We start from the raw sequence: 55,397 nt of genomic DNA on the forward strand, positions 1-55,397 counted from the left end.
AGCGGCCCCTCATCGGTGGCCAGCCACAGCCATACCCGGATGCCCTCGGCGCTATCCTGCCAGTGGCGGGTCAGGATGAACCCTCGTCGACTCGACAAGGGGCTATCCCAGGGCCGCCAGGCTCGCCAGCAGGTAGACACCATTCAGCAACATCATGGGAGGCCTATCTCCACTATCAGGTCGGGCGTGAACAGCGGCGGATCGAACTCGCCGGGATACCCCCCCGGGTTGGCGATGACCCGTGTACCGCCTGCCTCCAGGTCCACGGGTTCATGCACATGGCCATGGATCCACAGATCCATGCGGCCCATCAGCTGCGGCAGGTGGGAGGCGAAGGCGGGTGAGGCCGCATCACCGCGGAAGCGAGGCGGAATGCACTCGGCCAGGGGCGCATGGTGGCTGATCACCACCCGCGGCCCATCGAAGGGCCGTGCCAGCTCGCCCTCCAGCCAGGCCAACGCCTCGGCATGCAGGCGTCGGCTTTCCGCCGGGGTGAACACCGCCCCGTCCGGCTGCTCGATGATGCGAAAGTCCGGCATGAAGGCCAGCACCCTCTCCTCGGTGAACGCCGGATTCTGATCCGGCTGCTCGGCGTAGAGGGCGAAATCGGTCCACAGCGTGGAGCCATGAAAGCGCACGCCATCCAGGGTCAGGGTGCGGTTGTCCAGCAGGTGGATGCCAAGACGCGTCGCCTCGGCCTGAAGCTCCCTGCGCAGCGCCGGCATGGCGGTGCCGTAGAACTCATGGTTGCCGGGCACATAGAGGATCGGGGTGCCGAAAAAGTGTTCCGCCGCCCAACGAAGGCCCTGAACACCCGAGTGAATATCGCCGGCGAGGATCACCACATCGGCTTCGGCCTCGGGCAGGACGATCGGTTCGGCGAAATGTTCCAGATGCAGGTCAGACAGCACTCTCAGGCGCATCTTCCATGTCCTTTTCACTGGCCATGGATGCCAGTGTGCTTCAGGCGATACGCGAAGGCCATGGCAGGCGGCCGCATGCCGGCGGCGCCATGCCGAATTGGCATGGCCTGGGGGTGACGCGCCGACACCGCAATGCAGCATGGCGTGCTATAACGAGAGGGCTTTCCCACCCTTCCCTTCCTTCCCAGGACACACTGCCATGCCTACCGGCTGTCACCCTTCAGCCTGGCCGCGGAACCTCCGCCGGCCGGGTCTTCTGCTGTCCGTCGTTTGCGTACCTCTGCTTGCCGGCGCCCCCGCCCATGCCGCCACCGGTCCCCTGGACCTGACCGGGTCGCTTTCCGGGTTCGTGGCGGTGGCGCTGTTCATCCTCGCCTATGCACTCGTCATGGGCGAGGAGAAGCTGCACATGCGCAAGTCCAAGCCGGTACTGATCGCCGCCGGCCTGATCTGGGGCCTGATCGGCTGGGTCTATGTGCAGGCCGGCATGCCCACCGATGCCGAACATGCCTTCCGCGAGACCCTGCTCGAGTTCACCGAGCTGATGCTGTTCCTGCTGGTGGCGATGACCTATATCAACGCCATGGAGGAGCGCCGGGTGTTCGACGCCCTGCGCGCCTGGATGGTGCGCAAGGGCTTCAGCTATCGCCAGCTGTTCTGGATCACCGGCGGCTTGGCCTTCGTGATCTCCCCCGTTGCCGATAACCTGACCACCGCCATGCTGATGTGCGCGGTGGTGATCAAGGTGGCCGAAGGCGACAAGCGCTTCATCAACCTGGCCTGCATCAATATCGTGGTGGCGGCCAACGCCGGAGGCGCCTTCAGCCCCTTCGGCGACATCACCACCCTGATGGTGTGGCAGGCCGGCATGGTCAAGTTCTACGAGTTCTTCGCCCTGCTGGGCCCCTCGCTGGTCAACTTCCTGGTGCCCGCCGTCGCCATGAGCCTGTTCATCGGCAAGCGCACGCCGGAGGGTGTCGAGGAGGAGGTGGAGCTCAAGCGCGGTGCACGCCGGATCGTGCTGCTCTTCCTGCTGACCGTGGCCACCGCCGTGGCCTGCCACAGCCTGCTGCACCTGCCCCCGGTGCTGGGCATGATGACGGGCCTGGGCTACCTGCAGTTCTTCGGCTTCTTCCTGCGCCGCACCCTGCCCCGCTCGCTGGAGCGCAAGCGCGCCCGCTACACGCGCCTGGGCGACGAGCGGCGCCTGGCCCAGCTGGGCAGCGTGGTGCCCTTCGATGTCTTCAACCGTGTCGCCCGCGCCGAGTGGGACACCCTGCTGTTCTTCTACGGGGTGGTGATGTGCGTGGGCGGCCTGGGCTTCATGGGCTATCTCGGCCTGCTCTCCGAGGCACTCTACACCGGCTGGGATGCCACCTGGGCCAACATCGCCCTGGGTCTGATCTCGGCGGTGGTCGACAACATCCCGGTGATGTTCGCGGTGCTCACCATGCAGCCGGAGATGTCCCACGGCCACTGGCTCTTGATCACCCTCACCGCCGGCGTCGGCGGCAGCCTGCTCTCCATCGGCTCCGCCGCCGGGGTGGCACTGATGGGCCAGGCCCGCGGTTACTACACCTTCGCCGGCCACCTGCGCTGGGCCCCGGTGATCGCCCTGGGCTATGTGGCCAGCATCCTGGTGCACCTGTGGCTCAACGCCGGCAGCTTCCAGGTCTATGGCTAGCAACGGCTTGCCGGGGTTTTCCTGTGACCGCATGATGAAGGCCGCCTCAGGGCGGCCTTCCGTTTGCCAAGGAGAGTGATATGCCCCACCCCACACTCGGCTTCATCGGCCTCGGCCTGATGGGCGACCCCATGACCCGCCGCCTGCTCGACGCCGGCTTCGAGGTGACCGTCTGGAACCGCACCCCCGCCAAGGCGGAGGCGCTCGGCGAGGCCGGTGCCAGGGTGGCCGGCTCCATCGCTGAGCTGGTGCAGAGAGTGGATGTGGTGATGCTGTGCCTGGCCAACACCGAGGCGGTGGAAGCCGTGGTGCTCGGCGAGAGCGGCGTGGCGGAGCATGGCCGCCACGGCCAGACCCTGATCGATTTCTCGAGCAGCGACTCCGAGGCGACCCGCGACTTCGCCGCGAGGCTCGAGACACGGTGCGGCATGGCCTGGGTCGACTGCCCGGTCTCCGGGGGCGTGGCCGGCGCCGAGGCGGGGAGCCTGGTGATGATGGCCGGTGGCGAGGCGGCGCGGATCGACGCCCTGCGCCCGCTGCTCGCCCCGCTGGCCTCGCGGGTGACCCATATGGGCCCGGTGGGCGCTGGCCAGGTCACCAAGGTGTGCAACCAGATGGTGGTGGGCTGCCAGGCCGCGGTGCTCGCCGAGATGGTGGCCCTGGCCGAGGCCAGCGGCGTGGAGGCCGGCCGGTTGACCGAAGCGCTGGCCGGCGGCTTCGCGGACTCCACACCCTTCCGGATCCTTACCCCACGCATGGCGGCGAGCGACTACGCTAACCCGCCCTGGCACCTGCGCACCCTGCTCAAGGACCTGGACATGGCGGTGGCCCAGAGCCGCCGCAGCGCCAGCGCCACCCCCATGAGCGGCCTGGCCGCTCAGCTGCTGCGCACCCATGCCGCCCGCGGCCACGCCGAGCATGACCCGGCGACCCTGGTGGAGGCCTACCGCCCTCGACACTGAAATATTCCCTCACCTGCTCGAATGAGGACTTTTCGGAGGGGCCAGAAAGGTATAATTTCTACTCATGGCCAACTTCGAGTATGACCCTCGAAAAAGCGAGGCGAATCGAGACAAACACGGCATCGACTTTGTCGAGGCGCAGCGGCTTTGGCAGGACCCAGACCTGCTCGAGATTCCGGCAAGGTCGACGGATGAGCCTCGCTACGTGGTAATCGGCAGGATTGGTCAGAAACACTGGTCCGGCATCATCACCTACCGCGGGACACGAATACGCCTGATCTCTGTCAGGCGGGCCCGCAGCAGAGAGGTTGAACTCTATGAAGGCGACTGAGCTTGACAGGCGCTTCGATGACGGTGACGACATCACCGACGAACTGGATCTGGACAACGCCAGGCGCCCCCTCAGGAAACAGAAGCGCGTCAATGTCGACTTCCCTACCTGGATGATCGACTCCCTGGATCGCGAGGCAGCTCGCCTGGGGGTGACACGGCAGTCGATCATCAAGATCTGGCTGGCCGAGAGGCTCGAGCAGCATCACCCGCATTGATCCCTGAAGCCCGGATCCACCATCGGCGCAGCCTTTCTGCTCTCCGACCAGGCGGGCTTCATCAACGGCCAGAACCTGGTGGTGGACGGTGGCATGACGCGCAAGATGATCTATGCCGAATAGTGCACCGCCAGCCAGACGGTAGCCTGCTGGGGATCCGTCCACTTGACGCGATGTCGGCAGTGCGCCGGGATCGTCAGATGGTCGCCCGGGCCCAGCGTGACCTCCTCCCCCGAGGCGAAGGCCAGCACCGCGCGTCCCTGCAGCACCGTCACCCACTCATGCTGTGGCTGGTCGTACCAGTCCTCCTCCGGCGAAGTGTGGCCCTGCGAAACGATGCGCTCGATACGCACGTCCTTGCCGGCGGCTAGCTCATCGAACTGCTCGGCTTCCATGATGCCTGGAGGCAATGCAAAGATATTGTGGCCCATGATGTCTGCTCTGGGGTGTGAGGTTGCCAGCCAACTAGTCTACAACTAGACTACATACAAATAGTCTAACTGTAGACTTGATGATGGACTACAAGACGGCACAGGTACGATTTGAGCACTGGCGTCAGCTAGGGAAATACATCTTCCTAGTTCGAGACCTGGCCAAGCTATTCCCTGAAGATAGCCCCAAAACACGCAAGGAGGGCCTCAACCGGCTGGTCAAACAGGGCTTGCTGGTGCGTGCCTGCCGCGGAGTATACGTCTACCCACATGGCGATGGAGGCGATATCCATATCCTCGAACGCATCGCCACCGCCTTGCGCCGAGGCGAGTACAACTACGTCAGCCTGGAGTCTGCCCTATCGGAGTACGGTGCCATCTCCCAGATTCCGCTTGATCGATTGACTATCATGACGACCGGACGCAGCGGGACCTATCGAACCCCCTTCGGCACTATCGAGTTTACACATACCAAGCGCCCCGTGCGTGAGCTCCTGTTGCGCATGGTGGATGCTGGGCGACCCCTGCGTGTTGCCACTCGCGAGGCGGCCTGGTCCGACCTCAAGCGTGTAGGGCGCAACTGCCACCTGGTCGATATGGAGGCCCTGCATGCGGATTGAACCCGAAGATTTCGAAACACTGGTGGAGAGAGCCATGCGAGCCAGCGGGCTAAAGGCCATGCGCCCGGTGATCGAGAAGGAGCTTCTGCATTACGACATGCTCTTCGCACTCGACCAGGAGGGCCTGCTCGAGAACCTCACGTTTCAGGGAGGCACCTCGCTGCGACTCTGTCACGGCGCCTCACGATTCAGCGAGGATCTGGACTTCGTTGGTGGCCGCCAGTTCGCCTCCGCGCAGATGACTGATATCAAGCGATGTCTCGAGCATTACGTCGGGAAACGGTACCAGTTGACGGTTAACGTCAAGCAACCTGCCGAACTACGGCAGGAGCCGCAGTATGCGGATGTGCGAGTCGATAAATGGCAGTTATCCGTGGTGACGGCTCCGGCACGCCGCGACATCCCCCGACAGCGCATCAAGCTGGAAATTGCCAATGTGCCAGCCTATACACGCGAGCCTCGTGCCCTTCATCTAAATTACGACTTCCTTCCGGACGGTTACCGCGACACACTGGTAATGATGGAAACCCTCGACGAGGTCATGGCCGACAAGCTGGTATCGCTGGTCAACAACCAGCGTTATATCCGCCATCGAGACATCTGGGATCTCGCCTGGCTAGCCCAACAGGATGCCAAGGTCGAGGTCGATCTTGTCCGTAGAAAGCTCGAGGATTACGGAGTGGAACATTACCTCGAGAAGGCCCGGAAGCGACAGGCTCAGCTTGCTGACATCGTGCAGAGCCGTCCGTTTCTTGATGAAATGCTGCGCTTCCTACCTCAGGCGGTTCTGGAACGCACGCTATACAAGGCCAAGTTTTCAACCTACCTCGCCAATACTGTCGCAGAGCTCATCGACCGGGTAGTCCAGCAACTAGATAGTGGTAGGATCACGGAGCCTGACTCGCCGTTCCCCATGTAGGCCGATATTTGTCCCCGCCCCGACCCTTCCGTACACTCGTTCGAATTCCTTCGACCCGCTGACGACAAGCCGAGGCATGCCCCATGGCGTTTGATTCCACTTCCACCTATGTGGCCACCGAGGCCCTCAAGCAGGCGGTCAATGCCGCCGTGACCCTGGAGCGCCCGCTGCTGATCAAGGGCGAGCCGGGCACCGGCAAGACCCTGCTGGCCGAGGAGCTGGCGGCATCATTGGGCACCGAGCTGCACACCTGGCATATCAAGTCCTCTACCAAGGCCGCCCAGGGGCTCTACGAGTATGACGCGGTCAGCCGCCTGCGCGACTCCCAGCTGGGGGTCGAAGGCGTGGAGAACGTCGCCAACTACATCAAGCCCGGCAAGCTGTGGGACGCCTTCACCGCGGAGCAGCGGGTGGTGCTGCTGATCGACGAGATCGACAAGGCCGACATCGAATTCCCCAACGACCTGCTCCAGGAGCTGGATCGAATGGAGTTCCATGTCTATGAGACCGGCGAGACCATCCGCGCGAAGCACCGCCCGATCATCGTCATCACCTCCAACAACGAGAAGGAGCTGCCCGACGCCTTCCTGCGTCGCTGCTTCTTCCACTACATCGAGTTCCCCGACCGCGAGACCATGCAGGCGATCGTCGACGTGCACTTCCCCGAGATCGCGCCGAAGCTGGTCGGCGAGGCGCTGGAGGTGTTCTTCGACCTGCGCCAGGCCCCGGGGCTCAAGAAGAAGCCCTCCACCTCGGAGCTGGTGGACTGGCTGAAGCTGTTGATGAGTGACGAGCTCGCCCGGGAGGCGCTCTACCAGCGCGACCCCGTCAAGGCGATCCCGCCGCTGGCCGGAGCCCTCGTCAAGAACGAGCAGGATACGCAGCTGCTGGAACGGCTGGCCTTCATGATGCGCCGCCAGGGCAACGCGAGGCGCTGAGCATGTTCATCGGCCTGTTCGAGACCCTCAAGCGCGCCGGGGTGCCGGTGTCGCTGCGCGAGCTGCTCGACCTCCATGCGGTGGTGGCCCGTGGCGTGGTGTTCGCCGACATGGAGGCCTTCTACCGTATTGCCCGCACCGTGATGGTCAAGGACGAGCGCCACTTCGACCGCTTCGATCGCGCCTTCGCCGCCTGGTTCGAGGGGCTCGAGAACCTGGATGCCGCCATCGAGGCGCTGATCCCCGACGACTGGCTGCGCCGGGAGTTCGAGAAGCAGCTCTCCGCGGAGGAGAAGGCGCAGATCGAGTCCCTGGGCGGCCTCGAGAAACTGATCGAGACCTTCAAGCAGCGCCTGGAGGAACAGCAGGAGCGCCACTCCGGCGGCAACAAGTGGATCGGCACCGGCGGCACCAGCCCTTTCGGCGCCTACGGCTACAACCCCGAGGGGATACGTATCGGACAGGACGGCTCACGCCACCGTCGGGCGGTGAAGGTGTGGGACGAGCGCCGCTTCCGCGACTACGACGACTCCCTGGAGCTTGGCACCCGCAACATCAAGATGGCGTTACGCCGGCTGCGCAAGTTCGCCCGCCAGGGGGCCGCGGAGGAGTTCGACGTCGACGCCACCATCCGCGAGACGGCGCGGGACGCCGGCCTGCTCAACGTGCAGATGCGCCCGGAGCGCCACAACGCAGTGAAGGTGCTGCTGCTCCTCGACGTGGGCGGTTCCATGGATGACCACATCCGCACCTGCGAGGAGCTCTTCTCGGCGGCACGCGCGGAGTTCAAGCACCTGGAGGCCTACTACTTCCACAACTGCATCTACGAGGGCCTGTGGCGCAGCAATGCCCAGAGCCATACGCGTCGCGCCGACGAGCGCATCCCGACCCTGGACGTGCTGCATACCTATGGCGACGACTACCAGGTGGTGATCGTCGGCGACGCCGCCATGTCACCCTACGAGATCACCCATCCCGGCGGCAGCGTGGAGCACTTCAACGACGAGGCCGGGGCCGTGTGGCTCCAGCGCCTGACGGCAAAGTTCCCGCGCCTGGCCTGGCTCAACCCAATGCCGCCGCGCGCCTGGGACTACACCCACTCCACCCGGCTGATCCGCGAGCTGATCGACGATCGCATGTACCCCATGACCCTCGAGGGACTGGAGAGCGCCATGCGGGAGCTGGCCCGGTAGATTGATAGCCCTCGAGGGCTATCGGGGCGCCGAATAGCCCCTCAGGGCTATTGGCTGGCAGTACCGGCCGGGCCTGCTGCCGTGTCAGGCCTCTACCGGGCGCTCACGCGCCCACGGCCTCGGCACCCTCCGCCTGGAGGCTGCGCATATGGCCATCGCGCTCCACGGCGATATGCCACGCCAGTGCCTGCTCCAGGCAGTGCGGCGTATGACCACCCCGCCCACAGGCCTCCGCGAAGTAGCGGCGCAGCGCCGGCCGATAACGCGGGTCGGCACACTGCTCGATCACCCGCTCGGCGCGCTCCCGCGGCGCCAGGCCACGCAGGTCGGCAAGGCCATGCTCGGTCACCAGCACATCCACGTCATGCTCGGTGTGGTCCACATGGCTGACGAAGGGCACCACGCTGGAGAGATCGCCGCCCTTGGCCACCGCCTTGGTGACGAATACCGAGAGCTGGGCGTTACGCGCGAAATCGCCGGAGCCACCGATGCCGTTCATCATCTTCGTGCCGCCTACATGGGTGGAGTTGACGTTGCCGTAGATATCCACCTCCAGCGCCGTGTTGATGGCGATGATGCCCAGGCGACGCGCGATACCGGGGTGGTTGGAGAGCTCCTGAGGGCGCAGGATGAGGCGCTCGCGATAGGCGTCGAGATTCGACCAGACCCGCTCGCCGCACGCCTCGGAGAGGGTGATGGAGCAGCCCGAGGCGAAGTCCAGCTTGCCGGCATCCAGCAGGTCGAAGGTCGAATCCTGCAGCACCTCGGAGTACATGGTGAGGTGCTCGAAGGGCCCCTCGGCCAACCCGCTCATCACTGCGTTGGCCATGCTGCCGATGCCGGCCTGGAGCGGCAGCAGGGAGGGCGCCAGCCGCCCGGCACTCACCTCCTCGGTGAAGAAGCGGATCAGGTGGTCGGCGATGCGCCGGGTGTCGGCGTCCGGCGGCAGCACCGTGGAGGGGCTGTCCCGACCCTCGGTCACCACGATGGCGGCGATCTTATCCGGGTCGATCGGTATGTAGGGCGTGCCGATGCGCGAGTCCGGCGCCACCACGGGAATCGGCGGGCGCGTGGGACGCATCTGCGGAATATAGATGTCGTGCAGGCCCTCCAGCTCGGCGGGGGCATCGAGGTTGAGCTCGATGATCACCTTGTCGGCGAGGATGGCATAGCTGGCCGAGTTGCCCACCGAGGTGGTGGGCACGATGCCGCCCTCCTCGGTGATCGCGCAGGCCTCCACCACGGCCACGTCGAGCTCCGCCAGCTGGCGGTTGCGCAGCAGCTCCACCGTCTCGGAGAGGTGCTGGTCGATGAACATCACCCGCCCGTCATTGATGGCGCGGCGCAGGGTAGCGTCGACCTGGAACGGCATGCGCCGCGAGAGTACGTTGGCCTCGGTGAGCAGCTTGTCCAGATCGTTGCCCAGCGAGGCACCGGTCATCAGGGTGATCGAGAGCGGGTCCAGGGCAGCACGCTCGGCCAGGGCCCGTGGCACCTCCTTGGCCTCACCGGCCCGGGTGAAGCCGCTCATGCCCACCGTCATGCCGTCCTCGATCAGAGCGGCGGCCTCCTCGGCACTGCACAACTTCTCGCGCCACCCCTGCCAGCGGCAACGTGTCTCGATACGGGTCATGTCCGGCTTGTCCACGGTCATCTCCTTTCAGGCTCGGCGACGAGGCCGAGAAATGGATCACGCCATGATGATTCCATGAAATCTATTATCTCGCTATCTTTAAGCCAATTAATATTGATGGGTATCAAGCACCTGCCGTGAGCCCTCCTCGGAGCCGCCTGCCTTTTGCCGCCCCTGCCGCTTGGCCTTACAATGCGCTCATCATCGCCGCCCCTGCGGCCACTCCGTTTGACGACCGAGGACACCCCGGACCCATGCGCGCCACCCAGATGCTGATCGCCACCCTCAAGGAAACCCCCGCCGATGCCGAGGTCATCAGCCACCAGCTGATGCTGCGTGCCGGGATGATCCGCCGCCTCACCTCCGGTCTCTACACCTGGCTGCCGCTGGGGCTCAAGACCCTGCGCAAGGTGGAGCGCATCGTGCGCGAGGAGATGGACCGCGCCGGCGCCCAGGAGGTGCTGATGCCGGCGGTGCAGCCCGCCGAACTGTGGCAGGAGTCCGGTCGCTGGGAGCAGTATGGCCCCGAGCTGCTGCGCCTCAAGGACCGCCATGATCGCGACTACTGCGTCGGCCCCACCCACGAGGAGGTGATCACCGATCTGGTGCGCAAGGAGATCGCCAGCTACAAGCAGCTGCCGGCCAACTTCTACCAGATCCAGACCAAGTTTCGCGACGAGATCCGCCCGCGCTTCGGGGTGATGCGTTCCCGCGAGTTCATCATGAAGGACGCCTACTCCTTCCATGTCGACGAGGCCTCGCTGATGGAGACCTACCAGGTGATGTATGACGCCTATGTGCGCATCTTCACTCGCCTGGGCCTGGACTTCCGCCCGGTGATCGCCGACAACGGCGCCATCGGCGGCACCGGCTCCCACGAGTTCCACGTGCTGGCCGACTCCGGCGAGGACGACATCGTCTTCTCCACCGAGTCCGACTACGCCGCCAACATGGAGAAGGCCGAGGCCCTGGCCCCCCAGGGCGAGCGTGCCGCCCCCGCCGAGGAGTTGCGCCTGGTCGACACCCCCGATGCCCGCACCATCGCCGCCCTGGTGGAGCAGCACGGCCTGCCCATCGAGAAGACGATCAAGACCCTGATGGTGCATGCCGCCGAGGGTGGCCTGATCGCCCTGCTGGTGCGTGGCGACCACGAGCTCAACGAGGTGAAGGCGGAGAACCTGCCCGAGGTGGCCGCCCCGCTGACCATGGCCAGCGAAGAGGAGATCCGCGCCGTGGTGGGCGCCGGCCCCGGCTCCCTGGGCCCGGTGAACCTGGACATGCCGGTCATCATCGACCGTTCGGTGGCGCTGATGAGCGACTTCGGGGCCGGCGCCAACATCGATGGCAAGCACTACTTCGGCATCAACTGGGAGCGCGACGTGGCGCTGCCGAAGGTGGCCGACCTGCGCAACGTGGTGGAGGGCGACCCCTCGCCGGACGGCCGCGGCACCCTCTCCATCAAGCGCGGCATCGAGGTGGGCCACGTCTTCCAGCTGGGCACCAAGTACAGCGAGGCGATGAACGCCACCGTGCTGGGCGACGAAGGTCGCGCCCTGCACCCCTGGATGGGCTGCTATGGTATCGGAGTGACCCGCGTGGTGGCCGCCGCCATCGAGCAGAACCACGACGACGCCGGCATCATCTGGCCCGACCCCATCGCGCCCTTCCATGTCGCGCTGGTGCCGATGAACGCCCACAAGTCGCAGCGCGTGCGGGAGGAGTCGGAGAAGCTCTACGCCGCGCTCACCGAGGCCGGCTTCGAGGTGCTCCTCGACGACCGCGACCTGCGCCCCGGCGTCAAGTTCGCCGACCACGAGCTGATGGGCCTTCCCCACCGCCTGGTGGTCGGCGACCGCGGGCTGGACAAGGGGGAACTGGAGTACAAGGGACGCCGTGACAAAGACGCCACCATGGTGCCGGCAGGCGAGATCCTCGACTTCCTGCGCCGCACGATCCGCCTGGGCTGAGCCCTTCCGCCCTGCTCGCCGCCAGCTCGCCGCCCTCATGGCGGCGGGCGCCTGGCTGCTGACGCCCCTCACGGCATCGGCCCAGGACTTCGTCGCCGCCCTGGAGGCGGACCGCCTGCCGCTGCTGGTGCAACCGCTGCCAGCCACCCCGCGGACCCTGCGCAGCACCCTGGACGAGGCCCTCGCCTCGCCCCGGGACCCTGCCGACATCTGGGCGGCACGCCAGTGGTTCAACGCCATGGAACCCACACTGGCGCGCCACGTGAAGGACCCCGAGATGCGCCAGGCACTGCTGCGCCGGGTCTATCACGAGGCCACCCTGGCAGGCCTGCCCCCCGAGCTGGTGCTGGCGCTGATCCAGGTGGAGAGCGCCTTCCAGGTCGAGGCCGTCTCCTCGGCCGGGGCCGTGGGGCTGATGCAGATCATGCCATTCTGGATCCGCGAACTGGGCGTGCCCGCCGACGACCTCAAGGACCCGTGGCGCAACCTGCGCTACGGCTGCACCATCCTCGCCCACTACCTGGCGGTGGAGGATGGCGACTTCACGCGTGCCCTGGCCCGCTACAACGGCAGCCTGGGCAAGACCTGGTACCCGGAGCGCGTGATGCGCGCCTGGCAGCGCCACTGGCGACCCGCCGAGCCCCGAGCCACGGTGCAGCGGTGAGCCGATCACTCGCCAACGCGCCTAACACTACTCGACGGCGATCACCAGGCCGGCCTCCGCAAGCTGCGCCAGCCATCGGCACACATCCTGGGTCACCGACGCCACAGGCGCCGCGAAGTGCGCCGCCAGCAGCTCGCCCAGCTCTGCCCCGCAAAGCGGCTCCTCGCCGATCAGTCGCCACACGGCCTGGCCGGTGGCGTTGAGACGATGGATCCCCCCGTCTGGGTCGATCAGGAAGAGCTCATCGCCGAGGGGATAGACACGCCCGCCGGGACTCGCCGCCCAGCGCCGCCGCGGATCCACCGGGGGCGGCGCCTCGGCAGGGGCGGTACGCTCGCGTGCGGGACCTTCGCCGCCCGGCGCGGGGGTATCACGACGCAAGGCGTCGGCCAGGCAACGCACCGCCGCCAGCGGCTCGGCGTAGCGCAGCAGCAGGCAGGGCAGCCGCCGCATCAGCGGCAGCAGCCGGGCCATCAACGCCTCCGGCGCGGTGTGGTAGGCGAAGTTCTGAGTGAGCAGCTGCAGTAGCCCCTCCCCGGGCCGCAGCGCCAGCACCTCCGGCGCCGCGATGCCGTCATCGCGCTCCAGCAGCACCAGGGCCCCCAGCGGTGCGGACTCGCCGTGGGCGGCCAGCCCCTGGCCACCGGGCAGCACGAAGCGGTAGCGCGCATCGGCCGGGCCGGCATGGGCCTCGGCGTAGCCGGAAAGCTCCGGGGCCAGGGTCTCGGGCAGCGGCAGGCGCAGCCGGGGGGCGATGCCGAGCGCGACCCCCTGCCCGTCGGCGGTCAGCCCCAGCACGTCGTCGCCGAACAGCCGGAACCCCGCCGCGGCGAAGGCCACCGCCAGGGTGCTCTTGCCGGCACGATGACTCTCGGGAAACAGCACCAGGCGACCCTCCACCTCCACGCTGGCGGCGTGCAGGCCGAGCAGGTCGGACCCACGTGCCAGGCGGTCACCGCCCAGGTCGGCGACCAGGCTGCAGACCGCGGACGCCGGCGTGGGCAACACGAGGCCACGGGGAAGCTGGGGGGAGCGCTGCAGGTAGCCCGCCGGGGTTCGCCGCAGCCGGATGGCCGGGGCGAGGCCCCGTGCCGGCGCGATCGATGCCGGCCATCCCGGCAACGCCTGGGTCAGGGCCCCTACCACCTCGGGCGCCTGCTGCACACGCAGGCAACGCCCGAGGCCCGGCAGGGAGAGGTCGACCGCGTCCGCCATCACCAGCGGCGTTCGGGGCGTCCGAAGACGATATCCTCGACGATGGTCACCGGATCCTCGCGATAGTCCCGCAGCCGGCGGCGGTCATGCTCGTAGTCACGACGCGAGTAATAGCGATCATCGCGGCGGGCATGGTAACGGTCGTCGCGCCGGTAGTGATCGTCGCGATGGCGACGCCGGTAGCGCGCCCGTTCGTGGCGACGGTAGGCGCCATCGTAGCGGCTCGGCCGCGAACGACTGGGGCGCGACCAGCTGGGCCGCGAGCGGCTGGGTCGGGAACGCCGATGGCCGTCCCACGCCTGGGCCTGGCCGACACTGAACAGGGTCGGCGCCACATAGGCGCCGGCGAGGCCCACCCCGAGGGTAGCCAGCAGCCGACGCCGGCGACGGCGATGGGTCTCGGCGGCAGCGTCGCGATGAAGCTCGGTGGACATGCAATACCTCCTGGGGCGTCACGGCGCCGGATGATGTCGAACACTGTTCATCCTAGCCATCGCGCGTCCGTCGCGCCGCCGCCGCGGAGGCGTTGTCGATTTGTTCCACCGGGCGTTGCGGATCCGCGACAGCCGATCGCGCTCGCGCGTGGAAACCAGCTGATGAAAAAAAGGGCCGACCCGTGAAGGTCGGCCCACTGGGGGGAGTGACTCCCCCCTCCCCTGACGACTGGTGGAACGGCTGGCTCAGTGCTTCTTCTTGCGGTGGTCCCGCACGATGAAGGCGACCCAGCCCCCCATGAATGCAACCATCATCGCGACGGTGACCAGACCAAAGATTACGGCGTCGTCCAGATACATGATGATGTCCTCCCCGTCTCGATGTGTTGAGTGCACTGTAGACCGGGAAGGCGCGGCGAAACCTGACCTGCATCAAGTATCGGCCGGCGTGCCGTCAGGGGCGGGAGGAGAATTGATTCAGGTCAGTTTTCAGGGCAGCTTCTTGTCCTCGACCTCGGCGGGGTCGGTGTCCGGGGGCAGCGGATGGCCCTTGGCCAGCTCGGCGCGGGTGGCATCGCGCACCGCGAGCACCTCAAGGGCATAGCGCAGCGTGCGCCCGGCCAGCGGGTGGTTGGTGTCGATCAGCACGCTGTCGTCGCCTACCTCGACCACGGTGACGATCTGCGGGCCATCGTCGCCGGGGGTCTGGAAGCGCATGCCGGGGGCGAGGTCCGGCACGGGGAAGGCATCGCGCCCCACCTCGCGAACCAGTGCCTCGTTGCGCACGCCATAGGCGTCGGCCGGCATCAGGGTCACGGAGAGCTCGGCGCCCTCTGCCTGGCCCTCCAGGGCGCGCTCGAGGCCGGCAACGATGTTGTGGTGGCCATGCAGGTACTCGAGGGGCCGCTGGCGGGCACGAGAGTCGTCGAGCACCTCAACGTCCGCGTCGCCGAGGACCTCCTGAAGCACATAGTGAAGCGTGACGACGCGCTGGGGGGCGATGGTCATTGGGGTCTCCTGAGTGGGAGGGAAATGGGGCGCTGGCAAAGGGTTGGAGACGGCCGCCTCAGCCGCGGCGCAGGTTGGCGACGGGCATCTCCAGGCGTTGCTGGCGATGCAGCAGGTTGAGCAGCACGATGGCGCGCTCCTCGCCCTTGTGGGACTCGAACACCGCCTGGAGCTCCTTGAAGGGGCCCTCGGTGATCTGCACCGTCTCGCCGGCGCGGAAGTAGAGGTTGGCGTCCATCTTGCGCTCGTTGCCGTGCTCACGCAGGGTTTCGATCAGCCGGTCATCCACAGCGATGGGCATCTCGCCGAAGGCGACCAGCTTGAGCACACCGCGGGTGGAGCGGATGGGGCGCCAGTTGCTCACCAGCCGGTCGAGACGGATGAACAGGTAGTAAGGGAACAGCGGTTCGGTCACCCAGGTCAGCTTGCCGCGGCGCTTCTTCTGCACCTCGAGCACCGGGTGGAACACCTCGAAGCCCTGGTTGACCAGGTTCTCGGTGGCGCGGAAGGATTCGCCGCCCTTGCACTGGATGGCATACCAGCGCGGTACCGCCGCGTCACTCGACTCGGGCGCCTGGGTCGTCTGGCTCTCGTTCATGACTCACCTGTGAGGCTGGACGCTGGTATCACTGCCGGGGCTCTGCAACAATCATGACCGCCTGCGGGGCGCGCCGCGGGGTGCCCGGCATTTCGAGGCGAGGATTCTACCACCGTTGCAAGGAGAGCCCCATGCCGACGCCTACCGTGCAGAGGAGCTGGCGCGACGCCCTGGCGATCTACCTGCGTGCGCCGGTCATCACCATGCTGTTCCTGGGCTTCTCGGCGGGCCTGCCCTTCCTGCTGGTGTTCTCCACCCTCTCGGCCTGGCTGCGCAGCAGCGGCGTCGAGGTCGCGGCGATCGGCTTCTTCGCCTGGATCGGCATGCTCTACTCGATCAAGTTCTTCTGGGCGCCGGTGGTGGACCGCCTGGCGCTGCCCCTGCTGACCCGTACCCTGGGCCAGCGCCGCGGCTGGATGCTGGCGGCCCAGGCGATGATCGCCGCCGGCCTGGTGGGGCTGGCCGGCATCGACCCGGCAGGCCAGCTGCCGCTGGTCGCCCTCTTCGCCCTGCTGGTGGCCTTCGGCAGCGCTACCCAGGACATCGTCATCGACGCCTTCCGCATCGAGTCGGCGCCGGAAGACCTCCAGGCGGCCATGGCCTCCACCTATATCATCGGCTACCGCGGCGGGCTGCTGGCCGCCGGCGCCGGGGCGCTCTATGTCGCCTCCTGGCTCTCCTGGGAGGCCGCCTACCTGAGCATGGCGGCCCTCGTCGGCATCGGCGTGGTGACGGTGCTGCTGCGACCGGAGCCGGCGCGCCTGTCGCTCACCACCCAATTGATCCACGAGCCCCGTGTGCGCGCCTTCCTGCGCGCCAGCCGCGGCCGGGCGAAGGTGTGGCGACGCCTGGGGGCCTGGGCGATCGGCGCCATCGTCTGCCCCTTCACCGACTTCTTCACCCGCCATCGCCGCAAGGCCCTCTGGCTGCTGCTGTTCGTGGCGGTGTTCCGCATCAGCGACCTGGCCATGGCCTCCATGGCCAACCCGCTCTACATCGACCTCGGCTTCTCGCTCGCCACCATCGCCAACGTCACCAATATCTTCGGCATCGCCATGAGCATCGGCGGCGGCATCCTGGGAGGGCTCCTGGTGGCCCGCTACGGCATCGGACCCATCCTGGTGCTGGGCGCCACAGCGGCAGCGCTGACCAACCTGCTGTTCGCCGCCCTGGCGCTGGCCGGCCAGAGCCTGCCGCTACTGGTGATGACCATCGTCGGCGACAACCTGGCCAACGGCCTGGCCAGTGCGGTGTTCATCGCCTTCCTGTCGAGCCTCACCTCGCGCGCCTACACCGCGACCCAGTACGCGCTCTTCTCGTCGCTGATGACGCTGCCGGGCAAGTTCCTGAGCGGCTTCGGGGGCCTGGTGGTGGAGGCCGACGGCTATGCCACCTTCTTCCTGATCTCCACCGCCCTGGGCATTCCCGCGGTGCTCCTGGCGCTGTGGATCCGCCGCAACCGGGAGCTGGTGCCGGCGCCAGTGCCGGCGCCGGAAGCGGAGAGTGGCAAGTCGTGATGGCGTCCTAGCCTTCGCGACCCCCTGGGTGCCCGATCTAGCGGCGATGCGTCTAGCTATCCAGCCAATCCTGTAACCAGGCGAGCGCCCCCGGGGTGGTCCGCCACTGGTCACGCATCAGGGTGCGGTACTGCCAGGCCTCGGCGCGGCTGCCGGGCTCCGCCTCGCCGGCGTCACCACCCGGAACGGGGCGCGGACGCTCGGCGCACAGCAGCGCGAGGGCATGGGTATTGTGGGCCTGGACCTCGCCGAGGGCCGCCTCGGCCTCGGCGGACCGCTCGAGGCGATAGAGCGCCAGGGCGCGCCCCATCAGCACCCCCAGCGCCGGCCCCTCGGCCTCGGCTTCCGGCGGCTGTTCGCTGACCGCCAGCGCCTCGGCGTCGCGGCCGTCGCGAAGCAGCTGGTCGAGCACCAGCTCGCGCAGCCCCAGGCTGTCGTGGTCGTCCACCGCGAGCAGGCTCTCGGCGAGCCGCCGGGAGCGCTGGCGCGCGCCGCGCTCCATGCCCACCACCAGCGCCAGGCCGGTGCGCAGCAACAAGGCGTTGTCGGCCTCCTCCCAGGCCAGGGTGCCGGGGCCCGCGGCGGCGACCTGTTCGAGCCAGCGCTCCAGGCGATCCGCCAGCGGGACGAAGAGGCTCGGCGCCATCCACGGCAGGCTGCCGAAGCGAGTGGTCAGTGCCAGGGCCAGTTCCTGCACCACCGCCGGGGCATCGAGCCATTCGGGGTGACTGCAGAGGTCGGGCAGCCACTCCCCCGCCGCGGGCCAGGGGTCATCCTCCAGGCCCAGCGGCGAGTCGGAGACCGCCGCCACCGGGAAGACCTCGCGCCAGGCGGCATGCAGGGTGTCCTCGCGGGCGGTGGTGTGGTACTCGAGCCGCCCACCCGCGGTACATGAGACATCGAGGCGCGGCGCGGTGGGCAGCTCGGCGAGCAGTGCCTGCAGCGCGGCCAGGGGACCGGCGAGGTCCTCCTCGGCGCTGAGCAGCTGCTCGGCCAGGGTGGCGCCGGGGTTCTCGGCCAGGTCGGCGAGGAACTGCAGCTGGTCGGGCTCGAGGTCGCCCTGACGCGCCAGGCGCCGAAACCAGAAGCGCGCCCGCTCGGAGGCCTCCTCCTCGTGCCCCTCATGAAGCAGCAGCATGGCCTCGATGTAGGCCAGGGTGGGCGAGTCGGGCAGCGCCTGCTGGGCGCGAACGAAGGCGGCCCGGGCGCTGTCCAGGTCATCGTTGTCCAGGTGCATCAGGCACAACCGCTCCAGCGCCACGCCGCGCAGGAACAGCGGGCCATGCTCGAGCACGGCGTCGAGCAGAGTCTCGCGCTTGCGGGTGAAGCCGCGCTCCTGGTAGAGGTCGAGGAGGATCTCGAAGGCGGGCTCGGCCTGCTCCGGCAGCCGTTCCCAGTCGCCGCGCTCGAACAGTGACTCGAGGATCTGCTGGGCGCGGCCGCGCTGCCCGGTCTCGGCGGCGATCAGCCCGGCCTCCAGCAGCGCCTGGGCCGGCGCCCTGCCGCTTGCCAGCGCGGCCTTGAGGGTCTCCCCCTTCCAGTCGCGCAGCGAGAGCATCCACATCAGGTGCCCCGGGACGGAGCCGGGCAGGCTGACGGCACCGCAGCAGTGCTTGGTCTTGCGCCCGGAGTCGCACCAGCAGGGCTCGTTGCGCCCCGGCCGGGCGAGGGGCTCGCAGCGGAAGTCGAGGCGCTCGAGCGGGGTCTGGGACCACAGCTCGGGCGCCAGCGCCTGGGCCAGCGGCAGCTTGCCGCCGACGAGCGCCGGCCCCTCCTCCCGGGCCCAGGCCATCAGCGTCGGATAGCGCTCATCCTGGCGAATCGCCTTGAGCGCCGCCGAGGCGAATCCCAGCAGCTGTTCCACCCATACCGCCAGCATCGTGACCTCCACCGTCCGGAAAACGGCACAGTCTACCAGTCGGCACCAGCGCTTGGCAGCTGCTCAATGGCTATGTACAGGGCCATGGCAGAAGCACGATATGAGGAGCGCTGGGGACAAGCCGGAGAGGAGGTCCTACGCCAGGGGTGAGAAGCACTGCTTCGAACGGGCTGGCCATGGATGGCCAGCACCGGTCCTGCGAGTGGAGCAGGACGCGAGAGCGAAGCAGGGCGTCGGTAGCGCCCAGGGAAGGGTTCACAGCGCCTCCTCGGAGGCTTGTCGCCAGATCAGCTCCGGGCTTCAGCACTCTCGGCGCTAAGGCTGTTCACCAGCCCAGGCCAGCAGTGGGTCGGTGCGCGAACGCATGTCGAGACGGGCGCCGAGGCGCACCAGGTTCCAGTAGTGGCCGTTGAGGGTGCGTGACAGCAGCAGGGTATCGGCGGGGGGCTGCAGGCGGTCCATGGCGGCCCACACCCGGGGCGAGAGCTCGCGCAGGCGGCGGTGGACCCGCACGTCGCCGAAGTCCTGCTCGCCAGGGGCGAACAGCGCCGAGACCGCCTCGGCGGCATCGCGATAGAGCGCCAGCGGCGCGCCCTGCCCCTGGCGTCCGCCGAGCGAGAGCAGCGCCTCGTCCATGGCCATGGGGTCGCCGTCAAGCGTCGCCTCCAGCAGGCGCATCATCGCCGCCAGGCGCGCCTCTGGCACCGGGATCACCGCCCCCAGGTCGTAGATCACCAGCCGCCCTTGGTCGTCGGCGGCGAAGTTGCCGGCATGGGGGTCGGCGTGCAGCTCACCAAAGGTGAAGAGCTCCTCGGTGAGCCAGTCGGCCAGCGTGCGGGCGATGCCCTGGCGGGTGGCGTCGTCGGCACCCTCCAGTTCCCGCAGCGGGGTGCCCGGCACATAGCGCATGGCCAGCACACGCTCACCGGAGAGGTCGGGCAGGGGCTCGGGGATCTCGAGCCCCGGCCAGTCGGCATAGCGCCGGCGATAGCGCGCCAGCGCCTCGGCCTCGGCGTGGTAGTCCAGCTCGCCACGCAGGCTCGCCGCCAGCTCCTCGAAGAGCGCGTCCAGGCGCGCCTGGGGCACCTTGAACCAGCGCCCCAGCCGCATCAGCCGTCGCACCTGGGCGAGGTCACCCTCCAGCACCTCGCCAAGCCCGGGATACTGCACCTTGAGCACCAGGGTCTCGCCGTCGTGGGTCACCGCACGGTGGACCTGGCCCATGGAGGCGCTGGCGAAGGGGCGCGTCTCGACCTCGCGAAACACCGCCTCGAGCTCCCCGTAGTGGTCGTCCAGGGTGCGCCGGATCGCCTCCCAGGGCATCGGCTCCGCCTGGCGCTGCAGCCGGGCCAGCTCCTCGGCGAGGTCGGGCGGCAGCAGGTCGTCCCACTGGGACATGATCTGGGCCAGCTTCATCGCCGGGCCCTTGAGCTCGGAGAGCCCCTCGAAGAGCGCCTCGCCCAGGGCGCGCCAGTCGGCCTGGCCGCCCATCCGGGTGCGCAGCAGCGCCCCGCCGGTGCGCGCCCCCAGCCCCAGCAACCGTCTCGTCCTGCCTCGCTCGCGCATGGTGGGTCCTCGCCGCGATAAGTGATACAAGGATTGTACACCACTTGATGACGATGACACCTGGCCAATCGCCACGGACACTGGAAGAATGTCCAGAGTTCTGCCGACGAGCCCGCCATGCGCCTGATCATCGCCGAGAAACCCAGCCTGGCCCGTGCCATCGCCGAGGCCCTGCCCGGCACCTCCCGCAAGCAGGAGGGCGCGATCGTGGCCGGCGACACCACCGTGACCTGGTGCCTGGGCCACCTGCTGGAGCAGGCGCCGCCCGATGCCTACGACCCGGCCCTGAAGCAGTGGCGCCTGGACGCCCTGCCGATCCTCCCCGAGCGCTGGAAGCTCACGCCACGGCCCAAGGCGCGCGGCCAGCTGGCGGTGATCCGCCGGCTGCTCAAGCAGGCGGACGAGGTGGTCCACGCCGGCGACCCCGACCGCGAGGGACAACTGCTAGTGCAGGAGGTGATCGAGCACCTGGGGTGGAAGGGCAGGGTCTCCCGGCTGCTGGTCAGCGACCTCAACCGTCCGGCGGTGCAGCGGGCACTGGCGCGACTGGAGGACAACGCCCGCTACCAACCGCTCTACCGCGCCGCCGAGTCCCGGGCCCGGGCCGACTGGCTGTACGGCATCAACCTGACCCGCGCCTGGACCCTCACCGGCCGCCAGGCGGGCCATGACGGGGTGCTCTCGGTGGGCCGGGTGCAGACCCCGGTGCTGGGCCTGGTGGTGCGCCGCGACAACGAGATCCGCGACTTCGTGCCCCGCCCCTTCTTCGTGCTGTGGGCCGACCTCGCGGTGGCCCACGGCCAGCTGCGCGCCTGGTGGGTACCCGGCGAGCGCCACCCCCTCGACGACCAGGGCCGCCTGCTGGACCGGGCGCCGGCCGCGCTCCTGGCCGAGCGCCTGCCCGGCGCCGAGGGGCGACTGACCCGATTGCAGTCCCAGGAGAAGCGCCAGGCCGCCCCCCTGCCCTACTCGCTGTCGGCGCTGCAGGTCGATGCCGCGAGGCGCTTCGGGCTCTCCGCCAAGGCGGTGCTGGACACCTGCCAGGCGCTCTACGAGCGTCACCAGCTGATCACCTATCCCCGCTCCGACTGCCGCTACCTACCCGAGGAGCACTTCGCCTCCGCACGTGCCACCCTCGCGGGCGCCTGTGGTGGCGACGAGACCCTGCGCGGCTGGCTCGCCGGTGCCGACTTCACGCGCCGCTCGCGGGCCTGGAACGACAAGCAGGTGGGTGCCCACCATGCCCTGGCGCCCACTGGGCGCCCCATGGACCCCGCAAGGCTCTCGACCACCGAGGCCAAGGTCTTCCGGCTGATCGCCCGCAACGTGCTGGCACAGTTCTACCCGGCGCTTGCCACCCGGGAGGTGAAGGCGGAGTTCACCCTCCTCGAGGAGACCTTCCGCACCCGGGGCCAGGTGGTCCTAGATCCCGGCTGGAAGCCGCTGTTCACCACCCGTGAGGAGGCGCCGCCGCTGCCGCCCCTCACCGAAGGCGAGGGCTGTCGGGTCCAGGAGGCCGGCGTGGAGGACCGCGAGACCCGCCCGCCGGAACCCTTCACCGATGCCAGCCTGATCAAGGCGATGATGAACATCGCCCGCTACGTCGAGGACCCCGCGGTCAGGCGCACCCTGCGCGAGCACGATGGGCTGGGCACCGAGGCGACCCGCGCCGGCATCATCGAGACCCTGGTGGAGCGCGGCTACCTGGTGCGTCGGGCCAAGGCGCTGCGCGCCACCCGCCTGGGCAGCGCCCTGATCGCCTCGCTGCCCGAGGCGGTGGGGCGTCCCGAGCGCACCGCCCTGTGGGAGCAGCGCCTCGCCGCCATCGCCGAGCAGGAGGCCGAGCCGGCCCCCTTCCTGGCGGCGCTGGTGGCGGACCTGCGCGGGCTGCTGGCAAGCGCCGACGCCCGGCGGCTGCAAGAGGCCCTGGCCACCGCCCGGGGCGAGGAGGGACCCGCCGCGCCCGCCCGCCGCCAGCGAAGCGGCCCGCGGCGCGGTTCAGGCAAGCGCGCCTCGCCGCGCCGTCGCAAGGCGTCATCGTGATGGCACCCGCGCCTCACTGGATCGTCGGCCCCGGCGCCATCGGCCGGCTGCTGGCCCTGCGCCTGGCCTCTGCCGGTCATGAAGTGGTGATGATCGGCCGGCGTCCCCTCCCCGACCATCAGACCCTGATCACTCCCGAGGGCGACGCTCTGGCAGTAAAGCTGCCTACCCGGGTCGCGCCGCCCGATGAGGCGCCATGCGTGGTGCACCTCACCACCAAGGCCTACGCCGCCGAGACGGCCTTCGCCGGGCTCGCCGCTCGTCTCGACGCGGCCTCCCCGCTGGTGCTGTGGCAGAACGGTTTCACGGCCCAACCCCGCCTCACCGATCGCCACCCTGGCCCGGTGCTGTGTGCCACCACCACCGAGGGCGCCTTCGTGGAGGACGATCGGCGGGTAGTCCACGCCGGCCATGGCGAGACAGCCCTCGGCGCCCTCGACGGGCGGCATACTGAGCTGGCCGCCTCGCTGGCCGTCACCCTGGGCGCTGCCGGCCTGCCCACCAGCGCGGTGCCGGACATCCGGCGCCGGTTGTGGCAGAAACTCGCCGTCAATGCCGCCATCAATCCGCTGGTGGCATACCACCGGGTCCGCAACGGCGAATTGCGCGACCCCTGCTACCGGGACGAGGTGGAGGCGGTGATCGTCGAGGTGGCGGCCGTCATGGCCGCCGAGGGCGTCACGCCGCCCCAGGGCGATGGCCTAGCGGGCTGGCGAGCGCTGATCTGGAAGGTGGTGACGGCCACCGCCGGCAACCGCGCCTCCATGCTGCAGGACGTGCTGGCCGACCGACCCACCGAGCATGAGGCGATCCTGGGGCCGTTGCTGGAGGCCGCCACCCGTCATGGCCTGGCCACGCCCGTCCTCGCGGAGTTGGCACGTCGCCTGGCGGAGACGTCGCCGGGTTGCTAGCCTAGTAGGATCTCATCGCCACTCGCACTGCGGCTTGCTCCGGTCGGAGCAGGCCATAGCGCAAGGACAGGGAACCATGAAACCCGGTCATGCCATCGCCTCGCTGCTGGCCTGCCTTGCCCTGACGACGCCGTTCACGGCGATCGCCGCCGAGGATGCCCGCCAGGGCGGTTCGACCCCCGCCTACGCCGCCCAGGCGGACGACCTGACCCGCCTGGAGAACGGCGTGGTGATCGACGGGCGCGACGTCGAGACCCCGGACGGCTACACCTCTGGCTTCCGGCTGATCGCCGGCTTCACTCCCCTGAGATTGCCCCGCCTCGACCTCGGCGCGGAGTTCAGCTACTTCGAGAGCGACGAGGTGCCCACCCGCCTCGGCGACCAGCAACTGCTGATGGACACCATCAGCCTCGGCGGCAGCCTGGTAGCGGGGGTGCGCCTGGGGCGCCTGGGCCTCTACGCCAAGTCCGGCCTGGTGGGCTGGGAGGGCGATGCCGTGGTGGCCCGCGGCGACTTCGACGAGGCCGGCACCACCCGGGTGACGGGCTTCGGCGCCCGCCTTGAGCTGCCCGGCTTCACCAGCCGCCTGGAGCTCGAGGAGTACGACGCTCCCGACATGGCCCACCTCAACCTGCTCACCGCCTCGGTGCATATTCCTTTCTAAGAGCGCGGCTACGCTGCTTCAAGGCGCAAGGCAGACTCCCCAAACGAAAGGAGCAAGCCAAGGATTTCCTTGAGCCTTGCTCCTTGTCGCTTGGCGCTGGCCGAAGCCCTACCCCGTATTGCGCAGCCCCGCGGCGATGCCCGCCATGGTCACCATCAGCGCCCGAGAGAGGTCGGCGCTGATGGCGCCGTCGGCGTCGCGGTTGCGCTGCAGCAGCTCCGCCTGCAGGCCATGGAGCGGGTCGATGTAGGGGTTGCGCACGGCGATGGCCTGGTAGATCAGCGGCGTTTTCTCCAGCAGCTCTTCCTGCTCCAGGATCTCCAGCACCACTGCGTTGAGGCGCGCGAAGCGCTCCCGCAGCCGCTGGCCCAGCGCCTTGAGGGTCGGCTCGTCCACCAGGCGATGCTCGTAGTAGGCGGCGATGCCCACATCGGCCTTGGCCAGCAGCATCTCCAGCATGTCGAGGTAGGTGCCGAAGAAGGGCCAGCGGTCGCGCATCTCCTGGAGCACCTCGCGACCGCCCTCCTCCTCGAGGCGGGTGGCGAAGGCCTCGCCGCTGCCCAACCACGCCGGCAGCATCAGGCGGATCTGGGTCCAGGCGAAGATCCAGGGGATCGCCCGCAGGGTCTCCACCCCGCCATCCTGGCGCCGCTTGGTGGGGCGCGAGCCCAGCGGCAGGCGACCCAGCGAGCCCTCCGGGGTCACCGCGCGGAAATAGGGCACGAAGTCGGGATCCTCGCGCACCACCCCCACGTAGGCGCGGTGGGCGATCTCGGCCAGGCGGTCCATCTCCTCGCGCCAATGGGGCTCCGGCGCCGGTGGCGGCAGCAGGGTCGCCTCCAGCACCGCGCAGGCGTAGATCTCCATGGAGCGCAGGGCGATCTCCGGCTGGCCGAACTTGAAGCGGATCATCTCCCCCTGCTCGGTCACCCGCAGGCTGCCGTTCACCGACCCCGGCGGCTGGGAGAGGATGGCGGCATGGGCCGGCCCCCCGCCGCGCCCCACGGTGCCACCGCGACCATGGAACAGCGTCAGGTCGACCCCGTGGCGCTCGCACACTTCTACCAGCGTCTCCTGGGCCCGGTACTGGGCCCAGGCGGCGGCCAGCTGGCCGGCATCCTTGGCCGAGTCCGAGTAGCCGATCATCACCTCCTGGCGCTCGCCGCAAAGGCGGCGATAGCCGGGCAGAGAGAGCAGACGGTCGATGGCGTCGCCGGCGTGGTTGAGGTCATCGAGGGTCTCGAAGAGCGGCGCGATGGGCAGCTTCACCTCACCGCCCACCTCCTTCATCAGCAGCGCCACGGCCAGCACATCGGAAGGCTGGCCGGCCATGGAGATGATGTAAGTGCCCAGTGCCTCGGCCTGCTCGGTGGCGATCACCCGGAAGGTGTCGATCACCTCCCGGGACTCCGGCGAGCACTCCCAGCGGCGCGGGATCAGAGGGCGCCGCGAGGCGAGCTCCTCGAGCAGGAAGGCCTGGCGCTGCTCCTCGCTCCACTCGCGGTAGTGGCCGAGCCCCAGGCCGTCGGTCAGCTCCTCCATCACCTGGGCGTGACGCCCCGCCTCCTGGCGGATGTCGAGCTTGGTCAGGGTGACGCCGAACACCGCCACCCGGCGCAGGGTATCAAGCAGGGCGCCGTTGGCGATGGTGTCCAGGCCGACATCGCACAGCGACCGGTAGCAGGCCAGCAGCGGCGCATAGAGCTGGTCGCGGCTCTCGATGATCGGGCCACCATCATAGGCACGACCGTCGAGGCACGCCTTGGCCCAGTCGCGGGTCGCCTCGACCCGTGACAGCAACCGGCGCAGCAGCTCGCGATAGGGCTCGGCGACCTCGCCCACCTCGGCCTTGAGGGCACTGTTGGCCTTCCACATGGAGAGTTCGGCCTTGAGCTGCTCGAGGTCGCGCAGGTAGAGGTCCGCGGCCATCCAGCGTCCCAGCAACAGCACCTCGCGGGTCACCTTGGAGGTGACGTTGGGATTGCCGTCGCGGTCGCCGCCCATCCAGGAGGCGAAGCGGATCGGCGCGGCATCCAGCGGCAGGCGCTCGCCGGCGGCATCGAGCAGCAGGTTGTCGAGGTCGCGATGGAAGTCCGGCACCGCCTGCCACAGGGAGTTCTCGATTACCGCGAAGCCCCACTTGGCCTCGTCCACCGGCGAGGGGCGCTCGTGGCGGATCTCGTCGGTGTGCCAGGCCTGGCTGATCAGCTCCTCGAGTCGCCCCTTGGCCCTCGCACCGCGCTCGGGATAGTCCGCCGAGGACTCGATGGCCGTCAGGCAGTCGTCGATGGCATCGTACTTCTGGATCAGGGTGCGACGGATGACCTCGGTGGGATGGGCGGTGAGCACCAGCTCGACGCGCATGCCCGAGAGGCTCTCCACCAGCCGGCGCGGCGAATGGCCCGCCCCCCGCGCCCGCTCCAGCAGCTCCGAGAGCACCGGCTGGGTCCCGGGGCGGTAGTCCTCCACGCGGCGGAAGCGCGCCCGGTAGTGCTGCTCGGCGATATTGGCCAGGTTGAGGAACTGGTTGAAGGCGCGGGTCACCGGCAGCAGGTCACGGTCGGGCAGCCGGCGCAGGTAGTCGATCAGCTCGCGCTGGGCCGCCTCGTCGCCCTGGCGGCCACGCTTGGCGAAGCCACGGATCGCCTCGATCCGGTCGACGAAGCCGCTGCCCAGGTCGTCGGCGATGGTGCGGCCCAGGCTGTCACCCAGGATACGGACGTTGTCGCGCAGGGATTCGTGCAGATCGTGGCTCATGGCCGTGACTCTCCGGGAATGGCGTTGTCGTTGGGTTCCATATGGCGGGCCTCGGTCTGCTTGGCGGCCTGCCAGTGGCGCTCCATGGCGTCGAGGCCGGCCTCGGCGGGGGCAAGGCCCTCGGCCGCCAGGGCCGCCTCCACGTGGCGGAAGCGCCGCTCGAACTTGGCATTGGTGGCACGCAGGCGCTGCTCGGGGTCGGCCTTGAGGGTGCGCGCCAGGTTGGTCACCGCGAACAGCAGGTCACCCACCTCCTCGGCGGCGTGCTCAGGGTCCTCGGCGGCCAGGGCCTCCTCCACCTCGTCGAGCTCCTCGCGGATCTTGGCGATCACCCCGCGGGCGTCGGGCCAGTCGAAGCCGACCCGGGCGGCACGCTTGGAGAGCTTGGCGGCCCGCGAGAGCGCCGGCAGGGTCCGCGGCACGTCATCCAGAACCGACGCCGCGGCGCTGTCCCCCAGCGATGCGGCGCCGGTGTCCTTGCTGCCGGCCCGGGCGGCACGCTCCTCGGCCTTGAGCGCCTCCCAGCGGGAGTGGACCTGACGCCGCTCGATCTCCTCGGCCGTCACCCCCGGCGGGCGCCGTGAGGCCAGGGTGCCGTCGGGGAAGACGTGGGGGTGGCGGCGCAGCATCTTGGCGGTGAGGACGTCGACCACGTCATGGAAGTCGAAGCGTCCCTCCTCCGCCCCGAACCGGCTGTAGTAGACCACCTGGAAGAGCAGGTCACCGAGCTCGCCGGGCAGCTCGTCCCAGGCGCGCCGCTCGATGGCGTCGGCGACCTCGTAGGCCTCCTCCAGGGTATGCGGCACGATGGAGTCCCACCCCTGGTCGAGGTCCCAGGGACACCCCTGATCGGGGTCGCGCAGCACCGCCATCAGGGTCAGCAGGTCATCCAGGGTGTGGCGCCGGCTCATGCCTTCCTCTCCTTGCCCTTGCGCCTGCCGGGCGCGCCGCCGCGCAGGCGGCGCACCTCGATGACGTTGGGCAGCTGCTGGATGCGCGAGAAGAGTCGTCCCAGGGTCTCCAGGCCATCCACCTCCAGGGTAATGGTCAGCCGCGCGATGCCATCGTCGCTGTCGGTCAGGGTGTTCACCGCCAGCACGTTGACCTTCTCGTTGCCGAGCACCCCGGTGACGTCGCGCAGCAGGCCGGAGCGGTCCCAGGCCTGGACCTCGATGTTGACCGGGTACTGGGTGCGGGCCCGCTCGCCCCACTCCACCTCGATGATGCGCTGGGGCTCGTCGAGGCGCAGCTGGAGAATATTGGGGCAGTCCTGGCGGTGCACCGTGACCCCGCGCCCCTGGGTGATGAAGCCGACGATGGGCTCGCCGGGTACCGGATGGCAGCAGTTGGCCATGCTGGTCTTGAGGTTGCCGACGCCGAGCACGGTGATGTCACCCTGGCTGCCCTTGCCCGGGGCCCGCCGGGGCCTGGCCAGCAGGCGGTCGAGCTGCTCCTGGTCGTCGCTCTCGCCGAACAGCTGCTGGGCCTGGTGCAGCACCTGGCCGATGCGCAGGTCGCCGGCGCCGAGCGCCGCGTACATGTCATCGGGGGTGACGTAGTTGACCTTGCGGGCCAGGGTGTCGAGGTCCATGTCCTCGAGGTCCAGGCGCTTCATCTCGCGCTCGAAGAGCGCGCGCCCCTCCTCGACGTTCTGGTCGCGGGCCTGGTGCTTGAACCAGGCCTGGATCTTGGCCCTGGCGCGGGAGGTGCGCACGTAGCCGAGGCTGGGGTTGAGCCAGTCGCGGCTGGGGCCGCCCTTGCTGGCGGTGAGAATCTCCACCTGCTGGCCGGTCTTGAGCCGGTAGGTGAGCGGCACGATGCGTCCGTTGACCTTGGCGCCCCGGCAGCGATGGCCCACCTCGGTGTGCACCCGGTAGGCGAAGTCGATGGGGGTGGCGATGCGCGGCAGGTCGATGACGTGGCCGTCGGGGGTGAAGACGTAGATGCGGTCTGGCGCCACGTCGCTGTTGAGTCCCTCGCGCAGGTCGCCGAAGTCGCCGACCTCCTCCTGCCACTCCAGCACCTGGCGCAGCCAGGCGATCTTCTCCTCGTAGCTGGTGCTCTTGGCCTTGGTGTCGTGGCCCTTGTAGCGCCAGTGGGCGCAGACCCCGAGCTCGGCCTCCTCGTGCATGGCGAAGGTGCGGATCTGGATCTCCAGCACCTTGTTCTCGGGGCCGATCACCGCGGTGTGCAGCGACTGGTAGCCGTTCTTCTTGGGGTTGGCGATGTAGTCGTCGAACTCGTTGGGCACGTGGTGCCAGCGCGAGTGCACCAGCCCCAGCACCGTGTAGCAGTCGGCCACCTCGGGCACCAGGATGCGCACCGCGCGGATGTCGTGGACCTGGGAGAAGTCGATGCGCTTGCGCTTCATCTTCCGCCAGATCGAGTAGATATGCTTGGCGCGGCCGTTGACGTCGTAGCGGGGGATGCCCTGGGCGTCGAGCAGCCCCTTGAGGGTATCCACCACCTCGGCGATGTAGCGGTCGCGGTCGACGCGCTTCTCGGCGAGTTGCCTGGCGATCGCCTTGTAGTCGTCCTCGTGGAGGTAGCGGAAGGAGAGGTCCTCAAGCTCCCACTTGAGGTGGCCGACGCCCAGGCGGTGGGCCAGGGGCGCGTAGATGTCGAACACCTCGCGGGCCACGCGGAGCTGCTTCTCGCGGGGGGCGTCCCGGACCTGGCGCAGCGCGCAGGTGCGTTCGGCGATCTTGATCAGCGCCACCCGTACGTCGTCGATCATGTTGACCAGCATCTTGCGCAGGTTGTCCTGCTGGTCGTGCTGGCTCATGTCGTGGCTGGGCAGCTGGGTGGCGCTGATCGCCGCCATCTGCAGCACGCCATCGATCAGCGCGGCGACCTCGCGGCCGAAGCGCTTGGCGATCGCCTCGAGGCCGATCAGCCCCTCGCGCACCGCGCGATAGAGCACGGCCGCCTCCAGCGCCGGCTGGTCGAGCCGGAGCTCGCCGAGAATGTCGGCCATTTCCAGGCCCATGCGGAAGCTGGAGCCATCGGGCTGCCAGCGCCGCTGGGGACGGTCGGCGTCATGCTCGAGGCGCTCGGCAAGGTGGCAGGCCTCCACCAAGCGTGCGGGGTCGCGCAGCCGCACGTCCTCCTGCAGGCGTTCGACCCAGCGCGGGATGTCGACGCGACCGCCGTGGGTGAGGGGCTGGTCCTCGCGGACTTTAACCATCGGGTGAGGCTCCTTGCGGCTGCTGCCACCGCGGATGCTCGAACAGCAGCATCGATTCCAGGTGTGAGGTGTGCACGAACATGTCGGCCACGGCGCTCCGGGTCATCCGGTAGCCACCATGCACAAGGCGTGCCGCATCCCGGGCCAGGGTGGCCGGATCGCAGGCGACGTAGAGCACGCGCGGCACCGGGGCGGCACACAGCGCGCGGGCCACCGACTCGGCGCCCTCCCGGGGCGGGTCGAGCACCACCACCTCCGGGCGAGCCTCTGCGAGCAGCGCAGCGGCGGTGGCTTCCTGTGCCAGGTCGGCCTGGCGCGCCAAGAGAGGCAGCCCATTGGCGGCGGCATTGTCCGCCAGTCGATCGACCATTGCCAGGTTGCCCTCCACGGCGGTCACCGACGCCCCGGCATCGGCCAGCGGCAGGCTGAAGTTGCCGACCCCGGCGAAGAGGTCGAGCACCTCGCGGCCGGCGAGCGCGCCCTCGCCGGCCCCCAGCCAGGCCAGGGCGGTGGAGACCATCGCACGGTTGACCTCGGCATTGGCCTGCAGGAAGTCGCCGGGCGCGAAGCCCAGGGTCAAGTCGCTGGCGCCGGACGCCTGGCGGGCGCTCGGCACCCGGCAACTGAGCGCCGGGGGCGGGGTGAGCCACTCGAGGGTCGGCGCCTCCCGGCCCGTCAGCCAGGCGAGAGGGACGCCGCGTGCGGCGGCGAAGGCCTGCCAGCGTCCGCGGTCGCCCTCGTGCCCCTTGAGCTGGCGCACCACCACCACCGCCCCCTGGTCGCTCTCGACCAGCTCCAGATGCCCGACCTGGCGTGGCGCCTCCAGGCTTGCCAAGTGGTGGTGCAGCGGCCCCAGCAGGGCGTCCAGCGCCGGCGCCAGGATGGTGCAGTGGTCGATCGTCACCAGGCGATGGCTGTGGCGGGCGCGAAAGCCCAGGTGGATCGCGCCCTGGGCGTCCACCTTGACGCCGAGCCGGGCCCGGCGACGGTAGCCCTCGCCGGCCCCGGCCAGCAGCTCGGGCTCACCGTCCACCGCGATGCCCTGACGGGCCAGCAGCTCGCGGAGAACCGCCTGCTTGTGGCGACGCTGAGCCGGCAGCGCCAGGTGCTGCAGGTCGCAGCCGCCACAGCGGGTGTAGTGGGCGCAGGGCGGCGCGACGCGCTCCGGGGCGGCGGCGACCACCTCGCGCACATGGGCCTCGTCGAAGCGCTTGCGGGTGCGGTGGACCGCCGCCTCGACCCGCTCCCCCGGCAGCGCCCCCTCGACGAACAGCGTCTTGCCGTCGGGGTCGTGGGCCACACCGCGGCCGTCATGGGCCAGGCGCTCGATGGTGACCTCGCGGGAGGCCGGCTCGCCCCCGCCGCGCAACAGCGGCGCCCCCCGGGGCTGCTGACGCCCCTGCAGGCCGGAGACACCCGACGCCTGGCGCCGTGGGCGGCGCTTGCCCAGCATCGCCATGGCTCAAGCCTCCGCGGCGAACAGGCCGGTGGAGAGGTAGCGGTCGCCGCGGTCGCAGACGATGAACACGATCACCGCGTTCTCCACCTGCTCCGCCACGCGCAGCGCGCCGGCCAGGGCACCACCGGAGGAGACGCCAGCCAGGATGCCCTCCTCGCGGGCCAGGCGACGCATGTGCGCCTCGGCCTCGCGCTGGCCGATGTCCAGCACGCGGTCGACGCGGCTGGCATCGAAGATGCTCGGCAGGTACTCCGCCGGCCAGCGGCGGATGCCGGCGATGCTGGCGCCATCCTCGGGCTGCAGGCCGATGATCTCCACCTCGGGGTTGCGCTCCTTGAGCGCCTGGGAGACCCCCATGATGGTGCCGGTGGTGCCCATGGAGCTGATGAAGTGGGTCACGCTGCCGCCGGTCTGCTCCCAGATCTCCGGACCGGTGCCGCGGTAGTGCGCGAGCGGGTTATCGGGGTTGGCGAACTGGTCCAGCCGCTTGCCCTCGCCCCGGGCGAGCATCGCCTCGGCAACGTCGCGGGCCTCCTCCATGCCGCCCGCCTGGCTCACCGTGATCAGCTCGGCCCCGTAGGCGGCCATGCACTGCTTGCGCTCCTCGGAGGCGTTCTCCGGCATGATCAGCACCATGCGATAGCCCTTGATCGCCGCGGCCATGGCCAGGGCGATGCCGGTGTTGCCGGAGGTGGCCTCGATCAGGGTGTCGCCGGGGGTGATCTCGCCGCGTGCCTCGGCCTGCTCGAGCATGGAGAGCGCCGGGCGGTCCTTCACCGAGCCGGCCGGGTTGTTGCCCTCCAGCTTGGCCAGCAGCACGTTGTTGCGGCCGGCACCGATACGCTTGAGGCGCACCAGGGGCGTGTGACCGACGACCTCCTCGATGGTGGGAAAATGCATGCAAGCATCCTTCTCTAAAGGTATTTTCGTCATTATATCCGCGCGGCTCCGGGGTGGACAGGCACCCGTCGGAGCTCGCGTCGCGTTTCCCTGCCCGAGAGGCCCGTGATGTCGTTGAAGCTGCGCCTGCTGCTGATTGCCCTGGTCCTGCCCATGCTGCTGATGGTTGCCGTCACGGCGATCACCCTGCCCCTGCACCGCGGCGACCAAGAGGCCCGGGTGGCCGACCGGATGGAGACGGCGGTGGCGCTGGTCGCCCCGAGCCTGGTCGCGGCCCTAGAGGACGGCGACGCGTCGCGCCTCGAGGCCTATGCCGATCGACTGCTGGCGATCGAGGAGGTTCGCGCCCTGGCCATCACCGATGGGGCGGGGGAGCGCCTGCTGGAGCTGGGCCGGCTGCGGCCGATCGCCGACGAGGCCGGTGCCGAGGGTGAGACCAACGGGCTCAGGCGCCACGGCGAGGGCCACTGGCGGCTGCACACCGGACTTGCCGAAGGCGGGGGGGCGCGCCTGGTGCTGGATATCGACGGCGGCGGCCTGCTGCTCGCCCACTACCGCCAGGTCGGGGTCGCCGGCGTGCTGCTGGTGCTGGCGGCCCTGCTGCTGGGCGCGACGACGACCGCAACCTGCCGCCGGCTGCAGCGCCCCCTGGAGGAGGCCGATGCGGCCCTGGCGCGGCTGCAGCGCGGGGAGCCCCATGCCCCGCTTGCCGCCCTGCCGCCGGAGCTGCCGCCCCTGGATGAGCGCATCAACGCCCTGGCCGGTCGGCTCCAGGAGGCCCGCGAGGAGATGCAGCGCCAGGTCGCCCAGGCGACCGCCGAGCTCGAGGAGTCCATGGAGACGGTGGAGGTGCAGAACATGCAGCTCGACCTCGCCCACCGCCGGGCCCTGGAGGCCAACCGGGTCAAGTCGGAGTTCCTGGCCAACATGAGCCACGAGATCCGCACCCCGCTCAACGGCATCATCGGCTTCTGCCGGTTGCTGGGGCGCTCCTCCCTGGACGCCCGCCAGCGCGAGTGGCTGGAACACGTCAATCGCGCCTGCGGCAACCTACTGATGCTGGTCAACGACGTGCTGGACTACTCAAAGCTGGAGGCGGGACGCCTGGAACTCGAGCGCCTCCCGGTGGACATGGTGGAGCTGGTGGACGAGGTGCTGGCCCTGCAGGCGCCGACGGCCCAGCAGAAGGGGCTGGAACTGGTCGGCATGGTCTATGACGACGTGCCCGCCGGCCTGCAGGGCGACCCCCTGCGCATCCGCCAGCTGCTCACCAACCTGGTGGGCAACGCGGTCAAGTTCACCGAGCGCGGCGAGGTGGTGGTGCGGGTCATGGTGGAGGAGAGCGAAGCCGGGCGGGTCACCCTGCGGGTGAGCGTCGCCGACACCGGCATCGGCCTCTCGGCGGAGCATCGGCGGCGCCTCTTCGAGGCCTTCCGCCAGGGGGACCCGAGCCACTCGCGGGAATTCGGCGGCAGCGGGCTCGGCCTCTCCATCTGCCGTCGGCTGGTCGAGCAGATGGGCGGCGAGATCGGCGTGGAGAGCGAACCGGGGAGCGGCAGCACCTTCGCCTTCACCCTGCCCCTGGCGGGCGACGCGGCGGCGGAGCGCCCCCCGGAACTGCGCCTAGCGGGCGAGGCGGTACTGCTGGAGGAGCCCCACCCGACCACGCGCCGCGCCCTCAAGCACCTGCTGAAACGCTGGGGGGCGCGGCCGGTGGTGCCGGGAGAGGCCTCGGCGGACGCCCCGCCGCGCCTGCTGGTGGCAAGCCTCGGAGACGCGACACGCCACCCCGAGATGCTCGAGCGCTGGCGGCGGCGCCTGGCGACGCTGCCCTGCCCCGCCCTGCTGCTATGCAACACCAGCCCGCTGGAGCTACCCGAGCTGCCGCTGCCCCGGGGCGGGGAGGTGCTGGTGAAACCGCTGACGCGACGCACCTTCGGCGAGGCGGTGGCGCGCGCCCTGGGGTCGCATCACGGCGGCCAGGCCGGGGACGCGGCGCCGGAGGCGATGCCCGCCAGGCGGCGGCTGCTGGCCGTGGACGACAACCGCGCCAACCGGGAACTGCTGGGGGCGCTGCTGGCCGGGCCCGGGGTCGAGGTCACGCTGGCGGCCAGCGGAGAGGAGGCGCTGTCCCTGGCACGCCAGGCCCGCTTCGACCTGGTGCTGATGGATATCCGCATGCCGGGCATGGACGGCATCGCCGCCACCCGGGCACTGCGTCACCTGGGGCCGGAGTGGAGCCACACGCCCATCGTGGCGGTGACCGCCCATGCCCTCGAGGTAGAGCGCCGCCGCCTGCTGGCAAGCGGCCTGGATGACGTGATCACCAAGCCGCTGGATGCCGAACGACTCGCCACCCTGATGGCCCGCCACCTGGGTGACCGGGGCGAGGCCCCGGCGCCCATGGCCAGCCCCGAACCCGCATCCCATGGCAACGACCTGCCCACCGTGGATCTGGCACTCGGCACCCGCCTCGCCGGAGGGGACGAGGCATTCGCCCGTCGGCTGCTCGGTCAGCTGGCCGACTCGCTGACCGAGAGCGAGGCGGCGATCCGCCAGGCCTACCGAGAACGGGACCACGAGGCGCTACTCGACGCCATTCACGCTCTCAACGGGGCCTGCCGCTACTGCGGGGCCCCGCGCCTGGCGCTGCTGGTGGAGACCATGGAGACTCGCCTGCGCAGTCGCGGCCGCGAGGCGATGGCGCCGCTGATGGCGCCGCTGTTCGAGGCCATGGCGGCGCTGCGTCGCTGGGACGCCGACCACCCCGCCGAGGTGGGCGGCGAGGCTCAGCCCTCGAGCACCACGAAGGCCACCGCGAACTCGTCCTCGTCCGACAACGACAGGTGAGTGGCACGCACGCCGGCGACGCGCGCCAGCTCATGGGCCTTGCCGGCGAGCAGCAGCGAGGGACGGCCGAGGCTGTCGTTGACCACCTGGATCTCCCCCCAGCGCATGCCGTGGCGCAGGCCGGTGCCGAGCGCCTTGACGAAGGCCTCCTTGGCGGCGAAGCGCTTGGCCAGGAAGGCCGCCGGCTGAAGGTGCCCTGCCAGGCGTTCGCGCTCCAGCTCGCCGAGCAGCCGCCACGCCAGACGCTCGCCACGGCGTGACAGCGCCGCCTCGAAGCGCGCCACCCGGGCGATATCGGTGCCGATGCCGAGGATCATGGCTTAGTGGACGTGGTGGTCATCGTCGTGGTCGTGATCATGCGCCTCCAGCGCCGCCACGAAGCCCGCCTCCTGGCCGGCGATAGCCAGGCGCTTCATCTCGGCTACTGCCTCCTTGAGGCCCACGAAGAGGGCCCGGGCGATGATCGCATGGCCGATGTTGAGCTCGTGCAGGCCGGGGATAGCGGCGATGGCCTCGACGTTGTGGTAGTGCAGGCCGTGGCCGGCGTTGACGGTGAGCCCCAGCTCGAGGGCCATCTCGGTGGCGGCGGAGAGGCGCACGTGTTCGCGGGTCGCGGCCTCGCCGCTGGCCTCGGCATAGGCGCCGGTGTGCAGCTCGATCACCGGCGCCCCGGCACGCGCCGCGGCCTCGATCTGGGCGGGCTCGGGGTCGATGAACAGCGACACCTCGCAGCCCGCCGCGGCGAGCCGCCGGCAGGCGTCGCGGATCGCCGCGAAACCGCCGACCACGTCCAGGCCGCCCTCGGTGGTCAGCTCCTCGCGCTTCTCCGGCACCAGGCAGACATGGGCCGGGCGTACCGTCTCGGCCAGCGCGACCATCTCCTCGGTGACCGCCATCTCCAGGTTCATGCGGGTGGTCAACACCTCGGCGAGCAGGCGCACGTCACGCTCCTGGATATGGCGGCGATCCTCGCGCAGGTGCACGGTGATGCCGTCGGCGCCTGCCTCCTCGGCGAGCAGCGCGGCCTGGACCGGATCCGGATAGCGCGTGCCGCGGGCCTGCCGCAGGGTGGCAATATGGTCGATATTGACGCCGAGAAGGATTCTGGGGGGATGCATGACGGGCTCCAGGAGAGTCGAATTATCAGCAGGAAGTCACGTGATCGCCGTGATCATGGGGCCGAGCGGCGCCCCTCGTTGTGTACACGCTAAGCGCTGAAAGCCCCTAGTCTGACCCGGCCCGCCGACGCTCGGCAAGCTGGCGCATCAGCTCCCGGGAGCGCAGGGGGTGAGTGCCCAGCAGTGGAGCCAGTGCCGCGCGGGCCACCGCCTTGGCGGGGCCGGCGAGCCCCGGAGCCTCCCAGTCTCCGCCGGCGAGGAGGCGCAGGGTGCGTCCGTCCAGGCCCGGCTGGCCATGGCGGAAGGCACGGCTGTCGACATCGAAGACATAGCGCGCCTGAGGGTCGAGCTCGCCGCCACCGGCCTCGACGAAGCGTGGTGCGGCGTCCAGCGCCTCGAGCAGGGCGAACTCCAGCCGCCGCAGGGCACCGGCACGGGCGTCGGGACGTGGCAGCGCCTCCAGCAGGGCGGCATAGAAGGCGAACACCTCGGCCACCGGCAGCTCCACCGGCAGGGCACGGGTCAGAAGCTCATTGGCGTAGAGGCCACACAGCAGCCCCTCGCCGGCCAGCAGCGCGGCCGCGCCGCGGCTCTCCATCAGGCGCAGGCGCTTGAGCTCACCCTCCCCCACCCAGGTCAGGTGCAGCGGGGCGAAGGGCTGCAGGCGGCCACGGGAGCGTGAGCCGGGGCGCTGCACGCCCTGGGCCACCGCCCGCACCCGCCCGTGGTGCAGCGTCAGCAACTCCACCAGGGCGCTGGTCTCGCGGTAGGGCCGCTTGTGCAGCAGGAAGGCGGGTTCGGGGGTCATTCAGTCGAGGTCATACCCCAGGCTCTTGAGGGCGCGCTCGTCGTCGGACCAGCCACGCTTCACCTTGACCCACAGGTTGAGCATCACCTTGGCGCCCAGGGCGCGCTCCATGTCCAGGCGCGCCTCGCGACCGATGCTCTTGATGCGCTCGCCGTTCTCGCCGATCAGGATCTTCTTCTGTCCCTGGCGCTCCACCAGGATCAGGGCGCTGATATGCACCACCCTGCCCTCGTCGCGGAACTCCTCGATCTCCACGGTCATCTGGTAAGGCAGCTCGTCGCCCAGCTGGCGCATCACCTTCTCGCGCACCAGCTCCGCGGCCAGGAAGCGCTGGCTCTTGTCGGTGATCTGGTCCTCGGGGAAGAAGTGCACGCTCTGTGGCAGGTGCCGGGCCACCTCGGCCTCGAGCTCCGGCACGTTGGTGCCGTGCTTGGCGGAGATCGGCACGATGGCGGCGAACTCGCGCCGTGCGCCCACCGACTCCAGCCAGGGGAGCAGCTCCGCCTTGTCCTTGAGGCGGTCGACCTTGTTGACCGCCAGGATCACCGGCGCCTTGACGTGCTCGAGGCGCTGCAGGACGACCTGGTCCTCCTCGCTCCAGCGGGTGCGGTCGATGATGAACACCACGCAGTCGACGTCGCGCAGGGCCTGGGTCGCCGCCTGGTTCATGAAGCGGTTGATGGCCTTGTTGCGGTCCTTGGCCAGGATATGGATGCCGGGGGTGTCGACATAGATGGCCTGCGCCTCGCCCTCGGTCTTGATCCCCATCACCTGGTGGCGGGTGGTCTGGGGCCGGCGCGAGGTGATCGACACCTTCTGGCCGAGGATACGGTTCATCAGCGTGGACTTGCCGACGTTGGGGCGGCCGACGATGGCCACGAATCCGCAGGTCTGGGTCATGCGCGCGTCCCCCTGGGCTCGAGTTGCTTGAGCGCCAGCTCGGCGGCCTGCTGCTCGGCGTGGCGCCGGCTGGAGCCGACCCCGACGGTATGGCCTTCGAGCAGCTCCACGTGGCACTCCACGGTGAAGATCTGGGCGTGGGCCTCGCCCTCCACGCCGACCACCTCGTAGCGCGGCAGCGGCGCCTGGCGCGACTGCAGGAACTCCTGCAGGCGAGTCTTGGGATCCTTCTGGGTGTCCTGCAGGCTGATGCCCTCCAGGCGCACGGCGTACCAGGAGAGCACCCGGGTGCGCACCGCCTCCATGCCGGCGTCGAGGTAGATGGCGCCGATCACCGCCTCCACGGCATCGGCCAGGATCGACTCGCGGCGATGGCCGCCGCTCTTCATCTCGCCGGAACCCAGGCGCAGGTGCTCGCCGAAGCCCATCTCCCGGGCCAGCTCGGCCAGGGTCTGGCCCTTGACCAGGCGCGCGCGAAGGCGCGAGAGCTGCCCCTCGCGGGCCTCGGGGAAACGCCGGAACAGCGCCTCGGCGATGACGAAGTTGACGATGGAGTCCCCGAGGAACTCCAGGCGCTCGTTGTTCTGGCCACCGTAGCTGCGGTGGGTCATGGCAAGCTCGAGCAGCGCGTCGTCACCGAAGTCGTGACCGAGGCGTCGGCTGAAGGCGTTGAGGGTCTGGCTCACGAAAATCCTGTCGTCTGTGTGTCGGTTGCGATGGCGGATCGGAAGGGGCAATCAGTGGATGCGACGCACGCTGGTGAAGCTGGGCAGGCCGCCGTCCCAGTGCATCCAGACGGCGAAGGCGCGACCGACGATATTCTCCTCCGGCACGAAGCCCCAGTAGCGGCTGTCGTTGGAGTGGTCGCGGTTGTCGCCCATGGTGAAGTAGTGCCCCTCGGGGACCACCAGCTCACGCACCTGGGGGCCCGGGTCACGAGGGTTATTGTAGATGCGGTGCTCCACCTCGCCCAACCGCTCGGCCAGCAGCAGCTCGCCACGCGCCTCGGCGGGGCTCTCCTCGAGCAGCACCTTGGGCACCGCCTCGCCGTTGACGAAGAGCTGCTTGCCCTCGTAGCGGATGCGGTCGCCGGGCAGGCCCACCACGCGCTTGATGAAGTTGACCGACGGCTCGCTGGGGAAGCGGAACACCATCACGTCGCCGCGCTCGGGCTCGTCCAGGTCGAGGATCTCGGTGTGCACCACCGGCAGGCGCAGCCCGTAGGCGAACTTGTTGACCAGGATGAAATCACCGATCTCTAGCGTCGGCCGCATGGAGCCGGAGGGGATCTGGAAGGGCTCCACCACGAAGCTTCTCAGCACCAGCACCACCAGCAGCACCGGGAAGAAGGAGCGGGCGTAGTCCACCGGCCAGGGCTCCTTGAGCACCTGCTCGCGGGCATCGGGGGTCAGTCCCTCGGTGGTGCCGGCCTCGGCGGTCTGCAGCGCCTGGCGCCGCGCCGGGCGCCACCAGACGAGGTTCAACAGGGTGATCACGCCGGTAACGGCGACGGCGATCACCAGCAGCAGTGAGAAGTCCATGGCGGTCGGGGTTCCCTGTATGAGAGGTCAGTCGTTCACCTTGAGCACGGCGAGGAAGGCATCCTGGGGAATCTCCACCCGGCCCACCTGCTTCATGCGCTTCTTGCCCGCCTTCTGCTTCTCGAGGAGCTTCTTCTTGCGGGTCACGTCGCCGCCGTAGCACTTGGCGGTAACGTTCTTGCGCAGCGCCTTGACGGTGGAGCGCGCCACCACCTGGCTGCCGATGGCGGCCTGGATCGCCACGTCGAACATCTGGCGAGGGATCAGCTCCTTCATCTTCTCCACCAGCACTCGGCCACGGGAGTGGGCGTGGTCGCGGTGGATGATCACGGCCAGGGCGTCGACCTTGTCACCGTTGATCAGCACGTCCAGGCGCACCAGCTTGGCGGCCTCGAAGCGCTCGAAGTTGTACTCCAGCGAGGCGTAGCCCTTGGAGATCGACTTGAGGCGGTCGAAGAAGTCCATCACCACCTCGGACATGGGCAGCTCGTAGGTGAGCTGGATCTGGCTGCCCAGGAACTGCATGTCCTTCTGGGTGCCGCGGCGCTGCTCGCACTCGGTGATCACGTTGCCGACGAACTCCTGGGGCACCAGGATGCTGGCCCGCACGATGGGCTCGCGCATCTCCTCCACGTCGGCCATGTCCGGCAGCTTGGAAGGGTTGGCCACATAGCGCAGCTCACCATCCTTCATCAGCAGCTCGTAGATCACCGTCGGCGCGGTGGTCAGCAGGTCCAGGTCATACTCGCGCTCAAGGCGCTCCTGGATGATCTCCATGTGCAGGGTGCCGAGGAAGCCGACGCGAAAGCCGAAGCCCAGGGCGTCGGAGTTCTCCGGCTCATACTCCAGCGAGGCATCGTTGAGCGCCAGCTTCTCCAGGGCATCGCGGAAGTCCTCGTAGTCGTCGGCGCTGACCGGGAACATGCCGGCATAGACCTGGGGCTTGACCTTCTGGAAGCCCGGCAGGCGCGCCACGTCGGGGGTCCTGGCGTGGGTGATGGTATCCCCCACCGGGGCGCCGTGGATGTCCTTGATGCCGGCCACCACGAAGCCCACCTCGCCGGCGCGAAGGATGTCGGTCTCGCGGCGCTGCGGGGTGAAGATGCCCACCTCGTTGGCCTGCCAGTCACGGCCGGTGGACTTGATGCGGATCTTGTCGCCCTTCCTGAGGGTGCCGTCGAATATCCGCACCAGGGAGACCACGCCCAGGTAGTTGTCGAACCAGGAGTCGATGATCAGCGCCTGGAGCTGCCCCTCGGGGTCGCCCTTGGGGGGAGGGATGTCGCGCACCAGACGCTCGAGCAGCGCATCGATGCCCATCCCGCTCTTGGCCGAGACCTGGCAGGCGTCGGTGGCGTCCAGGCCGATGATCTCCTCGATCTCGTGGGCGACCTTGTCGGGGTCGGCCTGGGGCAGGTCCATCTTGTTGAGCACCGGCAGCACCTCGAGGCCCTGCTCGATAGCGGTGTAGCAGTTGGCCACCGACTGGGCCTCGACGCCCTGGCCGGCGTCCACCACCAGCAGCGCCCCCTCGCAGGCGTAGAGCGAGCGGGATACCTCGTAGGAGAAGTCGACGTGCCCGGGGGTGTCGATAAAGTTGAGCTGGTAGGTATTGCCGTCCGGCGCATGGTAGTCCAGCGTCACCGACTGGGCCTTGATGGTGATGCCCCGCTCGCGTTCGAGGTCCATGGAATCGAGCACCTGCTCCTTGAGCTCACGCTCGGTCAGCCCGCCGCAGGTCTGGATCAGGCGGTCGGCCAGGGTCGACTTGCCATGGTCGATGTGGGCGATGATCGAGAAGTTGCGGATATGCTTGAGCTTGTCGGAGGGGGTGTCTTGGGACATCGAATGACTTCTGCCTGATTAGGTTCGGGCCTCGGGCGGGCGCACGCGGCGCGCGGCGTCGGCCGGGATCGTGCGCCATTGTACCGGCATGCGCGGGCCAGATACAGCAACCCGACGGCCGGGGGCCGTCGGGTGGTGGCTCATGAAACGTCGGTGGGGCTCAGTCGGCGTCGAGGCGCAGCGCCACGAACAGCGAACGGCCGTCGCGGTAGAGGCGCACCGGTACGGCACGGTCGGTGGGCAGCTCGCGCACCAGGGCGACCAGCTCGTCGGGGCCGGCGACCGTGCGATGGTCGATGCTCACCAGCACGTCGCCGGGCCGCAGCCCCGCCGCCGCCGCCGCGCCATCGGGCGCCACCTCGAGGATGCGCACGCCGCCCTCGATCCCCAGGCGTTCGCGCTCGCTCGGCTCGAGCTCGCTCACCGAGACGCCCAGGCGTGCCTGCTGGCTCTCCTGTTCCGGCTGGTCGGCGGCCATCTGGGCATCCGGCCAGTCACCCAGGGTGACCTCGAGGGTCTGGCGCTCGCCGTCGCGCAGCAGCTCGAGCGCCACCTCGCTGCCCGGAGCGGTGCGCCCGATCAGCCGCGGCAGGGCGCTGGAGTCATGCACCCGGGCGCCATCCACCGCGAGGATGATGTCGCCGGCACGCAGGCCGTCGCGGGCGGCGGGACCCTCGGGGTCGAGGTCGGCGATCAGCGCGCCGCGCGGCTCGTCCATGCCGAAGGACTCGGCCAGGTCACGGGAGACCGGCTGGATCATCACCCCCAGCCAGCCGCGGCGCACCTGACCATCGCTGCGCAGCTGGTCGGCCACGTCCATGGCGACGTTGATGGGGATGGCGAAGGAGAGCCCCATGAAGCCGCCGCTGCGGGTGAAGATCTGGGAGTTGATGCCGACCACCTCGCCGTCGAGGTTGAACAGCGGACCGCCGGAATTGCCGGGGTTGATCGCCACGTCGGTCTGGATGAAGGGCACGTAGGCGTCCCGCGGCAGGGTGCGGTCGATGGCACTGACGATGCCGGCGGTTACCGAGTGGTCGAAGCCGAAGGGCGAGCCGATGGCGGCCACCCACTCCCCTACCCTGAGGTCGTCGGAGTCGCCCAGGCGCAGGGTCGGCAGGCTCTCGGCCTCCACCTTGAGCACCGCCACATCGGTACGCTCGTCGCTGCCCACCAGCTCGGCAGCCAGCTCACGCCGGTCATTGAGGCGCACCACGATCTCGTCGGCACCATCGACCACGTGGGCATTGGTCATGATGTAGCCGTCCTCGCTGATGATGAAGCCGGAGCCCAGCGACTGGCGCTCCTGGGAGCGGCCGGGGCCCTGCTCCATGCCGGGCGGCATGGGGAAGCGGTCACCGAAGAAGTGGCGGAAGATCTCGGGGATCTCCTCATGGTTGAAACCCTGGAAGGGGTTGCGACTCTCCACGGTGCGCGTCGTGGAGATGTTGACCACCCCGGGGGCGGCCTCTTCCACCAGCTCGGTGAAGTCGGGCAGCTCCCGGGCCATGGCGCCCTGCCAGGCCAGCAGGCTGGCGGCCAGCAGCATCCACAGGGAGACGTATCGCAAGGTTCGCATCATGGTGACTCCTGCGTGAGTATCGTGGGTCAAGGGATCCGATAGGGTGCGGTTACGGAGATGGTGATGGCGCGCTGCCCTCACAGGCTCAGGAGGCCGGCGAGCGCCAGCTCAGGGCATCCGCCACCCGCAGCAGCACCCGCGGGGGCATCTCGCCCATCACCACCACCTGGCGCTGGCGGCCACCCAGCTCGCGGTGGCGCACCACCGCATGGGAGACACCCAGCCGGTGCAGCCCGGGGGCCAACGGCTCGATGCCCTCCAGCGGCGAGACGAAGAGGCTCAGGGTGGAGAGACCATCGCTGTAGAGGCGATGCGTCACCGCCCCGCCGTGCCGCGCACTGCGAGTCTCCACCGGCTGGGCGGTGAAGCCCTTGGGCAGCCAGCCGAGCCGCCAGGGGTCCTCGGAAGGCGCCTGCACGGGGTCGATCTTCACCTCGCCGGCGTGCAGTCGCGGGCGCTCGAGCGAGGTCAGCTGAAAGGTCTCCACCGCGCGCCCGGTCTCGTCGAGCAGGCTCTGCTTGAGGGTGAGCCCCGTGGCCACGTCGAGCCACAGCCGCTTGCCGTAGCGGAAGCTGTCCAGCGGGGCGATATCCAGGCGACGCGCTCGGCGGTTGGCGATACGCTCCTCGCCCCCCAGGCTGAGACGGTAGTGGTCATCGACATGGGCCGCGGCGCCCGCCGGGGTGGGCGGCAGCGCGCCCGCCGGGGTGGGCGGCAGCGCGCCCGCCTCGACACCGTTCAGGCGTCCGATGCGGCTGCGCCTCTCGAAGGCCATGGGCGGACCGTCGAGGAAGCGGGCCAGGCCGCGCTCGGTGCCGTCGTGGACAGAGTGGCTGAGAACCAAGGTACGCACGCCATCGAAGCCAATGCGCACCGCCTGGGCCTCGTAGGCATAGCAATGGCCGGCCCAGAGGCTACGCTCGAACCACTCCAGCGCCGTCTCCGGCGACGCGGCAGCCTCGAGGCGCCGGCAATCGAAGCGCTCGGCATCAGGCGCAACCTCAAGGGCCAGCGCCGGCGGGACGGCGAGAAACAGAAGCGAGAGGAAGCCCGGTAGGCAGCGACGAACGGCGCGCATCGCCACCCTCCGCTCAGCGCTGGCCGAGGCCGTCGGCACCGGTGGCACGCAGCAGTGGCATCCAGGCGTCACCGCTGCGATAGGCCGCCCCCTCGGCGTGACGATCCAGGTAGGACTGCAGCAGGCGTGCCTGCTCCTCGTCCGCCATCAGCGACTGGCGCTGGCTGGAGGCCATGAACATCGGGGTGGCACTACCGCCGGCGCCCACGGTCATCAGGCCGCCGTCGCCCTGAGGCAGCGAGAAGAGCGGCAGGTCGGCCAGGGCGGGGCGACGCACGGCCTCGGCAGCGGCGGGCGCGGCGGCGAGGCTGGCCGGGGCCGCCTGCCCCGCCCCCGCGCCGGCCACCTCGGCGGGTTGCCCCACCGAGGCGCCCGGGAGGCCACCGTTATAGAACTGAACGCCGGTAATCACCATCAGCGAGACCGCCGCGGCGATGCCGGCGCTGCGGGCCAGTGGCAGCGAGCGACGAGAAGCGGGGATGGCGCTGTTGTCGAGGTCGACCTCGCGGCCAGGTGCCGGCTCCTCCTCGAGGCGTGACAGGATGCCCGCGGAGAGATCGGTGCTGACATCCATCTCGCCCTCGCGGCGCATCAGGCTGCGCATCAGGTGGTAGCGGCGCCAGGCCTCGGCGGCATCCGGCGCCTCCTCCAGGGACTTCAGCACGCGGCGCAGCTCGAGCTCGTCGCCCTCGTTATCCATCAGGGCAGAAAGCGATTCCCGTGCGTTCTGACTCATTCTCAACACCCTCAACCAGGCAGGGTCGTGCCCTGCATCCGTTGTCAGCCCGATATCGCCATTCCCGGCCGCTGTGCCGGGAATGGCGACATCCCGTTCCGCCGTCGGCGACGTGAACACTGCCTATGACGCCAATGGCGTGGGACAGTTCAGCGAATCGACAAAAAATGTGACCTCAGGCCTCTCCCGGCTCCCGGTTGCGCGCGGTGGTCACCAGCGGCCGGATATGCTGGTCGACCGCCTCCCGAGCACGGAAGATCCGCGAGCGTACGGTGCCCACCGGGCACTCCATGATGTTGGCGATGTCCTCGTAGGAGAGCCCCTCGAGCTCGCGCAGGGTGATCGCCGTGCGCAGGTCATCGGGCAGCGCCTCGATCGCCTCGAACACCGCCGCCTCCAGCTGGTCGCGCGCCAGGGCCGCCTCCGGCGTCTCGGTCTCGGAGAGGCGTCCGCTGTGATCGACGATCTCGGCGTCGGCGATGTCCAGGTCGCTGCCGGGCGGGCGGCGCCCCCGGGAGACGAGGTGGTTCTTGGCGGTATTGATGGCGATGCGGTACATCCAGGTATAGAAGGCGCTCTCGGCGCGGAACTTGCCCAGCGCCCGGTAGGCCTTGATGAAGGCCTCCTGGGCCACGTCCTGCACCTCGGCATGGTCGTGCACGTAGCGCCCGATCAGGCCGATGATCTTGTGCTGATACTTCTTCACCAGCAGGTCGAAGGCGCGGGTATCCCCCTTCTGGGCGCGCTCGACAAGCTGCTGGTCGGTTTCCCTGGCCCCCATCTAACCTCTCCCCGTCCGCAGGCGACGGGAAGTGAGGCGGCGGCCGGAAGGCGGCGTCGCGTCGGGGCGTGGACTTGGCTGCATAGCGTCTACCTGATGCCTGGGCGAGTGGGGGTCAAAGACCATCGTCGAAAGTCGCACAAGTGTTCCCTTTTCCTGCGCATCCATCAAGCCGGCGTTCATCGAGCGGCGCCCGCGCTGAGACAGCCGGCCCTGCGGGAGGTTCCCGCGATTGATCGTGGGTGCCCCGCCCGGTGTATAGTAGGGCCACCATTAGCATGCCGACAGGCCATCAGCGCAGACACGACACGGGTATTCGAATGACAGATCAGCAGGTCAGCAACCTCAACGTCCTCTCCCAGGACGTGCTCATCACCCCGGAAGCCCTGAAGCAGGAGATCCCGCTCACCGAGGCGGCCGAGAGGACCGTGATCGAGGGGCGTGACACCATCAAGCGCATCCTCGACGGCGAGGACCCGCGCCTGCTGGTGGTGGTAGGCCCCTGCTCCATCCACGACGTCGATGCGGCGATCGACTACGCCCGCCACCTTCGCCGTCTCGCCGACGAGGTCAAGGAGAGCCTGTATATCGTGATGCGCGTCTACTTCGAGAAGCCGCGCACCACCGTAGGCTGGAAGGGGCTGATCAACGACCCGCACCTCAACGGCTCCTTCGAGATCGAGGAGGGGCTGCATATCGCCCGCAAGCTGCTGGTGGAACTGGCCGAGATGGGCCTGCCGCTGGCCACCGAGGCGCTGGACCCGATCTCGCCGCAGTACATCCAGGACTGCATCAGCTGGTCGGCCATCGGCGCGCGCACCACCGAGTCCCAGACCCACCGCGAGATGTCCTCCGGCCTCTCCTGCCCGGTGGGCTTCAAGAACGGCACCGACGGCAGCCTGGAGGTGGCGGTCAACGCCCTGCAGTCGGTGGCCCATCCCCACAACTTCCTGGGCATCGACTACGCCGGCCGAGTGGCGATCATCCGCACCCGCGGCAACGCCTACGGCCACGTGGTGCTGCGCGGCGGCAACGGCAAGCCCAACTACGACAGCGTCAGCGTGGCGCTGGCCGAGCAGGAGCTCAAGAAGGCCGGCATCAAACCCAACATCATGATCGACTGCTCCCACGCCAACTCCAACAAGGACCCGGCGCTGCAGCCGCTGGTGCTGGAGAACGTCACCAACCAGCTGCTGGAAGGCAACCGCTCGATCATCGGCCTGATGGTGGAATCCAACCTCGGCTGGGGCAACCAGAAGATGCCCGAGGACCTGAGCGAGCTGAAGTACGGGGTCTCCATCACCGACGCCTGCATCGACTGGGACACCACCGAACGTGCCTTCAAGGAGATGAACGCCAAGCTCGCCCCTGTGCTGGCGAAGCGGACACAGGCCGCCTGACCGCGGCCACCGCCACGAAGCACGACCGCACAGGCGCCCTCACCGGGCGCCTGTCGTCGTCTTCGGGGGGTGCCTCAGGGCAGACGAAGCCTCAGAGGTCCAGCTCGGTCCACACCGGGGCGTGGTCGGAGGGCTTCTCCATGCCGCGCAGGTCGTAGTCGATACCCGCCTCCACCACTCGCTCGGCGAGCGGCGCGGTCACCAGGATATGGTCGATGCGCAGGCCCCGCTTGGGCTCGCGGTCGAAGCCCTTGGAGCGATAGTCGAACCAGCTGAAGCGGTCATCCACCTCGGGGTAGAGCACCCGGTAGCTGTCGGTCAGCCCCCAGGCCTTGATCGCGGCGAGCCACTCGCGCTCCACGGGCTGGAAACTGGTCTTGCCCTCGCGCAGCCAGCGCCGGCGGTTGGGCTCGCCGATGCCGATGTCGATGTCCTCGGAGGAGATGTTGAAGTCGCCCATCACCGCCAGGCGCTCGTCGGGGCGGTAGGCGCCCTCCAGCAGGCGCTGCAGCTGGGCGTAGAACGCGCGCTTGTGGGGAAACTTCACCGGGTGCTCGACGTTCTCGCCCTGGGGGAAGTAGCCATTCCACACCGTCAGTGGTTCGCCGTCGGCCAGGCGCAGCCGCACTCCAATCATGCGCCGCTGGGCCTCGTCGCCGTCGTCGGGGAAGCCGAGGTGGAAGGTCTCCGGCTCACCACACTGGGCGGGATCGACCAGCAGCGCCACCCCGTAGTGCCCCTTCTGGCCATGGAAGGCGACACGGTAGCCGAGCGCCTCCACCGCCTCGCGGGGAAACTCGGCGTCCTGCACCTTGGTCTCCTGCAGGCCGATCACCGCCGGGCGGTGGGCCTCCACCAGGGCCGAGAGCTGGTGCAGGCGCGCGCGGATGCCATTGATGTTGAACGAGACCAGGCGCATCAGCGCTCCTCCCCGCCCGACTCGGCGTCGGGGTGAATGGCGATCTCCTGACCCTGTTGCTGGCGGGCCAGCTTTCGGGCGGCCTGCACCTTGCGCTGCTGGCGCTTCTTCTGGGTGTAGCGGGTCGACGAGGTCACCTGATCCGGGTTCTCGTGACGCCACTTCTTGTAGTCCTTGCGCCGGCCGGTACGAATCTGCACCTTGTCGGCCAGCGAACGAGTCTTCTTGCGTCGTGTCATGGGGCAACTCCTCTGCTATGGCGCGCATTCTACCAGCCTCGTGGCACGGGACGCGCCCTTCGTCGCATAGACTGGTACAATGCGCGTTTGCATCACATGACTTCCCTATCGACACGGAAAGACAGCAAGCCTATGAGCGAGTCGGAACAGACCACGGCCCCGGCCGAGAACCGCAAGCCCAAGCGTCGTCGCCGCAAGCCGCGCCGTCGCCAGTCGAACTGGGACCTGCGCCAGTTCCAGGTCCCCCCGGTGGCCGGCAAGTGGCGCTTTCACGACTTCGACCTGCCGCTGCCGCTGATGCGCGCCATCCACGCCCTGGGCTTCGAGTACTGCACCCCGATCCAGGCGGAGGCGCTGCGCCACACCCTGCTGGGTGGTGACGTGGTGGGCAAGGCGCAGACCGGCACCGGCAAGACCGCCGCCTTCCTGATCTCGATCCTCGCCTACTTCCTCGAGGAGGAGCGCCCCAACGGCCAGAAGAACGGCGCACCGCGCTCGCTGATCGTCGCCCCCACCCGGGAGCTGGCGCTGCAGATCGAGAAGGACGCCAAGGCCCTGGCCCGCTTCACCGACCTCAAGGTGGCCAGCGTGGTCGGCGGCATGGACTACCAGAAGCAGCGCGAGGGACTCGCCGGCAAGGTCGATATCCTGGTGGCCACCCCCGGTCGCCTGCTGGACTTCCACGAGAAGCGCGACGTCGACCTGCGCGAGGTGGAGGTGCTGGTGCTCGACGAGGCGGATCGCATGCTCTCCATGGGCTTCATCCCTGACGTCAAGCGCATCATCCGCCACACCCCGAAGAAGGAGGAGCGCCAGACCTTCCTGTTCTCGGCCACCTTCACCGAGGACATCCTCAACCTGGCGAGCCAGTGGACCCATGAGCCGGCCCATGTCGAGATCGCGGTCACCGTGGACAACCAGGCGGACATCGACCAGCGCGTCTACCTGGTGAGCGATGCCGACAAGCAGCGCCTGCTCATCAACCTGCTGCAGCAGGAGAGCTTCGACCGGGTGATGGTGTTCGGCAACCGCCGCGACCTGGTACGTAAGCTCGACGAGCTGCTGCGCCAGGCCGACATCAACGTGGCCATGCTCTCCGGCGACGTGCCCCAGAACCAGCGCATCCAGACCCTGGAGAAGTTCCGCGAGGGCGAGATCCAGGTGCTGGTGGCCACCGACGTGGCCGGGCGCGGCATCCATATCGAAGACGTCAGCCACGTGGTCAACTACACCCTGCCCGAGGACCCGGAGGACTACGTCCACCGCATCGGCCGTACCGGCCGTGCCGGCGCCAAGGGGGTCTCGATCAGCTTCGTCGGCGAGGAGGACGCCTTCTCCCTGCCCGAGATCGAGCGCTTCATCGGCGACAAGCTGCCCTGCGAACACCCCCCGGAAGGACTGCTGTAACCCGCGATGCTGGATGAGGCCCTCAAGAACGAGATCCAGGGCGCCTACCGCCGCGTGCTGGAGGGCCTGGGCCTCACCCCCCGCTACGGCCAGCGCCTGATGATCGCCGAGATCGCCCGCACCCTGGCGGGCATCGAGGCAGACGAGACCGGCAAGCGCACCTCCGACGAGCATGTCTGCGTGCTCGAGGCGGGTACCGGCACCGGCAAGACCCTCGCCTACCTGCTCGCCGCCCTGCCCGTGGCACGGGCGCGCGGCAAGCGCCTGGTGCTCTCCACCGCCACGGTGGCCCTGCAGGAGCAGGTGCTGCATCAGGACCTGCCGGCGCTGCGCGCCCACAGTGGCATCGACTTCCGCTTCGCCCTGGCCAAGGGGCGCGGGCGCTACGTCTGCGTGGCGCGTCTCGACCAGGCCCTGGAGGGCGGCGAGGAGAACCCCACCCTGTCGCTCTTCGAGCAGGCGCTGGACAGCGGCGGCGACGACTTCCAGGCGCTGGTCAAGTCGATGGGCGACGCCTACGGCAGCGGCCGCTGGGAAGGCGACCGCGACAGTTGGCCGGAGGCGATCGACGACGCCCACTGGCGCCGTCTCACCGTCGACCATCGCCAGTGCACCAACCGCCGCTGCGGCCACTTCGGCGCCTGCGCCTTCTTCCGCGCCCGCCGCGACCTGGAACAGGCCGACATCATCGTCGCCAACCACGACCTGGTGCTGGCCGACCTCTCCCTGGGCGGCGGCGTGGTGCTACCCGACCCGGGTGACTGCATCCACGTCTTCGACGAGGGGCACCACCTGCCCGACAAGGCGCTCAACCACTTCGCCCACCGCTTCGGCGTCAATGCAGGCCTGCGCTGGTTGCGCAACCTGAAGAAGTCGCTCACCGAGCTCAACGCCGCCCTGGGCGGCCAGGCGACCGTGGCGCGGCTGCTGGCCAGCCTGCCCCAGGCGCTGGATGCCGCCGAGCCACGCCTCGGCGAGGCCTTCGCCCTGGGCCACCAGCTGGCCGAGCGCCCCCAGGGACTCGGCGACGAGGAGAGCTTCCACCAGCATCGCTTCGAGATGGGCCGCGCCCCCGCCGCGCTGCAGGAGCATGCCGCGGCGCTGGTGGTGGTGTTCGCCGAGCTCTCCCGCACCCTGGAGAGCATCGCCGATATCCTGCGCGAGAGCCTCGACCCCGAGAAGCACACCGGCCTGCCCCGGGAGGCCGCCGAGGCATGGCTGCCGCTGATCGCCCTGCTGCATGGCCGCGCCCTGGAGGCCCACGCCCTGTGGCAGGCCTTCGCCGAGACCGATGCCGAAGGCGAACCGCCCCGGGCCCGCTGGCTGACCCTGGAGCGGTTCGGTGGCGAACCGGAGCTGACCTTCTCGGCGAGCCCCGTCTCCGCCGCCCACACCCTGGCCAGGAACCTGTGGGGCACCACCTTCGGTGCCGTGGTCACCTCGGCGACGCTCACAGCCCTGGGCCGCTTCGAACGCCTGCAGGAGCGCGCCGGGCTCGCCAACCGCTACCGCTACCAGCGCCTTCCGAGCCCCTTCGACTACTCGCGGGCGGTGCTCAGCGTGCCACGGGAGGCCGTCGACCCCGCCGACCGCGAAGGCCACGAGCGCGCCATCGTCGACTTCGTGCAGGGGCTGGGAAAGCAGGAGGCGGTGCTTGCGCTGTTCTCGTCGCGGGCCCAGCTGCGCGCGGTGGAGAAGGCGCTGCCCCGGACACTCGCCGAGCGGGTACTGGCCCAGGACCGCTTGCCCAAACGCGAGCTAATCAGCCGACACCGCGAACGGGTGGACGCCGGCGAGGGCAGCATCATCTTCGGCCTGGCGAGCTTCGCCGAGGGCATCGACCTGCCCGGCGACTACCTGACCCACGTGGTGATCACCCGCCTGCCCTTCGCGGTGCCCGACGACCCGGTGGGAGCGACGCTCGCCGAGTGGATCGAGCGCCAGGGCGGCAACCCCTTCATGCGCATCAGCGTGCCCGACGCCTCCATCAAGCTGGTGCAGGCCTGCGGCCGGCTGATCCGCAAGGAGGCCGACCACGGCCGCATCACCCTGCTCGACCGCCGCGTGCTGACGCGCCGCTACGGCCGGGCGCTCCTCGACTCCCTGCCGCCCTTCGTGCGCGAGATCGACGGGGTACGGCAGGCGCCGTAAGGAGCAAGGCGCAAGGCGCAAGGAGCAAGGAGCAAGCCTGCAGGGTTTCGCACCGAGGCTCGCGACGAGGAGCCTTGCGGCTCAACGTACAGCGTTTATGGCGCTGGGTGCTGACCAGCCTGGGCCAGGGCCCGCTCGGCCAGCGCGTCGCGCCCCCAGGCGTGGGCCAGGCGACCGAGCCGCTGCCAGTCCTCCCCCTTCTCGCTGAGCTCCGCCACCGCCTGCCAGGCGGCCAGGGCGCGCTCGCGGTCCCTGGCCCGCTCCCAGGCCTGAGCCAGCAGGCGCCGGTTCGCCTCGTCATCGTCCAGCGCGCCCGACGCCAGGGCCGCCGCCAGCTGCTCCGCAGCGCGGGCTGGGGTGCCGCCGGCCAGGTGCAGCTCGATCCGTCGGCGAAGTGCCTCAGACCCGGTGAGCACGCCGGCGCGCCACCCCGCCTCCCAGATCGCCGCGGCCCGGCCGGGCTCGCCGGCACGCTGGGCCAGGGCGGCCGCCTCGCGCCAGTGTGCCGGGTCGCGGCTGTCGGCAAGCCCGGCCGTGAGCAGGGAGAGCGCCTCCTCCTCGCGCCCCGCACGGCGTAACACGGCGGCGGCCAGCGCCTGCTGCCGGGGGTCGGGCCGGGGCGTCGCCGCCAGCGCCTGGTCCAGCCAGGTCGCCGCGGCCTCCCAGCGCTCGAGCTCGGCCAGCGCCCGGGTCAGGCGCCAATGGTCGCCGGGCTCGCCCGGGTGACGCGACAGCCACTGCGCCAGCAACTCGCTCCCCAGTTCACGCTCCCCCGCGGCGAGGCGCAGGCGTGCCTCGTCGTGCAACCAGCGGTCATGCTGCGCCGCCTCGAGGCCGTCGAGGCGGCGCGCCTCGGCAAGCAGGTCGGCCGCCCGCGCCGGCTCACCCTGCCGCGAGGCGGCACCGGCGGCCAGCTGCAGATAGAGGGCGCGGGCCCAGCGGTCGGCCGCATTGCCGCCGGCCAGACGCCGCGCCTGCGCCAGGGCACGCTCCTCCACCGCGGCGGGCTCGCCGCCCTGAAGGCGTGCCTCCAGCCGCTGCAGGTCCTCGATGAAGGCGGCCTCGAGCGGGGGGGCGGCCTGGGCCGGCGTCACGGCCACCAGCCAGCAGAGCAGCAGGCCGACAGGAAGGTATCCGCGATGGTGCATCCATGACTCCCGGCGATTCATCTCAGCTGGAACTCCAGGCGCTGGCGCGCCCGGCGCAGCCCCTGGGCGGGCTCGAAGCGCCAGCGCGATACCGCCTGGCGCGCGGCCTTGTCGAAGACGTTGGCGGGGCGCGCCGAGGTCACGCGAATGCTGGAGCGGTCGACGCTGCCGTCGGCGCGAATCACGAACGCCAGCTCGACGTACCCCTCGAGGCCACGACGCTGGGCCCGCGACGGATACTCCGGCGGCACCCGGCGGGTGGGCGCAATCTGCCCCACGTCCACCGGCTCGCGGCTGACGGGCGCCCGGGCCACCGCCTCCTCGGGGCTCTCGGCCGCCGGGGAGGATGCCGACGCGGGGGCCGGGGAAGGTACCGGATCCGGGGCGGGCGCCGCCCGCGGTTCCCGCGGCAGCTCGCGACGGGGCTCGGGGGGTGGTGGCTCCTGCGGCGGGGGGTCGGGGCGTACCTCGGCCAGCTCGGGCAGCGAGCTGTCCAGCGCCACCGGCTCCGCCCGCTCGGCCGGTAGCTCGGCCTCCGGCAAGGCCAGGGCGGCATCCGGCAAGGGGGCAGGCTCCGGCAGCGGCGGCGGGGTGGCGGCCGGTGGCACCGCAGGGGGCGGCGGGGTGGCAGGCTCGGCCGCCTCGGGCTCCGGCGCCGCCACCGGCTGCATCATCGTCAGCGGCATCTCCAGCACCTCGATCTCCTGTTCCGGCGGTGACACCAGCAGCGCCAGCAGCCAGAAGAGCCCCAGCGCCAGGAGGGCACCGGCCAGGATGGCGACCGGGACCCGGGTCATGGCGCGCCTCGGGTCGCCGCCACCGCGACCTTCTCCACGCCGGCCTGGCGGATGCGATCCATCACCTCGATCAGGAGACCCGTGGTGGCGTCGCGATCGGCCTGGATCACCACGCCGCCCTCGCCGCTGACCAGCGCCGCGACCTCATCACCGACACGGTGGGCATCCACCGGCTCGCCATCCACCCAGACGGCGCCCTCGGGGGTGATGGCCACCATCAGCTGGGCATCCGGCTGCGGCGCGGCGGCGCTGGATTCGGGCCGCTGGATCTCGACACCGCTCTCCTTGATGAAGCTGGTGGTGACGATGAAGAAGATCAGCATGATGAAGACCACGTCGAGCATCGGGGTCAGGTTGACCTCGCCGGCGTCACCCGCCTCAGCGACGGTCATGCGGCGTCTACGCATCGTTCTCCTCCACGGCGCGGGCCAGGCGGTCATGCAGCCGCTGGTCCTCGCGCCGGATGATCTGTTCCAGGCGGGTGGTGAACAGCAGCCCCACCACGGCTACCGCCATCCCCGCCAGGGTGGGCAGGGTGGCGCGCGCCACCCCGTCGGCCATGGCCCGTGCCTGGCCGGTGTCGCTCAGCGCCAGGCTGTCGAACACCGCGATCATGCCGGTCACGGTACCCAGCAGGCCGAGCAGCGGGCAGAGCGCCACCAGCAGCTTGAGCCAGGGCAGCGGCCGGCGCAGTCGCGCGATCAGCTCGCGGGTCCAGACCTCGCGCAGGGTCAGGGCGCTCCAGCTGTGGTGATCCGGCCGCGCGGCCCAGCGCCGGATCAGTGCGCGCCGCGCTCGCCGGTAGGTGATGCGGAAGAACAGCACTCGCTCCAGGGCCAGGCTGAAGAGCAGCGTCGCCACCGCGACGATACCCAGCAGCACGACCCCGCCGGCATCGACCAGCCGTGCAAGGGGCTCAAGCCAGAGCGGCAGCATGGGTCGCCTTCCCGCGGGTACCGGGCACCGGGTGACGGCTTTCCAGGCGCTCGGCCAGGGCCGCGCTGGCCTGCCCCTCGATGACGCCGGTGAGTCGGCGGCTGCGCCCGGCCAGGGCCGTATGGGCGAACAGCAGCGGCACCGCGGTGACCAGCCCGAGCACGGTGGTCACCAGCGCCTGGCTGATGCCCCCGGCCATCAGCTGCGGGTCGCCGGTGCCGAAGACGGTGATCGCCTGGAAGGTGACGATCATGCCGGTGACGGTACCCAGCAGCCCCAGCAGCGGCGCCACCGCGGCCAGCAGCTTGACCAGCGGCTGCCCCCGCTCGAGCCGCGGCAACTCCGCCAGCACCGCCTCGTCCAAGCGTGCCTCCAGCGCCTCCGGAGAGGGATCGTCCGCAAGCGCCCGGAAGCGCAGCAGCACACGGCCCAGCGGGTTGTCTTCGCGCAGGCGATCCAGCCCCCTGAGCTGCCGGCGCACCGCGATGCTGACCTTGAGCAGGTAGCCGTACTGGGCAAGGGCCACCAACAGGCCGAAGGC

The 55,397-nt window shown here is 69.6% G+C and carries 53 protein-coding genes (2 of these 53 cut by a window edge); 19 read left to right on the plus strand and 34 right to left on the minus strand.

Annotation, left to right across the window (positions count from 1 at the left end; genetic code table 11):
- Both BLP95_RS12920 and BLP95_RS12925 read right to left on the minus strand, forming a co-directional pair.
- Positions 1–98 carry the beginning of a DNA polymerase II gene (locus tag BLP95_RS12920; RefSeq protein ID WP_245678753.1) on the minus strand. The gene continues 2,281 nt to the left of window position 1, outside the view, so the window shows 98 of its 2,379 coding nt (coding positions 1–98); it begins with the start codon at positions 96–98; its stop codon lies beyond the left edge, outside the window.
- Between the two features lie 54 nt (positions 99–152).
- Positions 153–923 carry a metallophosphoesterase gene (locus BLP95_RS12925; protein ID WP_089680033.1) on the minus strand — a complete coding sequence of 257 codons (771 nt, stop codon included), beginning with the start codon at positions 921–923 and terminating at the stop codon, positions 153–155.
- A gap of 199 nt (positions 924–1,122) precedes the next feature.
- Between BLP95_RS12925 and nhaD the strand changes: the two genes are divergently transcribed.
- From nhaD to BLP95_RS16735, 5 genes are all read left to right on the plus strand, one after another.
- Positions 1,123–2,607, plus strand: a complete 1,485-nt coding sequence (gene nhaD, locus BLP95_RS12930; protein WP_089680035.1) for a sodium:proton antiporter NhaD — start codon at positions 1,123–1,125, stop codon at positions 2,605–2,607.
- Between the two features lie 80 nt (positions 2,608–2,687).
- Complete coding sequence (locus BLP95_RS12935; RefSeq protein WP_089680037.1) at positions 2,688–3,569, plus strand: NAD(P)-dependent oxidoreductase; 882 nt, start codon at positions 2,688–2,690, stop codon at positions 3,567–3,569.
- Between the two features lie 64 nt (positions 3,570–3,633).
- Complete coding sequence (locus tag BLP95_RS12940) at positions 3,634–3,900, plus strand: BrnT family toxin (RefSeq protein ID WP_023004572.1); 267 nt, start codon at positions 3,634–3,636, stop codon at positions 3,898–3,900.
- Positions 3,887–4,117, plus strand: coding sequence for a type II toxin-antitoxin system BrnA family antitoxin (gene brnA, locus BLP95_RS12945; protein WP_023004573.1), 231 nt, complete (start codon positions 3,887–3,889; stop codon positions 4,115–4,117). The genes BLP95_RS12940 and brnA overlap by 14 nt, the downstream gene beginning before the upstream one ends.
- Before the next feature lie 36 nt (positions 4,118–4,153).
- Entirely contained in the window at positions 4,154–4,240 is an 87-nt protein-coding gene (locus BLP95_RS16735; protein WP_268744272.1) for a hypothetical protein, read from the plus strand.
- Here BLP95_RS16735 and BLP95_RS12950 read toward each other — a convergent pair.
- The gene (locus BLP95_RS12950) at positions 4,228–4,548 is read right to left on the minus strand and encodes a cupin domain-containing protein (RefSeq protein WP_089680040.1); all 321 of its coding nucleotides are present in this window, start codon (positions 4,546–4,548) and stop codon (positions 4,228–4,230) included. The genes BLP95_RS16735 and BLP95_RS12950 overlap by 13 nt on opposite strands.
- A gap of 80 nt (positions 4,549–4,628) precedes the next feature.
- On the opposite strand from BLP95_RS12950, the gene abiEi reads away from it, so the two are divergent.
- The 4 genes from abiEi (at position 4,629) to BLP95_RS12970 (ending at position 8,218) form a co-directional block, all read left to right on the plus strand.
- Positions 4,629–5,168: a type IV toxin-antitoxin system AbiEi family antitoxin gene (gene abiEi, locus BLP95_RS12955; RefSeq protein ID WP_023004575.1), complete on the plus strand. Its 540-nt coding sequence runs from the start codon at positions 4,629–4,631 to the stop codon at positions 5,166–5,168.
- Positions 5,158–6,087, plus strand: a complete 930-nt coding sequence (locus BLP95_RS12960) for a nucleotidyl transferase AbiEii/AbiGii toxin family protein (protein WP_023004576.1) — start codon at positions 5,158–5,160, stop codon at positions 6,085–6,087. The genes abiEi and BLP95_RS12960 overlap by 11 nt, the downstream gene beginning before the upstream one ends.
- An 83-nt stretch (positions 6,088–6,170) precedes the next feature.
- Positions 6,171–7,025: an AAA family ATPase gene (locus BLP95_RS12965; protein ID WP_023004577.1), complete on the plus strand. Its 855-nt coding sequence runs from the start codon at positions 6,171–6,173 to the stop codon at positions 7,023–7,025.
- A gap of 2 nt (positions 7,026–7,027) precedes the next feature.
- Complete coding sequence (locus BLP95_RS12970) at positions 7,028–8,218, plus strand: vWA domain-containing protein (protein ID WP_089680042.1); 1,191 nt, start codon at positions 7,028–7,030, stop codon at positions 8,216–8,218.
- Between the two features lie 103 nt (positions 8,219–8,321).
- Here BLP95_RS12970 and scpC read toward each other — a convergent pair whose 3' ends face one another.
- Complete coding sequence (gene scpC, locus BLP95_RS12975; protein WP_245678754.1) at positions 8,322–9,866, minus strand: succinyl-CoA:acetate CoA-transferase ScpC; 1,545 nt, start codon at positions 9,864–9,866, stop codon at positions 8,322–8,324.
- Between the two features lie 239 nt (positions 9,867–10,105).
- Here scpC and BLP95_RS12980 point away from each other — a divergent pair, with 239 nt between their 5' ends.
- Positions 10,106–11,818: a proline--tRNA ligase gene (locus tag BLP95_RS12980; protein WP_089680044.1), complete on the plus strand. Its 1,713-nt coding sequence runs from the start codon at positions 10,106–10,108 to the stop codon at positions 11,816–11,818.
- A gap of 37 nt (positions 11,819–11,855) precedes the next feature.
- On the plus strand, positions 11,856–12,482 hold the full coding sequence (locus tag BLP95_RS12985; RefSeq protein ID WP_089680047.1) for a lytic transglycosylase domain-containing protein: 627 nt from the start codon (positions 11,856–11,858) through the stop codon (positions 12,480–12,482).
- Between the two features lie 27 nt (positions 12,483–12,509).
- Here the strand turns inward: BLP95_RS12985 and BLP95_RS12990 are convergent, their stop codons facing one another.
- The 5 genes from BLP95_RS12990 to rfaH form a co-directional block, all read right to left on the minus strand.
- On the minus strand, positions 12,510–13,697 hold the full coding sequence (locus BLP95_RS12990; RefSeq protein ID WP_089680049.1) for a PqqD family peptide modification chaperone: 1,188 nt from the start codon (positions 13,695–13,697) through the stop codon (positions 12,510–12,512).
- Positions 13,697–14,131, minus strand: a complete 435-nt coding sequence (locus BLP95_RS12995) for a hypothetical protein (protein WP_089680051.1) — start codon at positions 14,129–14,131, stop codon at positions 13,697–13,699. Before BLP95_RS12995 ends, BLP95_RS12990 begins: the two co-directional genes overlap by 1 nt.
- 246 nt (positions 14,132–14,377) lie before the next feature.
- Entirely contained in the window at positions 14,378–14,491 is a 114-nt protein-coding gene (ccoM, locus tag BLP95_RS17185; protein WP_023004583.1) for a cytochrome c oxidase subunit CcoM, read from the minus strand.
- Between the two features lie 129 nt (positions 14,492–14,620).
- Positions 14,621–15,139, minus strand: a complete 519-nt coding sequence (locus BLP95_RS13000) for an FKBP-type peptidyl-prolyl cis-trans isomerase (protein ID WP_089680053.1) — start codon at positions 15,137–15,139, stop codon at positions 14,621–14,623.
- A gap of 58 nt (positions 15,140–15,197) precedes the next feature.
- The gene (rfaH, locus tag BLP95_RS13005) at positions 15,198–15,737 is read right to left on the minus strand and encodes a transcription/translation regulatory transformer protein RfaH (protein ID WP_089680054.1); all 540 of its coding nucleotides are present in this window, start codon (positions 15,735–15,737) and stop codon (positions 15,198–15,200) included.
- Between the two features lie 131 nt (positions 15,738–15,868).
- Between rfaH and BLP95_RS13010 the strand changes: the two genes are divergently transcribed.
- Entirely contained in the window at positions 15,869–17,254 is a 1,386-nt protein-coding gene (locus BLP95_RS13010; RefSeq protein ID WP_089680056.1) for an AmpG family muropeptide MFS transporter, read from the plus strand.
- Positions 17,255–17,306: 52 nt separating this feature from the next.
- On the opposite strand, the gene BLP95_RS13015 is transcribed toward BLP95_RS13010, so the two are convergent.
- Positions 17,307–19,133, minus strand: coding sequence for an SEC-C metal-binding domain-containing protein (locus BLP95_RS13015; protein WP_089680058.1), 1,827 nt, complete (start codon positions 19,131–19,133; stop codon positions 17,307–17,309).
- Between the two features lie 315 nt (positions 19,134–19,448).
- Positions 19,449–20,699 (minus strand): ABC1 kinase family protein, encoded by a 1,251-nt coding sequence (locus BLP95_RS13020; protein ID WP_089680060.1) that lies wholly within the window; start codon positions 20,697–20,699, stop codon positions 19,449–19,451.
- Between the two features lie 117 nt (positions 20,700–20,816).
- Here BLP95_RS13020 and BLP95_RS13025 point away from each other — a divergent pair, with 117 nt between their 5' ends.
- The 3 genes from BLP95_RS13025 (at position 20,817) to BLP95_RS13035 (ending at position 24,317) form a co-directional block, all read left to right on the plus strand.
- Positions 20,817–22,742, plus strand: coding sequence for a DNA topoisomerase III (locus BLP95_RS13025; protein WP_089680062.1), 1,926 nt, complete (start codon positions 20,817–20,819; stop codon positions 22,740–22,742).
- A complete protein-coding gene (locus BLP95_RS13030) occupies positions 22,742–23,653 on the plus strand; it encodes a ketopantoate reductase family protein (RefSeq protein WP_089680064.1) in 912 nt (303 codons plus the stop codon). The genes BLP95_RS13025 and BLP95_RS13030 overlap by 1 nt, the downstream gene beginning before the upstream one ends.
- Positions 23,654–23,729: 76 nt before the next feature.
- Complete coding sequence (locus BLP95_RS13035; RefSeq protein ID WP_089680066.1) at positions 23,730–24,317, plus strand: hypothetical protein; 588 nt, start codon at positions 23,730–23,732, stop codon at positions 24,315–24,317.
- 108 nt (positions 24,318–24,425) lie between these two features.
- Here the strand turns inward: BLP95_RS13035 and ppc are convergent, their stop codons facing one another.
- Genes ppc through cysM form a run of 5 tightly spaced genes read right to left on the minus strand, consistent with a single transcriptional unit; the run spans position 24,426 to position 32,620 of the window.
- Entirely contained in the window at positions 24,426–27,074 is a 2,649-nt protein-coding gene (gene ppc, locus BLP95_RS13040) for a phosphoenolpyruvate carboxylase (protein ID WP_089680067.1), read from the minus strand.
- Complete coding sequence (gene mazG / locus BLP95_RS13045; protein ID WP_089680069.1) at positions 27,071–27,985, minus strand: nucleoside triphosphate pyrophosphohydrolase; 915 nt, start codon at positions 27,983–27,985, stop codon at positions 27,071–27,073. The genes ppc and mazG overlap by 4 nt, the downstream gene beginning before the upstream one ends.
- The gene (relA, locus tag BLP95_RS13050) at positions 27,982–30,261 is read right to left on the minus strand and encodes a GTP diphosphokinase (RefSeq protein WP_089680071.1); all 2,280 of its coding nucleotides are present in this window, start codon (positions 30,259–30,261) and stop codon (positions 27,982–27,984) included. The genes mazG and relA overlap by 4 nt, the downstream gene beginning before the upstream one ends.
- A complete protein-coding gene (locus BLP95_RS13055) occupies positions 30,254–31,720 on the minus strand; it encodes a TRAM domain-containing protein (RefSeq protein WP_089680074.1) in 1,467 nt (488 codons plus the stop codon). The genes relA and BLP95_RS13055 overlap by 8 nt, the downstream gene beginning before the upstream one ends.
- A gap of 3 nt (positions 31,721–31,723) precedes the next feature.
- Positions 31,724–32,620 carry a cysteine synthase CysM gene (gene cysM / locus BLP95_RS13060; protein WP_023004861.1) on the minus strand — a complete coding sequence of 299 codons (897 nt, stop codon included), beginning with the start codon at positions 32,618–32,620 and terminating at the stop codon, positions 31,724–31,726.
- Positions 32,621–32,728: 108 nt separating this feature from the next.
- Here cysM and BLP95_RS13065 point away from each other — a divergent pair, with 108 nt between their 5' ends.
- A complete protein-coding gene (locus BLP95_RS13065) occupies positions 32,729–35,470 on the plus strand; it encodes an ATP-binding protein (RefSeq protein ID WP_089680076.1) in 2,742 nt (913 codons plus the stop codon).
- Here the strand turns inward: BLP95_RS13065 and acpS are convergent.
- From acpS to rpoE, 11 genes are all read right to left on the minus strand, one after another.
- Positions 35,410–35,787: a holo-ACP synthase gene (acpS, locus tag BLP95_RS13070; protein ID WP_089680078.1), complete on the minus strand. Its 378-nt coding sequence runs from the start codon at positions 35,785–35,787 to the stop codon at positions 35,410–35,412. The genes BLP95_RS13065 and acpS overlap by 61 nt on opposite strands.
- Positions 35,788–35,790: 3 nt before the next feature.
- Positions 35,791–36,588: a pyridoxine 5'-phosphate synthase gene (gene pdxJ, locus BLP95_RS13075; protein ID WP_089680079.1), complete on the minus strand. Its 798-nt coding sequence runs from the start codon at positions 36,586–36,588 to the stop codon at positions 35,791–35,793.
- Between the two features lie 106 nt (positions 36,589–36,694).
- Entirely contained in the window at positions 36,695–37,396 is a 702-nt protein-coding gene (gene recO, locus BLP95_RS13080) for a DNA repair protein RecO (protein ID WP_089680081.1), read from the minus strand.
- Entirely contained in the window at positions 37,397–38,296 is a 900-nt protein-coding gene (gene era, locus BLP95_RS13085; RefSeq protein ID WP_089680084.1) for a GTPase Era, read from the minus strand. It lies immediately after the preceding gene.
- On the minus strand, positions 38,293–38,982 hold the full coding sequence (rnc, locus tag BLP95_RS13090) for a ribonuclease III (protein WP_089680086.1): 690 nt from the start codon (positions 38,980–38,982) through the stop codon (positions 38,293–38,295). The genes era and rnc overlap by 4 nt, the downstream gene beginning before the upstream one ends.
- Before the next feature lie 51 nt (positions 38,983–39,033).
- The gene (gene lepB, locus BLP95_RS13095; protein ID WP_089680088.1) at positions 39,034–39,837 is read right to left on the minus strand and encodes a signal peptidase I; all 804 of its coding nucleotides are present in this window, start codon (positions 39,835–39,837) and stop codon (positions 39,034–39,036) included.
- Between the two features lie 27 nt (positions 39,838–39,864).
- The gene (gene lepA, locus BLP95_RS13100) at positions 39,865–41,682 is read right to left on the minus strand and encodes a translation elongation factor 4 (RefSeq protein ID WP_089680089.1); all 1,818 of its coding nucleotides are present in this window, start codon (positions 41,680–41,682) and stop codon (positions 39,865–39,867) included.
- Positions 41,683–41,842: 160 nt separating this feature from the next.
- Complete coding sequence (locus BLP95_RS13105; protein WP_089680091.1) at positions 41,843–43,264, minus strand: DegQ family serine endoprotease; 1,422 nt, start codon at positions 43,262–43,264, stop codon at positions 41,843–41,845.
- A gap of 85 nt (positions 43,265–43,349) precedes the next feature.
- Positions 43,350–44,342 carry a MucB/RseB C-terminal domain-containing protein gene (locus BLP95_RS13110; protein ID WP_089680094.1) on the minus strand — a complete coding sequence of 331 codons (993 nt, stop codon included), beginning with the start codon at positions 44,340–44,342 and terminating at the stop codon, positions 43,350–43,352.
- Between the two features lie 13 nt (positions 44,343–44,355).
- Complete coding sequence (locus BLP95_RS13115) at positions 44,356–45,078, minus strand: sigma-E factor negative regulatory protein (RefSeq protein ID WP_089680096.1); 723 nt, start codon at positions 45,076–45,078, stop codon at positions 44,356–44,358.
- A gap of 175 nt (positions 45,079–45,253) precedes the next feature.
- The gene (rpoE, locus tag BLP95_RS13120; protein ID WP_023004873.1) at positions 45,254–45,859 is read right to left on the minus strand and encodes an RNA polymerase sigma factor RpoE; all 606 of its coding nucleotides are present in this window, start codon (positions 45,857–45,859) and stop codon (positions 45,254–45,256) included.
- 320 nt (positions 45,860–46,179) lie between these two features.
- On the opposite strand from rpoE, the gene BLP95_RS13125 reads away from it, so the two are divergent.
- Positions 46,180–47,259, plus strand: coding sequence for a 3-deoxy-7-phosphoheptulonate synthase (locus BLP95_RS13125; RefSeq protein WP_089680098.1), 1,080 nt, complete (start codon positions 46,180–46,182; stop codon positions 47,257–47,259).
- Positions 47,260–47,350: 91 nt separating this feature from the next.
- On the opposite strand, the gene xthA is transcribed toward BLP95_RS13125, so the two are convergent.
- Both xthA and BLP95_RS13135 read right to left on the minus strand, forming a co-directional pair.
- The gene (xthA, locus tag BLP95_RS13130; RefSeq protein ID WP_089680100.1) at positions 47,351–48,178 is read right to left on the minus strand and encodes an exodeoxyribonuclease III; all 828 of its coding nucleotides are present in this window, start codon (positions 48,176–48,178) and stop codon (positions 47,351–47,353) included.
- Positions 48,178–48,417: a hypothetical protein gene (locus BLP95_RS13135; RefSeq protein WP_089680101.1), complete on the minus strand. Its 240-nt coding sequence runs from the start codon at positions 48,415–48,417 to the stop codon at positions 48,178–48,180. The genes xthA and BLP95_RS13135 overlap by 1 nt, the downstream gene beginning before the upstream one ends.
- 132 nt (positions 48,418–48,549) lie before the next feature.
- On the opposite strand from BLP95_RS13135, the gene rhlB reads away from it, so the two are divergent.
- Positions 48,550–49,824: an ATP-dependent RNA helicase RhlB gene (gene rhlB, locus BLP95_RS13140; protein WP_245678755.1), complete on the plus strand. Its 1,275-nt coding sequence runs from the start codon at positions 48,550–48,552 to the stop codon at positions 49,822–49,824.
- Between the two features lie 6 nt (positions 49,825–49,830).
- Positions 49,831–51,975 carry an ATP-dependent DNA helicase DinG gene (gene dinG, locus BLP95_RS13145; RefSeq protein ID WP_089680105.1) on the plus strand — a complete coding sequence of 715 codons (2,145 nt, stop codon included), beginning with the start codon at positions 49,831–49,833 and terminating at the stop codon, positions 51,973–51,975.
- A 95-nt stretch (positions 51,976–52,070) separates the two neighbouring features.
- Here the strand turns inward: dinG and BLP95_RS13150 are convergent, their stop codons facing one another.
- The 5 genes in view from BLP95_RS13150 to BLP95_RS13170 are tightly spaced (at most 17 nt apart) and all read right to left on the minus strand, a layout consistent with a single transcriptional unit that may run on beyond the window.
- Complete coding sequence (locus BLP95_RS13150; protein ID WP_089680107.1) at positions 52,071–53,123, minus strand: tetratricopeptide repeat protein; 1,053 nt, start codon at positions 53,121–53,123, stop codon at positions 52,071–52,073.
- A 17-nt stretch (positions 53,124–53,140) separates the two neighbouring features.
- Entirely contained in the window at positions 53,141–53,920 is a 780-nt protein-coding gene (locus BLP95_RS13155; protein WP_089680109.1) for an energy transducer TonB, read from the minus strand.
- Positions 53,917–54,327, minus strand: coding sequence for an ExbD/TolR family protein (locus BLP95_RS13160; protein WP_089680111.1), 411 nt, complete (start codon positions 54,325–54,327; stop codon positions 53,917–53,919). The genes BLP95_RS13155 and BLP95_RS13160 overlap by 4 nt, the downstream gene beginning before the upstream one ends.
- Positions 54,320–54,856 carry a MotA/TolQ/ExbB proton channel family protein gene (locus BLP95_RS13165; protein WP_089680113.1) on the minus strand — a complete coding sequence of 179 codons (537 nt, stop codon included), beginning with the start codon at positions 54,854–54,856 and terminating at the stop codon, positions 54,320–54,322. Before BLP95_RS13165 ends, BLP95_RS13160 begins: the two co-directional genes overlap by 8 nt.
- Positions 54,837–55,397 carry the end of a MotA/TolQ/ExbB proton channel family protein gene (locus BLP95_RS13170; protein ID WP_245678756.1) on the minus strand. 828 nt of this gene lie beyond the right edge of the window, so the window shows 561 of its 1,389 coding nt (coding positions 829–1,389); its start codon lies off the right edge, out of view; its stop codon occupies positions 54,837–54,839. Before BLP95_RS13170 ends, BLP95_RS13165 begins: the two co-directional genes overlap by 20 nt.

It is taken from the genome of Halomonas shengliensis (assembly GCF_900104135.1).
Taxonomy (GTDB): domain Bacteria; phylum Pseudomonadota; class Gammaproteobacteria; order Pseudomonadales; family Halomonadaceae; genus Halomonas; species Halomonas shengliensis.

Coding starts and splice junctions, on each gene's coding strand:
- abiEi (WP_023004575.1), top strand. CDS start 4,629: ATGATGGACTACAAGACGGCACAGGTACGATTTGAGCACTGGCGTCAG.
- BLP95_RS12935 (WP_089680037.1), top strand. CDS start 2,688: ATGCCCCACCCCACACTCGGCTTCATCGGCCTCGGCCTGATGGGCGAC.
- relA (WP_089680071.1), bottom strand. CDS start 30,261: ATGGTTAAAGTCCGCGAGGACCAGCCCCTCACCCACGGCGGTCGCGTC.
- ccoM (WP_023004583.1), bottom strand. CDS start 14,491: ATGTATCTGGACGACGCCGTAATCTTTGGTCTGGTCACCGTCGCGATG.
- BLP95_RS13160 (WP_089680111.1), bottom strand. CDS start 54,327: ATGCGTAGACGCCGCATGACCGTCGCTGAGGCGGGTGACGCCGGCGAG.
- lepA (WP_089680089.1), bottom strand. CDS start 41,682: ATGTCCCAAGACACCCCCTCCGACAAGCTCAAGCATATCCGCAACTTC.
- era (WP_089680084.1), bottom strand. CDS start 38,296: ATGACCCAGACCTGCGGATTCGTGGCCATCGTCGGCCGCCCCAACGTC.
- BLP95_RS12965 (WP_023004577.1), top strand. CDS start 6,171: ATGGCGTTTGATTCCACTTCCACCTATGTGGCCACCGAGGCCCTCAAG.
- BLP95_RS13065 (WP_089680076.1), top strand. CDS start 32,729: ATGTCGTTGAAGCTGCGCCTGCTGCTGATTGCCCTGGTCCTGCCCATG.
- BLP95_RS13150 (WP_089680107.1), bottom strand. CDS start 53,123: ATGCACCATCGCGGATACCTTCCTGTCGGCCTGCTGCTCTGCTGGCTG.
- BLP95_RS13010 (WP_089680056.1), top strand. CDS start 15,869: ATGCCGACGCCTACCGTGCAGAGGAGCTGGCGCGACGCCCTGGCGATC.
- BLP95_RS12990 (WP_089680049.1), bottom strand. CDS start 13,697: ATGGCGGACGCGGTCGACCTCTCCCTGCCGGGCCTCGGGCGTTGCCTG.
- BLP95_RS12985 (WP_089680047.1), top strand. CDS start 11,856: ATGGCGGCGGGCGCCTGGCTGCTGACGCCCCTCACGGCATCGGCCCAG.
- BLP95_RS12970 (WP_089680042.1), top strand. CDS start 7,028: ATGTTCATCGGCCTGTTCGAGACCCTCAAGCGCGCCGGGGTGCCGGTG.
- BLP95_RS13055 (WP_089680074.1), bottom strand. CDS start 31,720: ATGGCGATGCTGGGCAAGCGCCGCCCACGGCGCCAGGCGTCGGGTGTC.
- nhaD (WP_089680035.1), top strand. CDS start 1,123: ATGCCTACCGGCTGTCACCCTTCAGCCTGGCCGCGGAACCTCCGCCGG.
- mazG (WP_089680069.1), bottom strand. CDS start 27,985: ATGAGCCGGCGCCACACCCTGGATGACCTGCTGACCCTGATGGCGGTG.
- BLP95_RS13165 (WP_089680113.1), bottom strand. CDS start 54,856: ATGCTGCCGCTCTGGCTTGAGCCCCTTGCACGGCTGGTCGATGCCGGC.
- rfaH (WP_089680054.1), bottom strand. CDS start 15,737: ATGAACGAGAGCCAGACGACCCAGGCGCCCGAGTCGAGTGACGCGGCG.
- BLP95_RS13000 (WP_089680053.1), bottom strand. CDS start 15,139: ATGACCATCGCCCCCCAGCGCGTCGTCACGCTTCACTATGTGCTTCAG.
- BLP95_RS13135 (WP_089680101.1), bottom strand. CDS start 48,417: ATGACACGACGCAAGAAGACTCGTTCGCTGGCCGACAAGGTGCAGATT.
- BLP95_RS12950 (WP_089680040.1), bottom strand. CDS start 4,548: ATGGGCCACAATATCTTTGCATTGCCTCCAGGCATCATGGAAGCCGAG.
- BLP95_RS12925 (WP_089680033.1), bottom strand. CDS start 923: ATGCGCCTGAGAGTGCTGTCTGACCTGCATCTGGAACATTTCGCCGAA.
- lepB (WP_089680088.1), bottom strand. CDS start 39,837: ATGGACTTCTCACTGCTGCTGGTGATCGCCGTCGCCGTTACCGGCGTG.
- BLP95_RS12995 (WP_089680051.1), bottom strand. CDS start 14,131: ATGTCCACCGAGCTTCATCGCGACGCTGCCGCCGAGACCCATCGCCGT.
- rpoE (WP_023004873.1), bottom strand. CDS start 45,859: ATGGGGGCCAGGGAAACCGACCAGCAGCTTGTCGAGCGCGCCCAGAAG.
- BLP95_RS13025 (WP_089680062.1), top strand. CDS start 20,817: ATGCGCCTGATCATCGCCGAGAAACCCAGCCTGGCCCGTGCCATCGCC.
- acpS (WP_089680078.1), bottom strand. CDS start 35,787: ATGATCCTCGGCATCGGCACCGATATCGCCCGGGTGGCGCGCTTCGAG.
- BLP95_RS13115 (WP_089680096.1), bottom strand. CDS start 45,078: ATGAGTCAGAACGCACGGGAATCGCTTTCTGCCCTGATGGATAACGAG.
- BLP95_RS13110 (WP_089680094.1), bottom strand. CDS start 44,342: ATGCGCGCCGTTCGTCGCTGCCTACCGGGCTTCCTCTCGCTTCTGTTT.
- dinG (WP_089680105.1), top strand. CDS start 49,831: ATGCTGGATGAGGCCCTCAAGAACGAGATCCAGGGCGCCTACCGCCGC.
- BLP95_RS13015 (WP_089680058.1), bottom strand. CDS start 19,133: ATGCTGGCGGTATGGGTGGAACAGCTGCTGGGATTCGCCTCGGCGGCG.
- rhlB (WP_245678755.1), top strand. CDS start 48,550: ATGAGCGAGTCGGAACAGACCACGGCCCCGGCCGAGAACCGCAAGCCC.
- BLP95_RS13035 (WP_089680066.1), top strand. CDS start 23,730: ATGAAACCCGGTCATGCCATCGCCTCGCTGCTGGCCTGCCTTGCCCTG.
- BLP95_RS13125 (WP_089680098.1), top strand. CDS start 46,180: ATGACAGATCAGCAGGTCAGCAACCTCAACGTCCTCTCCCAGGACGTG.
- BLP95_RS13030 (WP_089680064.1), top strand. CDS start 22,742: ATGGCACCCGCGCCTCACTGGATCGTCGGCCCCGGCGCCATCGGCCGG.
- cysM (WP_023004861.1), bottom strand. CDS start 32,620: ATGCATTTTCCCACCATCGAGGAGGTCGTCGGTCACACGCCCCTGGTG.
- ppc (WP_089680067.1), bottom strand. CDS start 27,074: ATGAGCCACGATCTGCACGAATCCCTGCGCGACAACGTCCGTATCCTG.
- BLP95_RS12980 (WP_089680044.1), top strand. CDS start 10,106: ATGCGCGCCACCCAGATGCTGATCGCCACCCTCAAGGAAACCCCCGCC.
- recO (WP_089680081.1), bottom strand. CDS start 37,396: ATGACCCCCGAACCCGCCTTCCTGCTGCACAAGCGGCCCTACCGCGAG.
- BLP95_RS12940 (WP_023004572.1), top strand. CDS start 3,634: ATGGCCAACTTCGAGTATGACCCTCGAAAAAGCGAGGCGAATCGAGAC.
- xthA (WP_089680100.1), bottom strand. CDS start 48,178: ATGCGCCTGGTCTCGTTCAACATCAATGGCATCCGCGCGCGCCTGCAC.
- BLP95_RS12960 (WP_023004576.1), top strand. CDS start 5,158: ATGCGGATTGAACCCGAAGATTTCGAAACACTGGTGGAGAGAGCCATG.
- pdxJ (WP_089680079.1), bottom strand. CDS start 36,588: ATGCATCCCCCCAGAATCCTTCTCGGCGTCAATATCGACCATATTGCC.
- brnA (WP_023004573.1), top strand. CDS start 3,887: ATGAAGGCGACTGAGCTTGACAGGCGCTTCGATGACGGTGACGACATC.
- BLP95_RS13105 (WP_089680091.1), bottom strand. CDS start 43,264: ATGATGCGAACCTTGCGATACGTCTCCCTGTGGATGCTGCTGGCCGCC.
- BLP95_RS13020 (WP_089680060.1), bottom strand. CDS start 20,699: ATGCGCGAGCGAGGCAGGACGAGACGGTTGCTGGGGCTGGGGGCGCGC.
- BLP95_RS13155 (WP_089680109.1), bottom strand. CDS start 53,920: ATGACCCGGGTCCCGGTCGCCATCCTGGCCGGTGCCCTCCTGGCGCTG.